The sequence below is a fragment of the Halohasta sp. A2 genome, from assembly GCF_056175805.1.
In genome coordinates this window covers 1-46941 of sequence record NZ_JAQFWV010000023.1, presented here as the reverse complement: position 1 = coordinate 46941, position 46941 = coordinate 1, and the positions used below count along the sequence as shown (strand labels likewise).

The 46941-nt window shown below is 61.3% G+C and carries 53 protein-coding genes, 1 tRNA gene and 2 pseudogenes; 28 read left to right on the top strand and 28 right to left on the bottom strand.

Annotated elements, in window-relative coordinates:
- Window positions 1-461 (top strand): transposase (locus O2S87_RS09055; protein WP_475408468.1); only part of this gene is annotated, 461 nt, incomplete at its 5' end.
- A 214-nt stretch (window positions 462-675) separates the two neighbouring features.
- A pseudogene (locus tag O2S87_RS09050) lies at window positions 676-1167 on the top strand (endonuclease III domain-containing protein); the annotation flags it as partial.
- Window positions 1168-1175: 8 nt separating this feature from the next.
- Here O2S87_RS09050 and O2S87_RS09045 read toward each other — a convergent pair.
- Together O2S87_RS09045 and O2S87_RS09040 are read right to left on the bottom strand one after the other, a co-directional pair.
- Entirely contained in the window at window positions 1176-1589 is a 414-nt protein-coding gene (locus O2S87_RS09045; protein WP_475408467.1) for a DUF7332 family protein, read from the bottom strand.
- Between the two features lie 172 nt (window positions 1590-1761).
- Window positions 1762-2127, bottom strand: coding sequence for a methylglyoxal synthase (locus O2S87_RS09040; protein ID WP_475408466.1), 366 nt, complete (start codon window positions 2125-2127; stop codon window positions 1762-1764).
- A gap of 245 nt (window positions 2128-2372) precedes the next feature.
- Between O2S87_RS09040 and mre11 the strand changes: the two genes are divergently transcribed.
- Together mre11 and rad50 are read left to right on the top strand one after the other, a co-directional pair.
- Complete coding sequence (gene mre11 / locus O2S87_RS09035; protein WP_475408465.1) at window positions 2373-3692, top strand: DNA double-strand break repair protein Mre11; 1320 nt, start codon at window positions 2373-2375, stop codon at window positions 3690-3692.
- The gene (gene rad50 / locus O2S87_RS09030) at window positions 3689-6388 is read left to right on the top strand and encodes a DNA double-strand break repair ATPase Rad50 (protein WP_475408464.1); all 2700 of its coding nucleotides are present in this window, start codon (window positions 3689-3691) and stop codon (window positions 6386-6388) included. Before mre11 ends, rad50 begins: the two co-directional genes overlap by 4 nt.
- Here rad50 and O2S87_RS09025 read toward each other — a convergent pair.
- The 4 genes from O2S87_RS09025 to O2S87_RS09010 form a co-directional block, all read right to left on the bottom strand.
- Window positions 6385-6825 (bottom strand): DUF7346 family protein, encoded by a 441-nt coding sequence (locus tag O2S87_RS09025; RefSeq protein WP_475408463.1) that lies wholly within the window; start codon window positions 6823-6825, stop codon window positions 6385-6387. The two genes, rad50 and O2S87_RS09025, sit on opposite strands and share 4 nt — an antisense overlap.
- Before the next feature lie 26 nt (window positions 6826-6851).
- Window positions 6852-7292, bottom strand: coding sequence for a DUF7322 domain-containing protein (locus O2S87_RS09020; RefSeq protein ID WP_475408462.1), 441 nt, complete (start codon window positions 7290-7292; stop codon window positions 6852-6854).
- A gap of 83 nt (window positions 7293-7375) precedes the next feature.
- Window positions 7376-7546 carry a DUF7331 family protein gene (locus tag O2S87_RS09015; protein WP_475408461.1) on the bottom strand — a complete coding sequence of 57 codons (171 nt, stop codon included), beginning with the start codon at window positions 7544-7546 and terminating at the stop codon, window positions 7376-7378.
- A 266-nt stretch (window positions 7547-7812) separates the two neighbouring features.
- Window positions 7813-7887 (bottom strand) — tRNA-Val (locus tag O2S87_RS09010).
- A gap of 189 nt (window positions 7888-8076) precedes the next feature.
- On the opposite strand from O2S87_RS09010, the gene trpD reads away from it, so the two are divergent.
- The 4 genes from trpD to trpG are packed head-to-tail and all read left to right on the top strand — an operon-like array spanning window position 8077 to window position 12009.
- A complete protein-coding gene (trpD, locus tag O2S87_RS09005) occupies window positions 8077-9105 on the top strand; it encodes an anthranilate phosphoribosyltransferase (protein WP_475408460.1) in 1029 nt (342 codons plus the stop codon).
- Entirely contained in the window at window positions 9105-9752 is a 648-nt protein-coding gene (locus O2S87_RS09000; protein WP_475408459.1) for a phosphoribosylanthranilate isomerase, read from the top strand. The genes trpD and O2S87_RS09000 overlap by 1 nt, the downstream gene beginning before the upstream one ends.
- Entirely contained in the window at window positions 9749-11356 is a 1608-nt protein-coding gene (trpE, locus tag O2S87_RS08995; RefSeq protein ID WP_475408458.1) for an anthranilate synthase component I, read from the top strand. The genes O2S87_RS09000 and trpE overlap by 4 nt, the downstream gene beginning before the upstream one ends.
- Window positions 11353-12009 carry an anthranilate synthase component II gene (gene trpG, locus O2S87_RS08990; protein WP_475408457.1) on the top strand — a complete coding sequence of 219 codons (657 nt, stop codon included), beginning with the start codon at window positions 11353-11355 and terminating at the stop codon, window positions 12007-12009. The genes trpE and trpG overlap by 4 nt, the downstream gene beginning before the upstream one ends.
- Before the next feature lies 1 nt (window position 12010).
- On the opposite strand, the gene O2S87_RS08985 is transcribed toward trpG, so the two are convergent.
- Window positions 12011-12214: a DUF8029 family protein gene (locus tag O2S87_RS08985; RefSeq protein WP_475408456.1), complete on the bottom strand. Its 204-nt coding sequence runs from the start codon at window positions 12212-12214 to the stop codon at window positions 12011-12013.
- A gap of 452 nt (window positions 12215-12666) precedes the next feature.
- Here O2S87_RS08985 and O2S87_RS08980 point away from each other — a divergent pair, with 452 nt between their 5' ends.
- Entirely contained in the window at window positions 12667-15798 is a 3132-nt protein-coding gene (locus O2S87_RS08980) for an adenosylcobalamin-dependent ribonucleoside-diphosphate reductase (RefSeq protein ID WP_475408455.1), read from the top strand.
- Window positions 15799-15871: 73 nt separating this feature from the next.
- On the opposite strand, the gene O2S87_RS08975 is transcribed toward O2S87_RS08980, so the two are convergent.
- Window positions 15872-16150 carry a hypothetical protein gene (locus O2S87_RS08975; RefSeq protein ID WP_475408454.1) on the bottom strand — a complete coding sequence of 93 codons (279 nt, stop codon included), beginning with the start codon at window positions 16148-16150 and terminating at the stop codon, window positions 15872-15874.
- Between the two features lie 280 nt (window positions 16151-16430).
- Window positions 16431-16703 (bottom strand): DUF7123 family protein, encoded by a 273-nt coding sequence (locus O2S87_RS08970; protein ID WP_475408453.1) that lies wholly within the window; start codon window positions 16701-16703, stop codon window positions 16431-16433.
- A 194-nt stretch (window positions 16704-16897) separates the two neighbouring features.
- Between O2S87_RS08970 and O2S87_RS08965 the strand changes: the two genes are divergently transcribed.
- Entirely contained in the window at window positions 16898-17551 is a 654-nt protein-coding gene (locus O2S87_RS08965; protein ID WP_475408469.1) for a bifunctional 4-hydroxy-2-oxoglutarate aldolase/2-dehydro-3-deoxy-phosphogluconate aldolase, read from the top strand.
- A 20-nt stretch (window positions 17552-17571) separates the two neighbouring features.
- Here O2S87_RS08965 and O2S87_RS08960 read toward each other — a convergent pair whose 3' ends face one another.
- From O2S87_RS08960 to O2S87_RS08950, 3 genes are all read right to left on the bottom strand, one after another.
- Entirely contained in the window at window positions 17572-19155 is a 1584-nt protein-coding gene (locus tag O2S87_RS08960; protein WP_475408452.1) for a PH domain-containing protein, read from the bottom strand.
- Window positions 19152-19610: a PH domain-containing protein gene (locus O2S87_RS08955; protein WP_475408451.1), complete on the bottom strand. Its 459-nt coding sequence runs from the start codon at window positions 19608-19610 to the stop codon at window positions 19152-19154. Before O2S87_RS08955 ends, O2S87_RS08960 begins: the two co-directional genes overlap by 4 nt.
- A gap of 82 nt (window positions 19611-19692) precedes the next feature.
- Entirely contained in the window at window positions 19693-20484 is a 792-nt protein-coding gene (locus O2S87_RS08950; RefSeq protein WP_475408450.1) for an inositol monophosphatase family protein, read from the bottom strand.
- A gap of 124 nt (window positions 20485-20608) precedes the next feature.
- Here O2S87_RS08950 and O2S87_RS08945 point away from each other — a divergent pair, with 124 nt between their 5' ends.
- From O2S87_RS08945 to O2S87_RS08935, 3 genes are all read left to right on the top strand, one after another.
- Entirely contained in the window at window positions 20609-21016 is a 408-nt protein-coding gene (locus tag O2S87_RS08945; protein ID WP_475408449.1) for a response regulator, read from the top strand.
- 108 nt (window positions 21017-21124) lie between these two features.
- Window positions 21125-21319 (top strand): methytransferase partner Trm112, encoded by a 195-nt coding sequence (locus tag O2S87_RS08940; RefSeq protein ID WP_475408448.1) that lies wholly within the window; start codon window positions 21125-21127, stop codon window positions 21317-21319.
- Window positions 21320-21377: 58 nt separating this feature from the next.
- Complete coding sequence (locus O2S87_RS08935; protein WP_475408447.1) at window positions 21378-21953, top strand: DUF7524 family protein; 576 nt, start codon at window positions 21378-21380, stop codon at window positions 21951-21953.
- Between the two features lie 38 nt (window positions 21954-21991).
- On the opposite strand, the gene O2S87_RS08930 is transcribed toward O2S87_RS08935, so the two are convergent.
- Together O2S87_RS08930 and O2S87_RS08925 are read right to left on the bottom strand one after the other, a co-directional pair.
- A complete protein-coding gene (locus tag O2S87_RS08930) occupies window positions 21992-23116 on the bottom strand; it encodes a DR2241 family protein (RefSeq protein ID WP_475408446.1) in 1125 nt (374 codons plus the stop codon).
- The gene (locus O2S87_RS08925; protein WP_475408445.1) at window positions 23117-23995 is read right to left on the bottom strand and encodes a CbiX/SirB N-terminal domain-containing protein; all 879 of its coding nucleotides are present in this window, start codon (window positions 23993-23995) and stop codon (window positions 23117-23119) included.
- A 103-nt stretch (window positions 23996-24098) separates the two neighbouring features.
- On the opposite strand from O2S87_RS08925, the gene O2S87_RS08920 reads away from it, so the two are divergent.
- From O2S87_RS08920 to cysS, 3 genes are all read left to right on the top strand, one after another.
- On the top strand, window positions 24099-24602 hold the full coding sequence (locus tag O2S87_RS08920; RefSeq protein WP_475408444.1) for a DUF7523 family protein: 504 nt from the start codon (window positions 24099-24101) through the stop codon (window positions 24600-24602).
- 216 nt (window positions 24603-24818) lie between these two features.
- The gene (locus O2S87_RS08915; RefSeq protein WP_475408443.1) at window positions 24819-25112 is read left to right on the top strand and encodes a DUF7521 family protein; all 294 of its coding nucleotides are present in this window, start codon (window positions 24819-24821) and stop codon (window positions 25110-25112) included.
- Window positions 25113-25214: 102 nt separating this feature from the next.
- Complete coding sequence (gene cysS, locus O2S87_RS08910; protein ID WP_475408442.1) at window positions 25215-26693, top strand: cysteine--tRNA ligase; 1479 nt, start codon at window positions 25215-25217, stop codon at window positions 26691-26693.
- 71 nt (window positions 26694-26764) lie between these two features.
- On the opposite strand, the gene O2S87_RS08905 is transcribed toward cysS, so the two are convergent.
- From O2S87_RS08905 to O2S87_RS08880, 6 genes are all read right to left on the bottom strand, one after another.
- Window positions 26765-27049: a DUF357 domain-containing protein gene (locus tag O2S87_RS08905; RefSeq protein ID WP_475408441.1), complete on the bottom strand. Its 285-nt coding sequence runs from the start codon at window positions 27047-27049 to the stop codon at window positions 26765-26767.
- 86 nt (window positions 27050-27135) lie between these two features.
- Entirely contained in the window at window positions 27136-29217 is a 2082-nt protein-coding gene (locus O2S87_RS08900) for a type II secretion system F family protein (protein ID WP_475408440.1), read from the bottom strand.
- The gene (locus O2S87_RS08895) at window positions 29217-30935 is read right to left on the bottom strand and encodes a type II/IV secretion system ATPase subunit (RefSeq protein ID WP_475408439.1); all 1719 of its coding nucleotides are present in this window, start codon (window positions 30933-30935) and stop codon (window positions 29217-29219) included. Before O2S87_RS08895 ends, O2S87_RS08900 begins: the two co-directional genes overlap by 1 nt.
- Window positions 30936-31077: 142 nt before the next feature.
- The gene (locus O2S87_RS08890) at window positions 31078-31401 is read right to left on the bottom strand and encodes a DUF7344 domain-containing protein (protein WP_475408438.1); all 324 of its coding nucleotides are present in this window, start codon (window positions 31399-31401) and stop codon (window positions 31078-31080) included.
- 150 nt (window positions 31402-31551) lie between these two features.
- Window positions 31552-32355 carry an HD domain-containing protein gene (locus O2S87_RS08885; RefSeq protein ID WP_475408437.1) on the bottom strand — a complete coding sequence of 268 codons (804 nt, stop codon included), beginning with the start codon at window positions 32353-32355 and terminating at the stop codon, window positions 31552-31554.
- A 47-nt stretch (window positions 32356-32402) separates the two neighbouring features.
- Window positions 32403-32882, bottom strand: coding sequence for a redoxin domain-containing protein (locus tag O2S87_RS08880; protein WP_475408436.1), 480 nt, complete (start codon window positions 32880-32882; stop codon window positions 32403-32405).
- A 108-nt stretch (window positions 32883-32990) separates the two neighbouring features.
- Between O2S87_RS08880 and O2S87_RS08875 the strand changes: the two genes are divergently transcribed.
- From O2S87_RS08875 to O2S87_RS08850, 6 genes are read left to right on the top strand one after another with little or no spacing between them, the layout of a single operon-like run.
- A complete protein-coding gene (locus tag O2S87_RS08875) occupies window positions 32991-33554 on the top strand; it encodes a tRNA (cytidine(56)-2'-O)-methyltransferase (protein ID WP_475408435.1) in 564 nt (187 codons plus the stop codon).
- Window positions 33555-33610: 56 nt separating this feature from the next.
- Window positions 33611-34141 carry a transcription factor gene (locus O2S87_RS08870; RefSeq protein ID WP_475408434.1) on the top strand — a complete coding sequence of 177 codons (531 nt, stop codon included), beginning with the start codon at window positions 33611-33613 and terminating at the stop codon, window positions 34139-34141.
- The gene (locus O2S87_RS08865) at window positions 34141-34815 is read left to right on the top strand and encodes a DUF2110 family protein (RefSeq protein ID WP_475408433.1); all 675 of its coding nucleotides are present in this window, start codon (window positions 34141-34143) and stop codon (window positions 34813-34815) included. Before O2S87_RS08870 ends, O2S87_RS08865 begins: the two co-directional genes overlap by 1 nt.
- Window positions 34812-35309, top strand: coding sequence for a LabA-like NYN domain-containing protein (locus O2S87_RS08860; protein ID WP_475408432.1), 498 nt, complete (start codon window positions 34812-34814; stop codon window positions 35307-35309). The genes O2S87_RS08865 and O2S87_RS08860 overlap by 4 nt, the downstream gene beginning before the upstream one ends.
- Window positions 35310-35477 (top strand): hypothetical protein, encoded by a 168-nt coding sequence (locus O2S87_RS08855; protein WP_475408431.1) that lies wholly within the window; start codon window positions 35310-35312, stop codon window positions 35475-35477.
- Window positions 35478-35520: 43 nt separating this feature from the next.
- Window positions 35521-36036, top strand: coding sequence for a PUA domain-containing protein (locus O2S87_RS08850; protein WP_475408430.1), 516 nt, complete (start codon window positions 35521-35523; stop codon window positions 36034-36036).
- A gap of 64 nt (window positions 36037-36100) precedes the next feature.
- Here O2S87_RS08850 and O2S87_RS08845 read toward each other — a convergent pair whose 3' ends face one another.
- The 4 genes from O2S87_RS08845 to O2S87_RS08830 all read right to left on the bottom strand — a co-directional run bounded on the left by O2S87_RS08845 (window position 36101) and on the right by O2S87_RS08830 (window position 38011).
- Window positions 36101-37081 (bottom strand): presenilin family intramembrane aspartyl protease PSH, encoded by a 981-nt coding sequence (locus tag O2S87_RS08845; RefSeq protein ID WP_475408429.1) that lies wholly within the window; start codon window positions 37079-37081, stop codon window positions 36101-36103.
- 46 nt (window positions 37082-37127) lie between these two features.
- Entirely contained in the window at window positions 37128-37355 is a 228-nt protein-coding gene (locus O2S87_RS08840; RefSeq protein ID WP_475408428.1) for an H/ACA ribonucleoprotein complex subunit GAR1, read from the bottom strand.
- 1 nt (window position 37356) lies between these two features.
- Window positions 37357-37632: a signal recognition particle subunit SRP19 gene (gene srp19, locus O2S87_RS08835; protein ID WP_475408427.1), complete on the bottom strand. Its 276-nt coding sequence runs from the start codon at window positions 37630-37632 to the stop codon at window positions 37357-37359.
- An 88-nt stretch (window positions 37633-37720) separates the two neighbouring features.
- Window positions 37721-38011, bottom strand: a complete 291-nt coding sequence (locus O2S87_RS08830) for a hypothetical protein (RefSeq protein ID WP_475408426.1) — start codon at window positions 38009-38011, stop codon at window positions 37721-37723.
- 104 nt (window positions 38012-38115) lie between these two features.
- On the opposite strand from O2S87_RS08830, the gene O2S87_RS08825 reads away from it, so the two are divergent.
- Both O2S87_RS08825 and O2S87_RS08820 read left to right on the top strand, forming a co-directional pair.
- Window positions 38116-39144: a class I SAM-dependent methyltransferase gene (locus O2S87_RS08825; RefSeq protein ID WP_475408425.1), complete on the top strand. Its 1029-nt coding sequence runs from the start codon at window positions 38116-38118 to the stop codon at window positions 39142-39144.
- Window positions 39145-39175: 31 nt separating this feature from the next.
- A complete protein-coding gene (locus O2S87_RS08820; RefSeq protein WP_475408424.1) occupies window positions 39176-39694 on the top strand; it encodes an MOSC domain-containing protein in 519 nt (172 codons plus the stop codon).
- A 73-nt stretch (window positions 39695-39767) separates the two neighbouring features.
- Here the strand turns inward: O2S87_RS08820 and O2S87_RS08815 are convergent, their stop codons facing one another.
- From O2S87_RS08815 to O2S87_RS08805, 3 genes are all read right to left on the bottom strand, one after another.
- Window positions 39768-40007 (bottom strand): UPF0058 family protein, encoded by a 240-nt coding sequence (locus O2S87_RS08815; protein WP_475408423.1) that lies wholly within the window; start codon window positions 40005-40007, stop codon window positions 39768-39770.
- Window positions 40008-40250: 243 nt separating this feature from the next.
- Entirely contained in the window at window positions 40251-40436 is a 186-nt protein-coding gene (locus tag O2S87_RS08810; protein WP_475408422.1) for a DUF7836 family putative zinc-binding protein, read from the bottom strand.
- A gap of 92 nt (window positions 40437-40528) precedes the next feature.
- Window positions 40529-41509 (bottom strand): transcription initiation factor IIB, encoded by a 981-nt coding sequence (locus tag O2S87_RS08805; RefSeq protein WP_475408421.1) that lies wholly within the window; start codon window positions 41507-41509, stop codon window positions 40529-40531.
- 317 nt (window positions 41510-41826) lie between these two features.
- On the opposite strand from O2S87_RS08805, the gene O2S87_RS08800 reads away from it, so the two are divergent.
- The 3 genes from O2S87_RS08800 to O2S87_RS08790 all read left to right on the top strand — a co-directional run bounded on the left by O2S87_RS08800 (window position 41827) and on the right by O2S87_RS08790 (window position 44639).
- The gene (locus O2S87_RS08800; RefSeq protein WP_475408420.1) at window positions 41827-42264 is read left to right on the top strand and encodes a universal stress protein; all 438 of its coding nucleotides are present in this window, start codon (window positions 41827-41829) and stop codon (window positions 42262-42264) included.
- Between the two features lie 53 nt (window positions 42265-42317).
- Window positions 42318-44120, top strand: a complete 1803-nt coding sequence (menE, locus tag O2S87_RS08795) for an o-succinylbenzoate--CoA ligase (protein WP_475408419.1) — start codon at window positions 42318-42320, stop codon at window positions 44118-44120.
- A 225-nt stretch (window positions 44121-44345) separates the two neighbouring features.
- Complete coding sequence (locus tag O2S87_RS08790; RefSeq protein WP_475408418.1) at window positions 44346-44639, top strand: HalOD1 output domain-containing protein; 294 nt, start codon at window positions 44346-44348, stop codon at window positions 44637-44639.
- Between the two features lie 10 nt (window positions 44640-44649).
- Here O2S87_RS08790 and O2S87_RS08785 read toward each other — a convergent pair whose 3' ends face one another.
- Window positions 44650-46515: an ATP-binding protein gene (locus O2S87_RS08785; RefSeq protein WP_475408417.1), complete on the bottom strand. Its 1866-nt coding sequence runs from the start codon at window positions 46513-46515 to the stop codon at window positions 44650-44652.
- 224 nt (window positions 46516-46739) lie between these two features.
- Here O2S87_RS08785 and O2S87_RS08780 point away from each other — a divergent pair.
- Window positions 46740-46941: pseudogene (locus O2S87_RS08780) on the top strand (ISH3 family transposase); the annotation flags it as partial.

Genomic DNA, 46941 nt, shown 5'->3' with positions numbered 1-46941 from the left:
TCATTTGTCTCCTCCAAGCAGACGCTCGTGCGGAAGTGCTCGAACACATCCAAGATGTCGAAATCACCAATGAACAAGGAACACGACATCTCCGTGACGAACAGATTGAGCTTGCTGAGACTGGTCAACGATTTCGGCGAATCATCTTTGAAGATGTTGATGATGAGAAACTCGCGTACCTGATGACGCTGTCGTCAGCGTACGCTCCTGTTGAGGTGATGAATATCTACACGCTTCGCACGATGATCGAGATCTTCTTCCGAGAACTCAAACAGTACACAAGTATTGAGAACTTCCACTCCCGATCATTGAATGGCGTTCTCTTCGAGATATTCAGCACGTTAATTGGATATCTTCTGATTGAATGGTTCCGGCAGCGCCACCCGCTACGGGGTGGCGTGCCGGAGGCAATTCGAACGATTCGGACGCGATGGAACACGCATCTACGAACCTACGGCTAAATTCGTCTCGCAGTGAACGGAGTGCCGCCGCTATGAGCGGCGGCTCTCCCTTATTCGTCTAATTACGTTCGGGCATAAAGAAAATCTGGAAATAAGTCCTCTCAGACGGCTCTCCTATCAGAGAACAGGTGGCGTTATTCGAGTACTACAGAGGTATCGCTGAGCTCTGGCGAATAGTCTACTCGGAGTGTTTATCAATTCGAAACGAGACAGCAGCGGAGCTGGCCTCTACAACCAGAAATCGGCCGTGATTATCGACGCCGCCACCGAAATCCGCGCGGAGTTCGAGACTGCCAGCGAGTTCGATGCGTTCGTGAAAAACGAACCAGCAGAAACGGTTCGGCGTCGATTGCTCGATATCCACGGTGTCGGGCCGAAAACCGCCGACTGCGTGCTCTTGTTCGCTGGTGGTCGCGGCGGCGTCTTTCCGGTCGACACACACGTCCATCGGATCAGTCGACGGCTCGGGCTCGCCGCACCCGACGCCGACCACGAGGCCGTTCGCGAGGCGCTCGAAGAAGGCGTTCCGGCCGCAAAGTGTGGCTTCGGCCATACGGCGATGATCCAGTTCGGCCGCGAGTACTGCACCGCACGCACGCCAGCGTGTCTCGATGGGCCCGAGGCCTGTCCGCTGGTTGGCCAGTGCGATCAGGTCGGCGTCGACGAAATAAGCGAGACAGCGGTCGACCCGATCGAAACGATCTAAGACACGGTTCAGCAATTGGCGTCTCTGACGGGGCCGTCGACGGGTGAGTCGGCCGATTCGTGATCAACGCCGCTGAACATCGGGAGCTCGAACTGGAAGTCGAAGGCGATCGAAAACGGTGCGAACGGATCGTTCAGAAAGCTCCCAGGGCTGTCGACTCCATCGAAGAGTACACCTGTGTTGAGTTCGATGATCGGTGGGCCATCAATCGATCCTACCAGTTCGACACCGATCGCTCCTGGCCCACCAAAGTTCGTTAGCAACGACATATGCAGGACAACCTCGATGGTGGGGCCTTGGTCGCCAATCGAGAACTCATAGCCACCATCTGGAAAACACTGCTCGCCACCGTCGGTCTGGGTTCCTGTTGTCGTCGGGGCGGTTCCCTGGGCGGCGACGGCTCCGGCCACCGGTGTCGACACGAGAAGACAACAACAGAAAACGACGAAAACCGTGGCCCGGCGGAACATACATACGGATTCACCTGGGTAGAGTTAAACACTACGGTGAATTGACTGATCAACTGCCAGCAATGGCAAGCCAACAGTAGACAAGCTCTGTCAGGGGCGTCAGGAGTGAGCACGTGAAAGCCACTCAGAGAAACAGTTGATTTATAAGTAGATCCGCTGAGGCCAGATTCGTCGCCAGAGGGATGTCATGAACGTCACAAAGCCGGAGCAACGCTGAAATGTCCGGTTCATGTGGCTGGGCTGTCAGCGGATCTCGCAAAAAAATCACGGCATCACACGTCCCATCTGTGATCTCGGCACCGATCTGCATATCGCCACCCAGTGGCCCTGACGCCTTCCGTTCGATCGCAAGCTCTGTCGCCTCCATCAGCCGTTTGCCGGTCGTCCCAGTCGCCATCAGCTCGGCAGTCGACAGAACCGCTTCGTACTCGCTCGCAAACCCAATCAGGTCGTCCTTTTTTTGATCGTGCGCAATCAGTGCAAGTCGCATTCGTTAGCCCGTGATACCTATTGGGCCTTAATACGGTCGAACCGCTTCAGTCCCGATAAAAGCACTCTACGCGATCAGAGTTCGATGCATAGTTACTGGCTACCACGGAAGTTAGTGAGTAGGGGGAGACTACTCTTTCGAAGACCACCCCTTTTGGCAGGCGTCGATGTCTCAAACCGGCTGTGGGTCGATCGAACCGGCAGGCCACGGAACCGATATACCAACCGAGACATAACAGGGAGCTAATGACACGGGTGATACACACCGGCGACACCCATATCGGCTATCAGCAGTACCACTCTCCGGAGCGTCGGCAGGACTTTTTGGACGCCTTCGACCAGGTAATCGACGACGCCATCGAAATGGACGTGGCGGCGGTGGTCCACGCCGGGGATCTGTTCCACGACCGCCGACCCGAACTACCTGATCTCCTTGGGACGCTCAACGCCCTTCGACGGCTCGCCGTTGCCGAGATCCCGTTTCTCGCGGTCGTCGGCAACCACGAGTCGACCCGCGGCGGCCAGTGGCTCGATCTGTTCGAGCGAATGGAGTTGGCAACCAGACTCGGTGCCAGCCCTGTCAGCGTCGGTTCAACAGCTATTTACGGACTTGACCACGTGCCTGTCTCTCGACGCGACGAGCTCGATTACGAATTTGTCCACAGTAATTGCGACCACCACGTCCTGGTGAGCCACGGCCTATTTACCCCCTTTGCCCACGCCAACTGGGAGACAAAGACTGTCCTCGGCGAATCGAACATCACGTTTGACGCCGTCCTGTTGGGCGACAACCACGAAGCCGGAATCGAGCAGGTCGACGGGACATGGGTAACGTACTGTGGGTCGACCGAACGCGCGAGCGCGAGCGAACGCGAGGCCCGCGGCTACAACGTCGTCAAGTTCGGCGACAACCCCGGCTCCGCGGGCATCGACATCCGTCAGCGCTCGCTTTCGACGCGGCCGTTCGTCTTCGTCAGCGTCGACCTCGCCGAGGGGGAGGGAGCCGAACGCGTCCGCGAGCAGATCCGCCAGCACGACCTCACCGACGCCGTAGTGAACGTCGAGATCACAGGTGCGGGTGATCCGGTCACCCCCGCGAGTGTCGAGTCCTTCGCGCTGGACGGCGGCGCGCTGGTCGCCCGCGTCACCGATCGACGTGAGATCGACACCGAGACCGACCTCTCGGTAAGTTTCGCCGACCCCGACGCCGCCGTCGACGAGCGAATCCGTGAACTGGAACTCTCCCAGGCTGGCCTCGACATCGACGAGACAGTTCGGGCGAGCAAGGTCGCAGACAGCAACATCCGAGAGCGCGTCTCGGCGGTGATCAAAGCTCGATTCGACGAAAACAAAGACAGAGCGGGGGACGGAGACGACTACGAAGTAGACGAGGTAGATGTGAATGAGGACGACGACACAGACGAGGACAGATCCGACGCGAGCGACACGCAACCGAGCGACGAGCCAGCCACTGAGCAGGCCGCCGTCGACCAGTCAACTACGGAAGAGGAACCAGCCGCGGACAGCACCACGGACGGCCAACTCTCCCTGGAGGACCTCGGATGATCTTCGATCGTCTCCGACTCTCGAACTTCAAACCGTACAGCGACGTCGACCTCCGGCTCCGCGATGGTGTGACCGTCATCCACGGGATCAACGGCAGCGGCAAGTCCTCACTCCTAGAGGCCTGCTTTTTCGCTCTCTATGGCTCGAAGGCACTGCCCGGAACGCTCGACGACATCGTGCGCAACGGCGCTGAAGAAGCCGCCGTCGAACTCTGGTTCACCCACGAGGGAGTCGACTACCATATCGAACGCCTGCTGAAACAGCGGGGCGATCGAACCACGACGACGAAATGCGTCTTGGAAGGCGACGACAGCTCCGGTGAACCGATCACGCGGGACGGTGCGCGCGCAGTTAGGCAGTTCATAACGAATTTACTGCGGATGGACGCCGAGGCGTTCGTCAACTGCGCGTACGTCCGGCAGGGCGAGGTCAACAAGTTGATCAACGCCACCCCCCAGCAGCGCCAGGACATGATCGACGATCTTCTTCAGTTGGGGGTGCTCGAAACCTACCGCGACCGTGCCGGACAGGCCCGCCTCGGTGTTGAGGACGTGCTGACCGCCACGCGTGGCTCGCTGGAGCAGATCGACTCCCAGATCGACGCCAAGGAGGCCGAAAATCTCCACGAACGGCTCAACGGTCTCGAAACCGAACTCGCCGCGGTCGACGAGAAGATCGACCACTACGAGGACCAGCGCGCGGAGGCCGAATCCACCCGCGAGGAGGCCGAAAGCGTCCTCTCGGAGTACGAAGAGCACCGGGCCGAAATCGAGGAACTCAAACGCGAAATCGAGGAGCTGGAAGTCGAGATCAGCGAGACGGCCGCCGAGCGGGACGACCTCGGGACCGAACGCCGGGAGGCCCGTGAACGACACGAAGAACGCGAAGCCGACCTCATCGAAATCGTCTCGAAAACCGAGTTGAGCGAGGCCACAGCCAAGGCGATCACCGAGCGCAAGTCGACGCTGGTCGACAAACAGGACGTGTTGGGCGAGGAAATCGCCGACCTGCGCGTCGAGGCGACTGGCTTCGAGAATCAGGCAGACAACCTCGAACGGACGGCCGACGACCTCGAAACACGGGCCACAGAGGCCGACGGGCGCGCCGAGGAACTGGCGACTGAAGCCGAGGCGGCCAGCGACGCCGCAGCGGAGGCCGCAGACGAACGCGAGGCGCTGGCCGAAGAAGCCTCGACGCTCCGTGCCGAGTTCGAGGACGCTCCCATCGCGGTCGGCGAGGCGTCGACCCACCGCGAGGAGCTCCAGGACCGCCGGAGCGGCCTCGGCGAACGGATCGCCGAGACGACGGCGACCCTCGACGGCGTCCGCGAGTCGATCGCCGAGGCCGAGAACCTCCTCGCGGAGGGGAACTGCCCGACCTGTGGCCAGCCGGTCGACGACGCGCCCCACGTCACCGGGATCGACGACGACCGCGAGCGGGCAGCCGATCTCGAATCGACGCTCGAAGAGTTGCGCGAGGAGCGCGAGGCGGTCGACGAGCGCATCGAGCGGGCGAGCGAACTGGTCGAGATCGAAGCCGACCTCTCGGAGATCGAAGCCGACCGCGAGCGGCTGGCCGACCGGATCGAAACCCACCGCGAGACGGCCGTAGAGAAACGCGAGGCTGCCGCCGAGGAGCGAGCTGACGTCGATCAAAAGCGTGAGGAGGCAGCCGAACGGCGTGAGGTGGCCGCGGAGAAACGCGCGGAGGCTTCCGAGACCCGCGCGACGATCGACGAGAAAACCGACCGACGGGAGGCGATCGGCGCGGCGATCGACCGACTCGAAACCGTCGACGATCTCCGAGGCGAGATCGAGGAGTTGAGCGCGGAGATCGACCGATTCATCGAGAAACGCGAGGCGCTGGCCGAGCGCAACGAGGAACGCCGCCGCTGGCTGGCCGACAAGCGCGAACGGCGCGACGAACTTCAGGATACGTTCGACGAATCGAAGATCGAAAAAGCCCGCAAGCGGAAGGCCAACGCCGAAGACTACATCGAACGGGTCGACGCCGAACTGGCCGACAAACGCCAGCGACGCGACGAACTCCAGAACACGATCGGCGGGCTCAAAGCCGACATCGAACAGCTCGAAGCCCTTCGGGACGAACGCGAGGCGATCGCCGCCCGCGTCGACGACCTCGAATCAGTTCACGCCGAGACCCAAGAGTTAGAGGGGATGTACGGCGATCTGCGGACCGAACTCCGGCGGCGGAACGTCGAGAGCCTCGAACGGATGCTCAACGAGATCTTTGAGCTCGTCTACGGTAACGACGCCTACTCGCACATCGAACTCGACGGCCAGTACGAACTCACCGTCTACCAGAAGGACGACCAGCCGCTCGATCCCGAACAGCTCTCGGGCGGCGAGCGCGCGCTGTTCAACCTCAGCCTGCGGTGTGCGATCTACCGCCTGCTCGCCGAAGGGATCGAGGGGGCGGCCCCGACGCCACCGCTCATCCTCGACGAGCCGACGGTGTTTTTGGATTCGGGCCACGTCGGCCGACTGGTCGACCTCGTCGAGGAGATGCGCGGCTTCGGCGTCCGACAGATCCTGATCGTGAGCCACGACGACGAACTCGTCGGCGCGGCAGACGACCTCATCACGGTCGAAAAGAACCCCACGACGAATCAGTCGACTGTCAGCCACACCGACGACGCCGACCTCGCTCTCCTCGGGCAGGTAGGCGACGACTAACTATGAGTAGAATCTGGTTGTCGGAGTCGACTGACCGCCTTGTGGGCGAGGTCGGTCGCCTCGTATCCCCGGCGGCCGTCAGCGGTCGCTTCTTCGATGAGTCCGGCCACCCGGAACTCCGTGAGCAGACCGTGGAGGTCGCTCTCACAGAGGTCGTAGCTGTCGAGTAAATCGAGAACGGAACAGGGTCCACGGTCGACCAACTCGACGATGAGTCCGAGCGAGCGGTCGTTGTGGGTCGCCGAAAGCAGACGACGGACCGAAGGATCGATCGCCGAGGCGGCGGTCGCAAGTGGCGACTTACCGTCGACAGCCTCAAGATCAGCGTTGTCGACGTAGCGTTCGGCACCAGTCTCCGGATTGCGAACGAGAGACGACTCGCCCGACTGTTTGACGAGCAGATAGTGAGTTCCATCGACGTCGGAAACGGTTCGCATACAATCGATCAAAGCCCTCGGTGGGGTTAGCGGTTGTGTCCTGTCTCGTCGGCAGTATCAGCTGGTGTCGTCTCGGTCGACTCGTCACTGGGATCACGCTCGCGGGTTCGTTTGTACGCTCGATACTGCTGGACGACGCGGAATACTGAGAAACACCCGACAACGACGAGCCCACCACCCAGTTCGACCTGCCCGCGGAACACCACCAGAAGAAGACCCACACTGATCAACAGCACACCGACGTTAGCCAGGAGCACACACACCGCGAACGTGTTGAGTAGGTCGGGGTCGACCGCCGAGAGGTCACGACTGAGTTGCTCGGTGTCGGGGTCGCCACCCTCGGAGTGCTCGGGCGACGAAACCTCGGGGATCAGGCCGGATTCTTCGGGGTTCCCGAACGGCTGTTCGATGTCGGCCCACCGCTCAAGAATCGAATCCTCCTCACCGTCGGGTGCATCAGTAGGCACAGTCGGAAATCGACAGCAATGCGCAAAAGAATTCGCGTTTCGGGTGGGTAGCCAGTCGGGACGGTTCGGTTTGTTCTGTCGGCTCACGCACGCTCGGAGAGCGTGACCGGCTGTGTGGTTTCAACCCACGCAAGCGGGTTTTCCGCATCGTAAAACACGACACCACCGTCGATTTCGTACGACTCGACCGTTTCGATCGCCGATGGCTCGGCCGCACCTGGACGACTGCTCTTTTCGTCTACGTGGGTGGACATAATCACTACATGGTAACGTATGACACAGTAAATAGCTTGCTGTTGGGTTGATCGTTGCCGCCCAACCGTCCAACAGGTCGGTGGGCTCGGCTACCATCCCGTCCAACAGATCAGCGTACTCGGGCACGCGGTCGACGAGCCGTCGATGGACCTCGGAGGTTTGAGGGTTATCAAGATGGGTTGGACAGAATCTGAACCATGGTCGGTCACTCCGTTCGCTTACGGTCGACCGTTGGCTCCGCTCGTCGTTGCGAGAAATGGGAAAATGGGTTTGGGCAGATTTGAACTGCCGGCCTCCTCCATGTCAAGGAGGTGTCATAACCAGACTAGACCACAAACCCGGTCCGGTGTTGCTTTCGAACGCAACTTACGGTATCCGGGGGACGTAATTGAAGGTTTCGAATCGGTTCCGGCTGGCGGTTTCCTATGAGGTCGTTCGTCGGTGGGCACACTGACAGTCGCGGCGATACGCTTTTACCGATGTACAAACTTGTACATTACCAGACGAACTCATACACTGGTGACTAACAATGCAGGACTACATCCGGCGAGTGACCGACGGCGAGGATTTGACACTGGACGAGGCACGCACGGCGGCGACAGCCATCTTCGAGGAGGCCACCGAAGCCCAGATCGGCGCGCTGCTATCTGCGTTACGGGCCAAAGGTGAGACAGAAACCGAAATCGCGGGCTTCGCCCAGGGGATGCGCGACGTAGCCCGGACCATCGCACCCGACCGTACGCCGCTGGTCGACACCTGTGGCACCGGCGGCGACGACTACGATACGATCAACGTCTCGACGACGAGCGCGATCGTCGCCGCTGGCGCGGGCGTCCCAATCGCTAAACACGGCAACTACTCGGTTTCTTCCTCCTCTGGCAGCGCGGACGTGCTCGAAGTCGCTGGCGTCACAGTCGACGCCGAACCACCTGCCGTCGAGTCGGCCATCGAGGCCGACGGCATCGGCTTCATGCTCGCGCCGGTGTTCCACCCCGCGATGAAAGCCGTCATCGGCCCGCGCAAGGAGTTGGGAATACGCACCATTTTCAACGTCCTCGGGCCGCTGACGAACCCCGCCGGCGCCGAAGCCCAACTGCTGGGCGTCTACAGTCCCGAACTCGTTTCCCTCATCGCCAACGCGCTCACCGAGATGCCGGTCGACCGCGCCCTGGTGGTTCACGGCTCCGGCATGGACGAGATCGGTCTCCACGACGAGACCACCGTCGCCGAGGTCGACGGCGACGATATCACCGAGTACACACTCACACCCGAAGACCTCGGCCTCGAATCGGCACCCATCGCCGACGTTGCTGGCGGGACGCCCAAAGAGAACGCCGCCGATCTCGAAGCCATCCTCACCGGCGAGGAACAGGGAGCCAAACGCGACCTGATTCTCGCCAACGCGGGCGCAGCGATCTACATCGCGGGCGAGGCCGACTCGCTCACTGATGGCGTCGCGGCCGCCGCCGAAGCAATCGATACTGGCGGCGCGGCAGCCAAGTTGGACGCCCTGCGCGGCGAGACCGCTGAGACAGCCGAGCCGGACATGGAGGCCTAATGGCGCGCGTCAAAATCTGTGGACTCACCGACCCCGCCGACCTCCGGGCGGCAATCGAGGCCGGTGCCGACGCCGTGGGGATCATCTCGTCGGTTTCGGTCGACACCCCACGTGAGGTCGACCGGGGGACGGCCGCCGAACTCGTCGCCGAGGTCCCGCCGTTTGTCACCGCAACGCTCGTCACGATGCCCGAAGACGCCGACCACGCCGTCGACCTGATTCGAGCCATTCGTCCCGACGCAATCCAGCTCCACGGCGACTTTTCGGCCGAGGACATCGGCTACATCCGCGCCGAAACGGGAATCAAAGTCATTCCCGCAATCGACTACACCGACACCGAGCGCGCCCACGAACTCGACGAGGCCGCGGATGCGATCTTGGTCGACTCGACGACCGACGAGGGCGCTGGCGGCACCGGCGAACCCCACGACTGGGAGTCGACCGCTGACCTGGCTGACACGCTTGTCTCGCCGGTGATTCTGGCGGGCGGGCTGACCCCCGACAACGTCGCTGAAGCGGTGCGTGTGGCCGCCCCTTTCGCAGTCGACGTCGCCTCGGGTGTCGAACGCGAGCCGGGACGTAAAGACCACACGGCGCTGGCCACGTTCGTCCAGAACGCGGGCCGCGAACTGGAGGTCCCGGCATGAGTGAGACCCTTGCTTTCGACCGCGACCGCGAGGCGTTTGTCGATCTGATCGGCGATATAGAGGAACCGGTCGTCGCCCGCGTTGCAGTCACGCTCGATGTCGAGACCTCGCCGCTTTCGGCCTACGCCGCACTCGCCGACCGGAGCCCGTACAATTTCCTCCTCGAAAGCGCCGAAAAAACCGCCTCGTCGGACCCCGACGGCGCGTTCGCCCCCGAGACCGACGCCGAGCGGCACGCTCGCTACTCGTTTGTCGGCTACGACCCCGAGGCCATCGTCTCGGTGTATCCCGACCACACCGACGTCGACCGCCTCGGCCCGGCGGCGGATCTACTGGTCGACGCCTACGAGGGCAAGGCCGAAACCGAAGGCGACGTCCTGGACCGACTCCGACGCGGCCTCCCCGCAATCGAGCGGCGTGGGTTCCCCGAGACGACCCGTCGACAGCTTTCGGGCGGCCTCGTCGGCTTTCTGGCCCACGAGACCGTCTACGATCTCGTGCTCGAAGACGTCGGGTTGGAGCGCCCCGACAGCGGACTCCCCGACGCCCAGTTCGCGCTCACGACCCGAACAGTCGTCTTCGACGACGCGAAGGGAACGGTCAACCTCGTGTTTACGCCCGTGCTTGGAGCCGACGACGACCCCGGCGAGCGCTACGACGAACTCCGTGCCGAGGCCGTCGACGTCGCCGAAACCCTCTCGGAAGCGACCGACCCCGATACGGGTGGATTCCAGCGAACTGGCGAGACGGCCGGGCCGCAGGAGGCCTACGAGGAGGCGGTTCGGACGGCCAAACAGCACGTCCTAGACGGCGACATCTATCAGGGCGTGATCTCCCGCCGTCGCCAGCTCACCGGCGAGATCGACCCTATCGGCCTTTATCAGGCGCTGCGGGATGTCAACCCCTCGCCGTATATGTATCTCATGGCCCACGACGAGCTGTCTATCGTGGGTGCGAGTCCCGAAACGCTCGTTTCGGTCCAAGGAACCGAGATCGTCTCCAACCCGATTGCTGGGACCTGTGCCCGCGGCACGAGCCCGGTCGAAGATCGTCGACTGGCCGGTGAGATGCTGGCCGACGACAAGGAGCGTGCCGAGCACACGATGCTCGTCGATCTCGCGCGCAACGACGTCCGGCGGGTCTCCGAACCGGGGAGCGTCACCGTCGAGGAGTTCATGAGCGTCCTGAAATACAGCCACGTCCAGCACATCGAGTCGACTGTAACCGGCCGCATGAGCGACGAATACGACGCGTTCGACGCCGCGCGCGTGACGTTCCCCGCAGGGACGCTGACTGGGGCTCCCAAAGTCAGGGCGATGGAGATCATCGACGAGCTCGAACTGACGCCGCGGGGCGTGTATGGCGGGGGCGTGGGTTACTTTTCGTGGAGCGGCGCGGCCGATCTGGCCATCGTGATCCGCACGGCGACCATCGACCACCGCGGCGAGGAGGACGTGGTTACGGTCCAGGCGGGGGCCGGACTCGTCGCCGATAGTGATCCGACCTCGGAGTACGAGGAGACCGAACAGAAGATGGACGGCGTGCTGGCGGCGATCGATCGGATCGAAGAGACTGCAGCCGAAACACTGGAGGAAACCCAATGAACGTCCTCTTTGTCGACAACTACGACTCGTTTACCTACAATCTCGTCGAGTACGTCTCCGAGACTCGTGTGCCCGACGGCGACGGCGGAATCCAGCCGATAGAGACGACTGTGCTGAAAAATACGGCCTCGCTCGACGAGATCCGGGCGGCCGAACCGGATGCGATTCTGATTAGTCCTGGACCGGGGCATCCGAAAAATGCCCGGGATGTAGGTGTGACCATGGACGTACTTCGGGAGGTGAGCCCGGAAATTCCGACCCTCGGTGTCTGTCTCGGTCTCGAAGCGGCGGTCTACGAGTACGGCGGCAGTGTGGGCCACGCGCCCGAGCCGATTCACGGCAAGGCCTACCCGGTCGACCACGATGGCCGTGGTGTGTTCGAGGGGATCGACCAGGGGTTTCAGGCCGGTCGGTATCATTCGCTCATCGCGACTGAGGTGCCGGATTGCTTCGAGGTCTCGGCGACGACCGACCACGCCGGTGAGGAGCTCGTGATGGGCGTTCGTCACCGCGAGCACCCCATTGAGTGCGTGCAGTTCCACCCCGAAAGCGTGCTGACGGCTGTTGGCCACGAGCTGATTCACAGCTTCCTGTGTGCAGCAGCCGAAAACAAAAACAACGAAGTCCGGTCGACCGACCGTCTCAGTAACTGAGCTAGATAAGTCCGAACTGCGTGAGCACCAGTGCGGCACCGACGAGGACCACACCGATGGTCACGAGTCGCCAGGCGATTTTCATCACGACCCGACCGACGACCAGGACGATCAACATGCCGATGAGCACAACCAGTAGCTGTCCGAGTTCCGTCTCGAGAAGCCCCACCTGGGCGAGTGCTCCGAGGAGACTGTTGGGTGACATACTCCTTCACAGCGGGTGAGCGAAAATAAACGTATGGGAATCTGATGTATCAGCTACACCACCATCACTGGGAGAACAATCGACTCGACAGCGACGACTGGAGATCACTTTCAGTGTCGAAAACGCGTCTGACCGGCAGTCCGTAGCGTAGTTCGGCTGGCTGCTGACCGTTTACTGCCGTATTACTTTCACTCCGGTTCGAACAGCTTTATACTGGCTCCAGTCGTATATCCTCCTACTGGCTACCCGTCGACACTACCGACGAGATGGTCATTTCGCAGTACACGTGAGCAACCGCGTTACCCGATGTGTAGCGCGGTTTCGGCAGAATAACCAAAGCATTATCAGGGTTCCATTGGTACCATGTTCCCGTCCCAAATGAGTGTTCAACTAATGAGTACATCGACTGTAAGTGCCGTCCTGAGCGTCACAGACGCCGCGGAGGAGTCCGCATGAGTCGCGCGGATCTCTCGGCCGACGAACTCGAGCTCCCGATCAAACGAACCGAGGGCGAGACCCTCAAAGATCGGCTCACGAGCAACGCCTACAACAACATTCTTCCGGCCCGGTATCTCCGGAAGGACGCCGAGGGCAACCTCGACGAAACCCAAGAAGAGCTGTTCGAACGCGTCGCCCAGAATGTCGCGCTCGCCGAGGCCGTCTTCGAGGCCGAAAACCAGGGCCTCGAAATCACGGTCACGCCCGACCAGATCAAGCCCGACCACCCACGCCGCGACGAACTCGCCGCTGAGGTCTTTGGAACGGGTACAACCGCAGACAGCGACACCGAAACGGAGCTCTCGGTCTACAACGTCAACAAGTTCGCCTACGAGACAATCGTCCCCGAACTCCCCGACTCGGTGGCAAGTCACGTCGAGTCGGTCGCCACTGAGTTCGAATCGCTGATGACCCAACTCTCGTTTATGCCGAACTCGCCGACGCTGATGAACGCTGGCGACGAACTCCAGCAGCTGTCGGCGTGTTTCGTCGACTCGCCGGGCGACGACATCGAAGACATCCACCAGACGATGAAGGAGGCTGCCGAGGTCTTCCAGTCGGGCGGTGGCATGGGATATGCGTTCTGGAAGCTCCGTCCCTACGGCGATTCGGTTGGCTCTACGGGCGGTATCGCCTCGGGGCCGATCACGTTTATGCGAACCTACGACCAGATGTGCGAGACCATCGCCCAGGGCGGTGCCCGACGCGGCGCACAGATGGGCGTCATGCGCGTTTCGCACCCCGATGTCATCCAGTTCATCCACGCCAAGAACAAAGACGTCTCGCTGGCGCACTCGCTTCGCCTGAACGACCCCGACGACTTTACGCACAACTCCTTTGCCGATGCCTTAGAAGAGGCCCGCGAACTCATCGACGAAGAAGGTCGCGTGCCCAAATATCTCCGCAATGCGGTCGAGGGCCACCTTTCGAACTTCAACATCTCGGTCGGCGTCACCGACGATTTCATGGAGGCGCTGTACAACGACGAGGCGTTCACGTTCACCAATCCCCGGACGGAGGAACCACACATCGCCACCCCCGAGACGAAGGAGATCTACGATCTGTACGATCTCGGCGAGTACGTCGAGGTCGGCGAGGAGCTGTCGGTTCCGGCCGCTGAACTCTGGGAGCACATCGTCAACGGGGCCCACGAGAACGGCGAGCCCGGCATTATCTATCTCGAACGGGTCAACAAACAGCACTCGTTCGACGTCGAAGAACATCCGGACCACGAGATACTCGCCACGAACCCGTGTGGCGAACAGCCCCTCGAAGAGTACGAGGCCTGTAACCTCGGCCACATCAACCTCTCGACGCTCGCCGATCAGGATGCGCCCGACTGGCGTGTCTGGTACGACGACCACGGCCAAGAGTACAGCGACCTCAACAGCGCCGCCGAGGCGTTCATCGAGGAGGCCGTCGACATGGAGGCGTTCGACCACAGAATCGAGTTCGGGACTCGGTTCCTCGAAAACGTGGTTACGATGTCGGATTTCCCGGTCGACAAGATCGAGCAGAAGGTCCGCGAGATGCGGAAGATTGGTCTGGGCATCATGGGGCTGGCCCAGCTCTACATCCAGCTCGGTGTCCGCTACGGCTCCGAGGAGGGCAACGCGATTGCCGAGCAGTTGATGACCCACATCAACCACGAATCGAAGTGGGCCTCTCATGAACTCGCCGCCGAGCGCGGTCCGTTTGCGGATTACGAGGACTCGAAGTACGCCGACCCGACCGCCTACCGCGAGTGGTTCGAACACCACACCGGCGAAGACGCCGACGAGTGGGCCGACGGCTTCCCGATTCGCAACCACAATACCACCACGATCGCGCCGACCGGCACGACGTCGATGATCGGCAACACCACCGGTGGCTGCGAGCCGATCTTCAACGTCGCCTACTACAAGAACGTCTCCGACGACGTCCAGGGCGACGAGATGCTCGTCGAGTTCGACGACTACTTCCTCCGGGTCCTAGAGGCCAACGATATCGACATCGACGCAGTCAAACGCGAAGCCCAAGACCAGATGGCCGCAAACGAGTTCGACGGTGTCGACGGGCTGGAGACGGTTCCAAAAGCAATCGGCGAGCTGTTCGTCGTTACCTCGGATCTGTCGGGTAAGGACCACGCGGGCGTCCAGTGTGCCTGCCAGGCCGGTGTCGACTCAGCGATCTCGAAGACCTGTAACTTCCCGAACTCGGCGAGTGTCGAGGATATGGACGAGGTCTACCGATATATCTACGACAACGGTGGCAAGGGCGTCACCGTCTACCGCGACGGCACGCGCTCGAAGCAGGTGCTGACCACCCGCGCCAAAAACACCGAGTTCGCCGACGACGGTGAAGCGGCCGAACAGATCACCACCCAGATCGAGGAGGTCTTCGGCGGCATTGAGGGCTTCCTCGACAACGAGGCGGTCCGCGCGGAACTCGGTGCGGAGCTCAACGAGCTGTTTAGCGGCAAAGAAGGCCTCGGCAAGAAACGGCCACGGCCGGACGTACTGTACGGCGTTACCCAGCGCATCGACACCGGCTACGGCAAGGTGTACGTCAACATCAACGAAGACGAAAAGGGCCAACCGTTCGAACTCTTCGCGAACATCGGCAACTCCGGCGGGTTTACGGCCTCGTTCACCGAGGCACTCGCCAAGACGATCTCGACCGCGCTTCGGTCGGGCGTCGACCCTGAAGAAATCGCGGGCGAACTCAACGGCATTCGAAGTCCGAAGGTCGCCTGGGACAAAGGCGAGCAGATCAACTCCATTCCGGACGCGATCGGCACCGCCCTGCGGCGCTATCTCGACGGCGAGATCGACAACCCGTATCCGAAACAACAGAACCTCTCGGAGCTCTCCAACGAGGCTCGTGCGGGCCACGAGACCGACGGCGGCGCGGTCTCCGACGACACGACCGCCAACGGCGCAACACCCGGCTCGGCGGCCGAGCCAGACACACCAGGATCGACTGACGCGACTGACGATCTGCTGGCGGCCGGCGAGTCGCCCGAGTGTCCCGAGTGTGGCAGCATGTCGCTGTACTTCTCGGAAGGCTGCAAGACCTGCGAGTCCTGCGGCTGGTCTGAGTGCTGAGCGCGTCGAGACCGACAGACGCCTGCGCTCCGATTTGAGTTCAGCGTCCCGCGATAAATAGCTGCAACCGAAATCAGCGTTCGACCTTTTCGTCCAGTTCGGAGAGTGCGGTTACGAGGTCTCCGAGATCGCTCGTCCGTCCGAGCACAGTCGTGTCAGTCTCACTCCGAGCCAGCACCTGCTCGCCGTCGACCGTTTTCACGCGCTCGATCTGCCCCTTCTTGATTGCAATAAAATCGATCGTCTGTCCGTTGGTTTCGGTCGTCATTCGGGCGACAACCTCGAACTCGTCTCCGTCTTCGGTTCCGTCACGCACGAACACTTCCTCGTGTTCAGTGTACTTGTCAGTCATTGTGCGCCCACCGCTTCGCCAGAAGCCATTGTTCTTGTCATCATACCTATCAGCTGTAGATACTACTGGAACGCTCGGTTATATTAGTTTATTTGTCTATATTTTCATCTACAGCAGGAACTGGCCGGGGGTGCGGCGTCGACACCTATCTGGAGGTAGTTTGGTCGTGTGAACGAAAAGGCAGCGTCGTGTGCGACACCATCATACAGCCTCTGGTTCAGTTCAGTTCAGTTTGGGGTGAATTAAGGAGAAAGCTTCGCGCTTTAGCGTGGCGAGGATGTCAAGCAGTGACCATCCACGTCGTTCCCGAGGAGTAGCCCCACTTTTCGACCGAGAGGTCGATGTCGCCTTCGATCAGCGGCGTCATATTCGCGCCGACCTCCTTGGCGCTCATATCGAGTTCGTCGGCGATGAGCCGGGATTTGAAATACGTCTGGTGTTCGGCCTGCTCGCGGAGATAGCTGAGAATACGGCGCTGTTTCGCGGTGAGTTCTAGCTCACGGTCGGCTTGGAGGGTCGGTGTCTGGGTTTCAGTTGACGGTGAGGTACTCATGGCTGTACTGAGCGTCTATCAACTAATATGGCGTTTGGTACGACCAGTAAACACGGTCTCGTCGTGCGGTTTTGGGTCGTCTCCCCTCTGTCTCACCGTTCGAGCCTCCCCATTCAGGTACGGTTGGCTAACAGTCGCCAATGCCGACCGACACAGGACGTCCGTTTTTACTCCACCGGCACAAACAGGAGTGTATGCACGCGAAAGCCGACACGTTCCAGCGACTCGTCGACAGCGGCGTCGTCGCGGTGCTTCGAGGGGCCGATCCGGACACGCTGATCGAAATCACGAACGCGCTCGTCGAAGGGGGCGTGACCGGGATCGAACTCACCGCCGACACGCAGGGGATCAGTGAGATGCTGAGCGAACTCACCGACTCATTCGGGGACGACGAGATCGTCGTCGGAACGGGCACCGTACTTGATGCCGAAACCGCCCGAATGACGATGCTCGCGGGCGCGGAGTTCGTCGTCAGCCCGAGCCTTCACGAGGACGTCATCGAGATCTGCAACCGGTACGGGACGCTCGTGGCCCCCGGCGTGATGACACCGACCGAGGCGATCCGCGGCTACGAGATGGGTGCCGATCTCGTCAAAGTGTTTCCGGCATCGTCGCTCGGTCCGGGCCATGTAAAATCGATCAAGGGACCCTACAGTCAGATTCCGTTGATGCCGACCGGCGGCGTCGACATCGACAACGCGGGCGATTATATCCGGGCCGGAGCCGAGTGTGTCGGCGCGGGCGGCGCGCTGGTCGACTACGAGGCAGCCGACCGCGGCGAGTTCGACGCGATCACCGACCAGGCCCGCGAGTTCAAACGCGTCATCGACGATGCACGCGAGTCGTAAGTCTCGCGCCCACATGCGACCTACTCGTTGACTGGCTCGTCACTCGTTTCGTCGACTTCGTCCGTGTCGTTTCCGCTCTCCAACTGACGAGCGGCGTCGTCCGGTTCTGTGTCCTCGGGAAAGACGAACGAGTGCGGTCGACGCGCTCGCCGGCGCTCGGCAAGCGCGGTTTCGAGCCGGTCGGTGAGTTCGGCGCGAAGCTGGTCGGCATCGCGCTGGTCGATATCGACGGCCGAGGCGTCGGTGCCGAGAATCGACAGCGAACCGGCGGTGTCGGCGGTGACCGTCGCAACCGACCACCGCCGCTGAAACAGCGTCCGGCTGTCGATGACGGTCTGAATCCGGTAGTAGGCGACCTGTTTAGTTTCTCGCGACCAAAAGCCGTTTCGCGTGACAAGGTGGTCCTCGCCGAGCCAGTAGCCCCGGTGAACCCATTTATAATGTGCCGCGAGCGGCGCTACGACGACGCCGACTGCGGGGAGATACCACGGGATCGTCGCCGAGTCGACGAGCGTGGCCAGCCCGTAGAGCACGCCGGTCAGCACGCCGAGTGCGAGCAGATACCGAAGCAGGTAGCGTCGACGGATGCGTTTCGGCGGGCGGTCGAACGTCGGCGTCTCGTGGGCGTCGATCTCGTTGATCAGTTGTTCGATCCGGGCCCGGTCGGCGATCGGAACGGCCGCCTGGCTGCCTCGGCCGTCGGTCTGGCCGGGCGCGTAGCCGGCGGTTTCGACGGTTAGCGTGGCGTACTTCGTCCAGCGTTTGAGCGGGTTGTCCGTGATCGTGATCGCCTGGATCTTGTCGAACGGGATCGTCCCGCTGTAGCGCTGCAACAGCCCGCGTTCGTACCGGAGTTCCTCGTCGGCACGGGTGAGCCGAAACCCCCAGTAGTTGACGACCGATCTGACGACGCCGACCACCCATGCCAGCACGAGCCCCGCTGCGAACAGCGCCGCGAGAATCCCGAGCAAGATTAGCGGCGGCCCGTCGACCGGGACGATCGGCGAGACGAACGGCACCGAGCCCGTAAAGATCGCGAGAATCGCGCCGGGCACACGGGGATCGAACGAGAGAACGCCGGCCAAGGCGAGTTCGGAGGGAGCGATTTCGAACAGGACCTCCTCGGGTTCCGGCTCGCCTGCCGCTTGGCTGCGAGCAGTACCCTCGGTCGTTCGGCGTTTGTTCTGCCGGATCCCCTGTTGGAGTTCGGTGGCGGCGGTGGGCGTGATGTACTGGATGACCGCCTCGGTCGACCCGCCGCCAGCGGTCTCGATGTTGACCGCCGCGAGCCCGACCAGCCGCTGGAGGACGTTCCGCGTGATGTCGACGTTCTGGACCCGTCCGTAGGGGATTTCGCGTTCGCGTCGATTGAGCACGCCCGAGCGAATGTCCAGCGTGTCGTCGGTCAGGTCGTAGCGAAACCGTCGGTAGTAGGCGAGTTCGTAGGCGAGCATGACGACTAGCCCGCCACCGACGACCACCAGAAGCTCTGTGGCCCCCGCGCCGATGCTAGCACCGATCGATGCGAGGAAGACGACCGTAATGGTGAGGCTCGTGGTTTTCTGCAGTGCGCGGTAGGGGACGGCTTTCAGTGCGAGCTTCACACGGCGTCCTCCCCGTCCGTGTCGATCACGAGCCCTTTGAGCTGTGTGCGGAGTCCGTCGGCGTTCGCCGGGGTGAGCCCCGGTATCGTCACGTCCGCGCCACGCGAGCCCGCGGTGTAGACAACCGTGCTAGCGAGTCCCACGAGGCGCTCGAACGCCGACCGCCGGGAGTCGACGTGCTGAATCCGAACGAGCGGCACTTCGGTTCGGACCTGCGTGAGCACGCCGCGTTCGAGGTAGATGGAGTCCTCGCCGACCACGTACCGCCAGTTGCGGTAGCGGAGGATGGCATGGAGGACGCCCAACAGCAAGATCACAGCCGCGAGCCCGGCAGCAACGAGCGTCGACGCGTCGAACACGGTCGCCAATCCGACGCCGACCCCGCCGACGAAGAGTGCGAGGACGATCGCTCGGAGAATCCAGACGACTCTGATCCGTGGATGCAGCTTGTTCATCGCCTCGCCTCCGGATTCACGAACCTGCGACACTCGAACATACCGGGGGTACTGGCGGCGATAATATAAGTCTCAGTATCCGTCAGATGGTCTCGTCGACGAGTTCAGCGAGCCGCCGAGTTGCTTCGGCTGTGGGCGTGCCGATATATAGGCCATCGACGTCGACCGTGTCGCGTGCCTCGATTCCGCTTTCTGCCGCCAGCAGGCTGCCGGCGTGGTGTTCGTAGCGATCCGGATACAAACAGACGAGCCCCTCGATCGAGCCACGCGCGAGCAGCCCCCAGTCGACGCAGGGCGCCCAGGTTGCTACGACCCGTTTGCAGTCTTCTCGAAGCGAGAGTTCGAGGGTTTCAGCCTGTTCGGAGAGCGTAGGATCGGTCACGGCTCCGAAGCCGATCACGAGCGAAACGGTCCCGTGTTCGAGCGGGTGTGATAAGCCGTCGGCCGCCGCGAGCGGCTTGCCGTTGAGCGTCGCGCCCCCTCCCTGGCGGGCAAGATAGCAGTCGTCGGTCAACGGCTCGTAGATCGCGCTGACGACCGGCTCACCTGCGTACAGACAGGCGACCGCCGCAGCAAACGTCGGGTAGCCGCTGGCGAAGTTGTTGGTACCGTCGAGTGGATCGACCACCCACCGGTAGTTGCTGTCGACCGCCGACTGGGTCGACTCCTCGCCGTCGAAGCCGTGGTCGGGGTAGTGCGACTCGATCACCGCTCGAACACGGCGCTGGGCCTCGCGGTCGGCGACCGCCTTCACATCGAGACTGTCGTACTCGCCGTCGACGGGGCCGTCTCGAAACGCCTCGCGGAGATACTCGCCGCTCGCTTGGACCGCCTCGCGCGCGACGACGGCCAACTCGTCGATCGGCTCGTCCATACCAGTCGTAGCCGGGGTGGGAGGATTAGCTCATCGATCAGCACGTCGACCGGTCGACGTGCCTCGCGTTTTCTCACCTTTTTTGATACATTTATTAGTGATACTGCGAAACGGAAACACGAATATGGACGCACCGCACGTGTTGCTCGTCGAGGACAGCAACTTCATGGCCACCAAGGTGGTCGAAACGCTGGAGTCGGCCCACGAGTTCGTGATCACAACCGTCAGCACTGCCGACGAGGCGCGAAAGGCACTCGCGAGCGGCTCGTACGACTGTGTGATCTCCAACTACGAACTGCCCGACGAAAGCGGTGTCAAACTGGCACGGTCGCTGAGGGATGACAAAAACGTTCCCGCTGTGCCGCTGATCATTCTGACCGGCCGGTCGCTCGAACCGATCGCCAAAGATGCTATCGAGGCCGGAGTCACCGAGTTCGTTTATAAAGGCGATCAGGCCACCGGCGAGATGGACGTGCTCGCCAACCGGATCCGGGTCGTGCTCAAGGCACAGCGCGCCGAGTCGACCGCGTAATCTCGCGTCAACGTAGTGCGTAATATCGCGTCGAATGGTGTGTGGGACTCGCGTCGACGTGGTGCGAAACCCGTAGGCTTTTGATCGATCCACCCACACAGTTGGCTAATGAAGGAGTCGCTCATGGAGATCATCTGCTGTCCGATTGATAAACACGACCTCGAACTTGACGTCGACACACGTGAGGACGACGAGATCCTCACGGGCACGCTCTCGTGTCCCGAGTGTGGCGAGCGGTATCCGATCGAAGACGGCATTCCGAACCTGCTGCCGCCGGACATGCGCGACGAGGCCGCCGCCTGATCGACCGAACACTCACCAGAGCCTAGAGTTTTTTGCTGTCTGGGAGTGACTCCCAGCCGTGGCTCGTCTCACAGTCGACCTCAATCGCGATGGCTTGCACCGGATAGCCGCGCCGTCGACGTTCGAAACCGACGGGCCGTTCGAGATCCGGCTTCGGAACCACGGCGAGGCCATTCACGTTCATTGCAACCTCGACGACGAGCTTTCGTCGGTGGCGACGCTCTCAGCGGGCAACCACTTCGTTGCGGCCAACAGTCACCGGGTCATTGCGATCGACACCACTGAAACGGCCCACGAGGTGACCGGTCGGCTCAAAATCGTCACCGGCTACGGCAGCGAAGTGGCCTACACGACGGTGACGGTCTCGCCGCCCGGGACGGTCACCGAGCGCGTCACGATCGACGAACGACTCGCCAAGCCCCCACGCCGCGACCCGGAGCCGTCGACGCCCCGCGAGCGGCTCCACGAACTTCTGGTAGCAGACGGGGGCTCGAAGATCGCCGCCGGTGGCACGCTCGCAGTCTGTGCACTGCTGGTGATCGCAGTTATTATCCAAGATACGGCTGTGTTCGTTGGCTCGCTGGCAATCGTCGCGAGCGTGGTTACCGCACTGGCCGTTACCCGCCGTAGGTAACGGGTCTCCGGTCTCCGTCTGGTCAGGTGAGTCGACGATCAGTCGCGTTCGTCGCTATCTTCGTTTTCGTCGGGACGGGTCGGCGTTCCCGAGAGGTTGCCGTGTTCGTCGAACCGTTTCTCGCGGAGATACCGAACCCGGTAGCGGTTGGCCCCGTCGCCGACATCGGCCTCTCGAATCTCGTCGACTTCGTCGTCCGCTACGGCATCGATGACGGCTTCGAGCTGTTCTTTCTCGCTCGGCGTCAACTCGAACTCGTAGGTCTGGGGTTTCTGTCGTTCGAGTTTGGCCCATTCGCGGCCCGCAGCGACGACCATCGAGCACGGCCCGCGGCAGGGGAACACGCCGTCGCCGCCGTCGGCATCGAGCGGTTCGTCTTCCGAGAGCTGCCATTCACGTCGTTTGAGACATTGTGAGTCGTCACAACACGCCGCAGCCGCCCAGTCGACCGCCTCGTCCGGCAGGACGGTAATGAGATTGTAGATACCGCTCTGTCGATCCTGCTCGTCCCGCCAGTGGTCGATATCCAACTCGCCGCGCTGTTCGCGGTACCAGTTGACGACCGTTGCCGGATAGAACGACTCGATTGCTTCGTACACCTCGGCTGCGGTGAGGTCCGGAAAGATCCAGCCGGTTTTCAGCGAGGGCGCGGTTCGAAGCGGGCGGTATCGACCGTCTGGATCGAGCGTCCCGATGTCGCGGGCCTCAAACGGGTCCGTGTGGGTTGTAAGCGCGTCGGCATCGGCGTCGCTGTCGTCGACGTGGCGAACCTCGTAGTGGCGCGTGCCGTCCTCGGAAATCGTCGTGGTGATCCCAAGTTGGCCCCACTCGCGGTCGACCCCGGATTCGAGCGTGGCGTAGCGGTCTCCAACTGGGTGTTCCTCGGCCAGTTCTAGCCACCGACAGAACGCGTGTTTGATATCGCTGCTGACTTCTTGGGTATAAAAATACCAGTTCGTAATGTACGCTGCCTGCTCGGCAACGAGTGTCCCGAGCCCGTCGGCACTGACAGTAGTCTGTCCGTCGGGTGTCTCGATCTGATAGGTGTCTTCGTCGGCGTCGTAGTCGGCAGCCAGCCCGTCGTATTCGATTTTCTCCTCTGCGAGCGTCTCTCTGAACGCCGCCAGCTGCGTCTTCGAAAGACCGGATTCACTGGTCGACATCTAATCGCCCGCCGCCTGCGTCGTTGGTTTGGTTCGCTGGCGCACCCGTTCTATCGCGTTTCCGATATCCGCACCGGCGTCGGCGGCACGTTCGAGGATCACATCGGCGGTCAGTTCCTCGGTTCCAACTGCGCCGCCGTACCAGATCCGGTGGCCGTCGACCTCGGCAGGCACATCGTACCCCTTGCGGTAATCGTCAGTGAGTCCCATGTCCTCGGGGATGTCCTCCTGGGTGTGGAAGCCGTCGGCGATGAACAATGGGACGACGATGATGTCCTCGCTGTCGAAGTGCTCGGTGACGTCGTCGACTTCCGGCTCTTCGTCCATGTACAGCGCTTTGACCTCGTCGAACCGACCGGTTTCGCGGATTCGATCGGTGTGGTACTCGATCGCTTTGGCGCTGTTTTCGTTGCGCTCGGTGCCGTGGCCGACGACCGCGAACCCGAACCCCTCGCCAACCGAGGGATCGCCGGTGACTGATTCTCCGCGCCGAATGAGGACGTCGGTCATCGCCTCGTGGGTGCCGACGGGACCGCAGTAGTGGATCTCTTTGTCGATATCACTGGCGACCAGCGTGGCGGTATCTGCCGAGATTCCATCGGACTCCCAGAGGTCCGGGTCCCAGCCCTCCAATCGGAGTTCGCGGGGGATGACCCGCTCGGTGAAATAGCCTTCACTGATGAACAGCGGGACCACGTACACCTCGTCGCCCCGAGCCGTCCGAAGTACTTCACGGAGCGAGGGTTCCTCCTTCCAGAAGCCGGTTCGAACCTCGTCGAACGCGCCGGTTTCCCTGATAGTGTCTGCGTGGGTGTGTGTCGGCGTGGCAGAGTCAGGATTGAGGTGTGACCCGTGGGCGACGATTACCAGCGATTGCATATCTAATTCAAAGAACGGGGCGGTCTTATGGACTTCGGGTTTCGGTTTGTTGGTGGCGGTTTGTTGCGAAATAATCATGGGGCTCGCACGCGCGTAGACCGGTATGTCGCTTGCCGCTGCCACCCGCGAAGCCATCCGCAACCGGCCCGTGCTGTTCGACGCACTTCGGGCTGGAGTCGTCAACTACACCGCCGCCGCCGACTCGCTGGATCTCGACGGCGACCGCGAGGCAATCGCCACCGCCCTCCGGCGGTTCGCAGCCGAACTCGACGACCAATCGACATCCCCACCCGACCGCTCGATCACCGTGCGACTCCACAGCACCGTCGACTGGACCGACGCCGACGCGCTGGTGGCGGTCGACGGCGCGGGGATCGACCACCCCGGCGAGGGATCGGTGGATGATGGTGCAATGGACGGGCAAACGGCGGTTCACGCGACAGGAGAGGTCGACGCGGGGTTGCTCGCCGAGACGCTGGCCCGGGTACGGATCCACGAGATTGACGTCGAGGCCGCCGGGGTCGTCAACGGAGCGATGGTGCTCGTCGTTGCGCGTCGTGATGGACCACAGGTCGTCCAGTTGGTCGAAGCCGTGGCTGAATGTTGAGGGCGAAATCGGTTCGTCTCTGTGGTTGCAGTTTCGGAATCGGAAAAACCCCCCGCACTCCCGACATCTGCGCGCGGGCCTTCGGCCCGCTTGCACGGCCCGAGGCGCGTAGCGCCTCGGCATATGCGAACGGATTGAAATCCCAAAGATTTAGAAGAACACACCAAACACACAATGACTCGGAAACATTATTAGTCGCACATTGGAACGGTAAGTATGGCTCATACCACGGCAGATTCCGAACTCATCCGGATCGTGCTACTCGTGGTAAAGGCGTTGCTGGTGGTCGCGGGGGGCACCGTCGTCTACTATGCCACAAAGGCCTACCGCCGTAGCGGCGACAAGTCGCTGGGGTATCTCGCGGCCGGGTTCGGGCTCGTACTGATCGGCTCGATCCTCGCCGGGCTGGTGTACGAACTCCTCGAAACCGCGCTCATCATCGGCGTCGTCATCGAAAGCGGGTTCGTGCTTTTCGGCTTCATTCTCATCGCCTACTCCCTGAAGCGATAACACGTCGACGCCATCGACTGCAGGTAGCCATCCCCCACCGGTAGGCATTCGACTCCGTTTTCGACGGTTTCAAATCGCCTCCCGCTGTGGATTTGCCCACGTATGACTCTCACCGTGACCAACACGCTGACGGGCGACCGCGAGGAGTTCGAGCCGACCGGCGACGACGTCCTGCTGTACGTCTGTGGGCTGACGGTCTCGGACGACCCCCACCTCGGCCACGCCCGCCTGTGGACCCACGCCGACGTCATTCACCGCTGGCTCGACGTCGCGGGCTACGACGTCCGGCACGTCGAGAACTTTACTGACGTCAACGAGAAGATCGCCGCCAGAATCGGCGAGCGCCCCGAATGGGAGACCGAAGCCGACGTCGCACGGCACTACATCCAAAAGGTCGTCGACTACATGCGCGCGCTAAACTTCAAACGCGCCACCGTCTACCCACGGGTCTCCGAACACATCCCCGAGATCATCGCCCTCATCAAGGAACTGATCGATGCAGGCCACGCCTACGAGACCAATGGATCAGTGTACTTCGACGTGACCACCTTCGACGACTACGGAAAGCTCTCGAACCAGCAGGTCGACGATCTCGAAGCCCAGCGAGAGGTTGACGAACGCTCCGAAAAGCGGAACCCCGCTGACTTCGCGCTCTGGAAAGCCGGGGGTGTCTCGCCCGAGGCGATCCGCGAGCACGCCAAACACGACCACGGCGACGCGACCCCTTCAGGCGAAACGTGGGACTCGCCGTGGGGCGAGGGCAGGCCGGGCTGGCATATCGAGTGCTCGGCGATGTCGATGACACATCTCGCAGAGACGATCGATATCCACGTCGGCGGCCACGATCTGGTCTTTCCGCACCACGAAAACGAGATTGCCCAAAGCGAGGCCGCCACCGACCAGCAGTTCGCTAAGTACTGGCTTCACACCGGCCTGCTCGAAACAAAAGGCGAGAAGATGAGTTCGAGCCTCGACAATTTCTTTACGGTCGAGGCGGCTCTCGACGAATTCGGCCCGAACGTCATCCGGACGTTCTATCTGTCGACCGAGTACGGCTCGAAACAGACCTTCTCGGAAGACGCCATGGCCGAAGCCCAACAGCGGTGGGACAGACTCCAGCGCGCCTACGAAACGGCCGTCGACGCCCTCGATTCGGTCGACGCCCACGCCAAAGCAGTTGACGACGACCTCCGGGCGGCGGTTGACGAGACCACCGAGGCGTTCACTACGGCGATGAACGCCGACTTCAACGTTCGCGAAGCGATGGCCGCACTGCTCGAACTCACGACCGCGGTCAACAAACACGTCGACGAGGCCACCGAGTACGATTATCGAGGACTTAAAAAGGCGGTCGAGACTTTCGACCGACTGAGCGGCGACGCCTTCGGGCTTCAGTTCGAGACCGTCTCCGAGGGCGAGGTGAGCATCGCCAGCGACCTCGTCGAACTCGTCTTGGCGGTTCGCGAAGACGCTCGCGAAGCCAGTGAGTACGAACAGGCTGACGAACTCCGGGACCGTCTTGAAGCGCTCGGCGTCGCGGTCGAAGATAGCGGCGACGGGTCGACGTTCAGACTCGGATAACGCAGCAGGCGGTGGCTACGACGGCTACGTTTCACCAGTCGACATCCACCGGTTGTGCTCTCATCAAAAGCTCACATCGTGAACAGTTCGGTCTCTTCAGGAATCGAAAACAGGCCCATCCGAACCCCTGCATCCAGCCAGCCATAGCCGTACGAAAACGCCGCCAGCGCGTTGACCGGATCCTCATTCTCGCGGAAGTGTCGACCATCCCGGAGATACGAGGCAGCCATCGCTCGGCAGTCGGTAGCTGCTTCCGCCAGCGGCGTTCCGGTGGGTGGTGTTTGTTCGGCAGCGTCCAGCGCGTCAGCCAGCATCCGTTCGTAGCGGTCGGTTTTTTCAGTGAGATCGGCGGGCATACTGGGACCTACTCGTCGACGGCCAAAGCCATATTGGGTCGACAACAGTGTACGTCGACGGCTCGTTCGTCGGCGTGCGCGTCAGGCTACAGTATGGAGAACGCGCCATAGGTGATCAGCAACATGACGGTCGCGTGGACAACACCGTCTTTGACCGATCCTTGACCGAGCTGTCCGGCGACCAGTCCCGAACAGATCGACTGGACGAGCGTGACGTGGAAAAACAGCGTTTCATACCCCGAGATATTGATACTGTCAGGGTCACCCGAGATACCCAGTCCGCCGGTCGGTGCCCTACCCGACTCCGAGGTGCTTTCGGCCATCTTGGCGACGACGTCTTCGATCGCTGGGATAAATGCCACCATCAACGCGGCCATGATGCCGAGAAAGACGAAAAACGCGATGTAGATGACGACCAAATACGTCAGCATCACCTGTTTGCGCTGCTTGCTGAGTGCACGCGTCGACCGGGCTTCGTCGGCTGCAATCTCGAGAACAGGCGCGATATCGTTGTTGGTCTCCATCGCGTTCGTTGACAGCGTCACGGCGCGCGTGACCACTGGCGAATCGATGCGTCGGTCCAGCCGTTTCAGTGCGGTCGCGATATCCGATCCCCACTGGACATCCTGCCAGGTACGTTTGAGCTCCGGGGTGAGCCCACCGAGATCGCTGTTTTTGACCCGACGGAAGCTTTCGACGATCGACATCCCCGCGTCATTGACGCTCGCAAACCGGTCGAGGAAATCTGGGATCGCGCGTTCGATCGCTCTCGCCTGCCGTTTTTTGAGTCCGTACACCACTGCGTAGATGCCCAACGTGACGATGGTCGCCTCGGTCACCGGCGGCACGACCGCCGTCAGAAAACTGAACAGCTCTGGGTCGAACGAATCGATCGTGAGCCCGACCCACACAAGGCCGACCGGCACAGTCACGTAGAAGGTGACTGCCGGATTGCGACGGATCATTGCGAACGGCTCGGAAACCCACGTGAGCAGTCGGTCGAGTTTGTCGTAGGTTTGCAGTGTCTCGTACTGAGTTCGCCAGCGACTGTCGATGCTGCCGCCATCAGCCACGGTTTGGGTCTGTTTGATCGAACCCGCATCGATGAGCTCCTCGTCGTAGTCCAGATCGCCGGGCGTGCCCGCCGACTCGGTTATGCTGTCGACGTAGACGATAAAGGCAAACGAAGCCAGTGGAATGGCCACATAGGTCATCGAACGCATGATCGGTAGCGTGTCGTCCAACACGAGGCCGATCACCGCCAGCGTCGTGATCACGAACAACGGACCGGCGACCAACACCGTGACGTACGCCTCGGCGAACGTCGCCAACAGTTCGAGATACTGCTCCTGTTGGGCCTTTGCCTCCTCGCGGTAGCGTTCGTACTGCGACCGGAGGTACGCCGAGAGGCTCCGGCCGCTGCCGAGAACGCTACTGAGGTTCTCGCTGAGTTCGGACATACTCTCCGAGGGTGTTCGATCGCTCATGTCCTCGATGGCTGTCTGGAGGTCGACTCCGAACAGGTCCATCTGCCGAACAGTCACGTTGACTTCGGAAGCGGCCTCGCCGTACACCGCACGGTTGTCAGCGAGCGTTCTGAGTACCTGTGCAAAGGGCATGCCGCTTCTCGAGAGCGCGTACATGAACGCGACCATCCGCGGCAGCGTCGCGTCGATCTTCGAGCCCCTGGCGTACGTTTGTTGGCCGATAATCACCCATCGAAGCCAGTTAGCCACGAATCCGACACCCACTGCAATCAGAAGGCTGCCGACGAGTGTGATCCCCACACGTGGCCAAAACTCAAACACGCCAATGCTTTCGAGCATCGTGATCGAGTTAGCAAGCCACTCGAGTTCCGAACCACCGAGCGCTGCTTGAAGACCCGAAACGACAAGCCAGATAAGTGTGAGACAGGCGATGCCCGCGCCGAGGCCGACGATACACGAGTACAGCACGGTCTGTGTGCGAAACGACTTGTACGATCGAGGAATGTGGGCAGCCTCCATTTCGGGTTGCTGTATTCGTCGACGCCGCTCTGAGAGCAACGTCTCACCGATGAGTGTCTGAGCGACACCGTCGAGAATGACCGTCGCCCGGTCGCTGAACTGTGGAAGCGCAAGGAGACTGACCAACACGAGCCCAATCACCAGTGGGATATAGACGAACATTAGCCGTCGACAGCCTGTCTGGTCGGATCGTCGACCGCCGAATCGGCTTCGATTCTGTCCAACACTCGCGTTGGATCGGCGTAGTACTCGTTTATCAGCGCGGTGAACTCCCGATAGTCATTGATTCCTTTCTGTTGGAGATATGCGAGTACGCGCCGGCGGTTCCGCATCTCGGTGAGTAGTTCCTTTCGACTCCAGCCGCGGTCGTCTTGGATCTCGGCTAAGAGCTCGCTGTCGTTGCGCTCGAAGGTGTCAGTGCCAGCGTTCCAGTTGAACGCCGACGCGTAGTCGAGCTCGCCCGTTCGCTGGTCGACGCCCCGGATCTCACCAATGACGTTCGCCCGGCGGACACGCTGGTCGTCGATCCGGGCCTGTGTCTGGATCGAGAGCATATCGAGCGACTGGACCATCGCCCGGGGGACGTTGATCGGTTCGTTCTCCAGTCTGTTGATGACGGTCTCGATCGAGTCGGCGTGCATCGTCGAAAACGTGGTGTGGCCCGTGTTCATCGCCTGAAACAGCGTGACGGCCTCTTTGCCTCTGACCTCGCCGACGATGATGTACTCCGGGCGGTGCCGGAGCGCCGACCGAAGCAGATCGTACATGTCGATGTTCGATCCCTCGGTGCGCTGTTCGCGCGTGATCGACGACAGCCAGTTGTCGTGATACAGCGATAGCTCCCGGGTGTCTTCGATGGTCAACACCTTCGACCGCGGCGGGATGAACATCGATACCGCGTTCATCGAGGTGGTCTTTCCCGACGCCGTCCCGCCAGCGAAAATCAGGCTCTTGTTGTTCTCGATGCAGAGCCAGAAGTAGGCCATCTGCTCGATGTTAAAGGTGTTATAATTGATGAGATCGATCGGCGTAAACGGTTCGTCGGCGTACTGCCGGATCGTGAACGCCGAACCGCGAGGGGTAACTTCCCGACCGAGCGAGATTTCGGCCCGAGAGCCGTCAGTGAGCGTCGCTTCGACCATTGGATCGCCAACGCTGATGTGTTTGCCCGACTGCTGGGCCAGTCGGATGACGAAGTTGTCCAACTCCTCTTGGGCGAACGAGATGTTCGTCTCGATATCGGAGTACTCGTCGTGATAGACGAAGATGGGTAGCTCGTAGCCATCACACGAGATATCCTCGATATGTTGGTCGTTCAACAACGGATCGAGCTTCCCGAATCTGCGGAAATCACGTTTAAGATAGTAGAACAGCGAGTGAAACGTCCGCATTCCGACTGTGATTCCGTACGTCTCCAGCAGTCGCTTGAGTTCGGAAACGAGTGCGCCCTCCGTGCTTTTTTGCGTCGACGACTGGTACATCAAGGGCGCTCTGATATCGCTTTTTATGCGGGTCAGGAGCTCTCGTTCGAACGTATCGAGATCCGGTTCGACCGCACTATAATAATGTTCACTGTCGGCATCGTTGTAGGTGACCACGACGTACGCAAACGGCGCGTTGACCCAGTAGCGGCCGACTTCGACGTGGCCATCTGGAGGCTCGAACGTCGCGAGATAGCCGTCTTCGGCCGGTCGGTACCGGCGGATGTCGATCGGGGAGCTGCGAATGATCCGACTCGCCAGGCCGAGGCGGGTACGGAGTTCGGCCAGTTTGGCCGCGGCCGTCGCTGCAAATCCGTCGTCGGCCGACGGCTCATGGCTGGTTGTCTCCTGATCCCACTCCGTCTCGGGGATCTCCTGTGACTGTGTAGCATCAGACATACTCGTGGGTGCAGTGTTAGACGTATCTGTTGGGACTACTTAATAATCAATCGGATAGATAGATAGGTAACCAGTGTAACAAACGCCTGCGACGGATTCGAACTGCGATACGATCGAACCGGGAGATCTGTGCTCGAACGCGTTACTGTTCGGCTGTGACCGCCATCGGCCGATCCAGTCGACCGCCTGTGGCCGCTACGAGAGTCTTAACGCCTGCGGCCGTTATTCCGACCGAATCCGTCGAGCGTCCGTAAACGATCAGTCCGTAGTCGGCGAGTTTCGGAAGCTGGTGGTGACGGAGTCGAATCAGCTGCTGGCGGCGTTCGTCGGGAGTCACTGCAGCCGCGGATTTCTCCAGTTGTCGCGCCGCGAGTTCGATGGCCAGATCACGTTCGGAGGTTGGGGGGTCCGGATTGGTCAGTATCGAACAGATCCGTCTGCGGGTTGGATCCGACAGTAACGTCACACGATCAGTCTCAGTGGAGGGGGATACTCTGGACATGTGGGGTCGCCTGTGGGTTCGCACCCGATGGTAGCTGCCCGTGGTGAATAAGGACGCGACCTAACCAGTTTGGGTCACTCGACCGATTCGACCGAAACCGGCACGTAACACGGCTCAGAGTTCGATCCGTTCGACGAGCATATCGTCGGCTTTCGTGTTTATGGCGACGATCCGCACCTCCGTTTCGAGCAGCGAGTCTTTGAGTTTCGCCTTCAGCAGATTGTCGACCTGATAAACGCCGGCGGCGTTGATCATCTCGATTTCGACGAGCACTGGGGAGTCGTCACCTTCGACGAGCCGAACGTTCTCGATGGCCTGGCTCGACAGCGTGTTGATCCCTCGACCACCGCTCTCGTAGGGGATTCGTGAGCGACCGCGCTCCATATCCAGCCCGTCGGCGATACGGATGATTCCAGCCTCCTTCGTGAGTGGGGTCTCCTCAGTGTGATGACACAGAATCGCATGGAGCACTTCGGCCTTGACCCGAACAGCGTTTTCGACGCCGTACAGCTCCGCGAGGAGTCGGTCGAGCACATCGGCTGCGAGCGGAATCGAGTAGTACGAGTGGTTGTCCCGGTGGACGACGTGACCGATGTCGTGGAGCGTTGCCGCGAGTGCGATAATGACGGGTTCGAACGACTCGTCGAGGCCCTGTTGGCGTGCGCCGTTGAACTCGATCCCACCGCGTTTGAGCAGTTCGTAGAGCCGCAACGCACGGTTCCGAACGATCTCGATGTGTTTCGGGCCGTGATCACTGTACTGCTTGCGGGTGACCGCGTTGACGTTCTGGGCCGAGAGGTAGGTAACGATCTCCGGATCGGAGGTGATCACCGGAAGGAGTTCGTTCAGGCGTTCGTCGGCAAACGGATGGTCGGCCGCCGGATCGTACTTGACGGTCGACTGCTCGGAATCGCTCATTCGGCGACTGTTTCGCCCCTACCGGCAAAAACACTCGGCCTTAGTGGTCAGTCTGCCAGTGTGTCGACCGCGTCGACGACTGCATTGTAGTCGGGTTCTTGCCCCGGATTGTCTGCGATCCACCTGTATTGGATCATCCCTTCGTCATCGACAACGAACACCGATCGAGTCGCCACACCCCACATCGCGATGTGGTCGAAGTCGTCGACGACGTCGTAGGCCTCGATAATCGAGCCGTCGTTGTCGCTTATCAGACCGAACGTCAGCCCCTCGTGGTCGCGAAACCGTTCGAGCGCGTAGGACGTATCGGTGCTGATCCCGAACACTGTCGCCCCCAGGTCGTTGAACCGCCCGAGGCTGTCCTGAAACGCACAGACCTCCGCGGTACAGGTGGTCGAAAACGCCGCCGGGAAGAAGGCGAGTACGATCGGTCCGGAGCCGAGATGGTCCGAAAACGTCGTCGCCTGGGTTTCCTCGTCGACCAGCGGGGCGGTGAAGTCGGGGGCTCGGTCGCCAACAGATACCATGTGGTAGCCAGTCACTACCGGGAGTTGAGCATTGTGGTCGACACAGTAGCCCGAAACTACCGCCGAAAAAACGAAACCCACAGGTCACGCCGCCGAGTCGACTCTGCCATGCAGGAGACACACGAGGTCGTCGTCGTCCGCTACGGCCACCGTCCCGGCCGTGACGACCGAATGACGACCCACGTCGGGCTCACCGCCCGCGCACTCGGTGCCGACCGTGTGATCGTCCCCGACAACGCGGGTCAGTCGGTCGAAACCGTCCGAGATATCACCGACCGGTTCGGCGGGCCGTTCGAGATCGAACAGTCCGACAGTCTCAGCGCGCTCGTCCGCGACTGGGAGGGATCGGTCGTCCATCTCACGATGTACGGTCTACCGGTCCAAGAGGTCGAGGCCGACGTGCAAACGGCACTCGAAACGGGGCCACTGCTGATCGTCGTCGGTGGCGAGAAGGTGCCGTTCGAACTGTACGAGTACGCTGACTGGAACGTCGGCGTGACCAACCAGCCCCACTCCGAGGTCGCAGGGTTGGCTGTCTTTTTGGATCGGTTGTTCGAGGGCCGGGAGTTAGCACAGGAGTGGGTCGACGCCGAAAACCGTGTGGTGCCGCAGTCGACCGGTAAGAAGGTGGTTCCCGGTGAGACCCCGTCAGACCGAAATCACGGCTCCTAACGTGACCACGGGGTCCATTCGGTGGTTTTAACCGAGTTCACCGCCGAAACGGAGTAATGGCTTTTGAGGATCTGCTGAACGACCCGGTTATCCAGAAGTACCTCCACGAGTTGGTCGGCCCCGAGGGGATGCCCGTCGCGGCCGCACCGCCGGACGGCGAAGTGACCGACGAGGAGCTCGCCGAACAGCTCGATCTCGAACTGAACACGGTCCGCCGTGCGCTGTTCATTCTCTACGAGAACGACCTAGCCTCCTACCGTCGGCTCCGTGACGAGGACTCGGGCTGGCTGACGTATCTCTGGACGTTCCATTACGACAACATCCCCGAGAACCTCGAAGAGGAGATGCACCGTCTGCTCGAAGCGATCGAGGAACGCGAGGAGTACGAACGAACCCACGAGTTCTATCTCTGCGAGGTGTGTTCGATCCGCTTCGAGTTCGGCGAGGCGATGGATTTCGGCTTCCAGTGTCCCGAATGTGCCTCCCCGCTCGAATCGATGGACAACGACCGACTTGTCGACTCGATGGAACACCGGATCGAGGCGCTCCGTGACGAACTCAACGTCGACGTCCACGCCTCCTCATAATGGTCGTTCTCGCAACCAAATGTTACGTCGAAGGCGAGGCCCGCGAGCGCGCGCTCAAAAGCCTCGGCTCGCTGATCGACAACGACATTCACCAACTCAGCGTCGAGGCCGAAATCGGCGTTCGCCGAGACGACTTCGTTACGGTCACCCTAACCGGCGACGACGCGACCGCCGCCCGGAACGTGCTGGGCGAACGCTGGGGCGAAATCACCGACCACTTCACCGAGGGTGAACCCTACGTCGGCACGCTCGAATCGTGGGACGAAGACGGGATCACGCTCGATGCGGGTGAGAAGGTTCGGGTTCCAGCGAACGAACTCGGCCTCGGTCCGGGGACGCCCTCCCAGATCCGCGACCGGTTCGGACTCGTCCAGCACCTCCCAATGACGTTCGTCTACGGCGAGCCTTCGCGGCTGGCCGACGTGGAGGTAGACCGGCTCTACGACTGGAGCCGTGGTCGTGGCCGTGTCAACGTCAACAGCGCCACTCGGGGCGAGGTTCGCGCGACGGTCAACCGCGCAGGCCATGCCCAGGACATCGTTACCGTCGAGCGACTCGGCCTGCTCGAACAGTCGATCGTCTGTGGCGAGGGCACCGATCCGCCGGGACTGCTTGCGGCGATCGGCGAGTATCTCCCCTCGGAGCTCCGGTGTGTCATCGGTGATACCGAATGACCGACATCCACCCCAACCAGCGGGTCGCGGTGCTCGCCGACTCGCAGAACCTCTATCACACCGCCCACAGCCTCTATTCGCGGAATATCGACTACGCTGCCCTGTTGAGCGAAGCGGTCTCGGACCGTGAACTCACGCGCGCGATCGCGTACGTCATCCGCGCGGATTCACCCGAAGAAGAGACCTTTTTCGAGGCACTGGTCGACATCGGCTTCGAGACGAAGATCAAGGACATCAAAACGTTCGGCGATGGCACGAAGAAGGCCGACTGGGACGTCGGCATGAGTCTCGATGCGGTGACACTCGCCAATCACGTCGACACAGTTGTGCTCTGTACGGGCGACGGTGACTTCTCTCGACTCTGTTCGCACCTGCGACACGAGGGCGTCAAAGTCGAAGTGATGGCGTTCGGTTCTTCGACGGCCGAAGAACTCATCGAAGCGACCGACACGTTCACCGATCTCTCCGAGGACGAACACACGTTCCTGTTATAAATGGTCGACGACCGACAGATCGAGGCGGCTGGCTTTCCGTTCATCCTCGGGATGGCGGTCGGTCTCGCGGTCGGTCGGTCGGTGTTCCAGAGCACGCCCGTGGGTGTGGTGTTGGGTCTCGGTCTGTTCGGACTCCTGTTTTGGGTTCGAAATCGACTCGTGGGGTGAGCGAAATCCGCCCGTTTTTATTCGTTCGCCGAAACCACTGGCTATGAGCGATACGCCCGCGTCGACCGGCGTCGAGACCAGAGAGAGCGACGATTCGCCGGCCCGCGACATCAACGGGTTGCGAACGATTGCGGACTATCAGTTCGGCGCAGGCGCGGGAACCGCCCTCTTTCCACCCGGCGACTCGTTCGAGGTTCGGCGGTCGACCGGTGGCCGACCCCGACAGGTGTACACTGGCGACTCGCGGCTGATCTCGTACGGCGTCGACGGCCGCTTTACGCTCGGACTCGCCGGCGGGCGTCGACTCCTCGAACTCCCCAATCCAGTGAACCGTGTCGTCGTCGACGACGAATCCGAGCCATTCGTCCGAGACGGCAAAAACGTGTTTGCGAAGTTCGTCACGTCGGTCGACCCCGAGGTTCGTCCCGGCGACGAACTAGTCGTCGTCCACGAACGTGGCGACCTCTTGGCGGTCGGACGAGCCGAACTTTCGGCCGAAGCCATCGCCGCGTTCGACACCGGAATGGCAGTCAAAGTCCGCGCGGGTGTCGACGACTGATCGGCCAGTAGGAGTTTCTACTTCACCGAAACGCGATTCCAAACGGAGTAGCTAGTGACTACTATCAGAGAATTCCGGCCAGGCCGACCGCCTCAAGCAGGGAGACTCCGGCCAACAGCGAGCCGAGCAGGTAGCCGCCGATCGCCCCGCCGTTGAGCAGTGGGAGGCCAGCGTGGGCTCTGCCTTCCATCACCATTCGCATCAGTACCAGCAGGCCGCCGAGCGTTCCGACCAGCGCGAGCAGTGCGGGGAGATTGAGTTCGATCACCGGCACGGCAAACCGGGCTGCGGGCGAAAAGAAGGCTGCACTGGCGATCAGCACGCCCGGAATGACGGCATCGCCGAGCCCGATGAAAAACACGTCCCGATCAGTGTCCGTGGTTTCGGACTCCTCCGGCTGGTCGACCTCGACATCGGCCTCTTGGTCGACTGTTGTTTCGGCGTCGGTCTCTCGCATCCCGTTGGACTCCTCGTCGAGCAGCGAGTACGACAGCGAGAGCGGAATAACGAGAATCGCGGGGATGCGGAGGTCCATGACGCCGTCGGCGAGATCAAGCATGTGTTTGGTTTTGTAGACGCTGATCGCATCGTAGACGGCGAGAACCGACAGCAAAATCAGTGCTGGCAGAATGCCGAACGTAATTCCGAACAGGCCAGCCGCACCCGCGCCCATCAACACCCCGGCGGTGTCGATCACGTACCACTCGGGGTGGACCCACAGCGCGACCGAGACCGCGGCACCCAGTACAATCGAGACGATCGACGGGAGGATCGCCGAAAAGACGTACCACGACAGCATGCCACTGGTGGCGACGATCACCAGCCGGACGATCCAGTCGAGATCGTACTTGAACGCCGCCAGAAAGCCGAGTGTCGCCAGAAGGATCGCGCCGATGTAGACGAGACTGTTGGTGGGATCGTCGGGGTTATCGACCGCCTGATAGCCCTGATCAAAAAAGGTCTGAACGAGCGCGAGCGAACCGAGCTGGATCAACAAAAACAGTAGGACAGCGCCGGCAACGCCGCGGTACTCCCGGGGGAACATATCGGGCAGTTGGACCGAGGGGGGTTTGGGCGTTGTGTTTCGAGTGCTACCGCGCGTAGAGTTTCGTGCCAACCAGTTCGGTGAGTCCGGCCCCACCGCTCGGCGTGATCGCCACGTAGGGACCGTCTACCGGGCCAAAGACGTCGACGATTCGGCCGACGGTCGACAGCGATTCGTCGACCACCATGAGGCCGATCTCCGGGGTGTCGTCCGTCTCCGTTTTGACGATCGCCAGCCCCTGGGCGGTTCGGTCGACGGTGCCAATGCGTCGCATCTCAGTCTCTGAGGAGTTCGACGTAGGCCCCTATCGCCTGTACCAGATCGTTCTTGGTGTCGTCGGCTCCCTTGACGAGCACGCGGCCGCGCGGCTCGAACTCCCGGGAGTACGTTTTGTCGCGTTCGATGACCGCGTCGTAGCCGACCTGCTGGACGGCTTCAGCGATCTCCTCGACGGTCGGCTCGTCGACCGCGAGATCCAGTGGAACGCGTCGGCCCTCCGACCGCGTGAGCCCGGCATCGAAGTAGGCGGGCCACAGCACGTTTTCGACCATGTATGGGAGAGCGTGGCCCTGTGGTAATACCGTTACGACTGCCAGTGCTGTCGACTGGCGTGCAGCACGGCCGTCTCAGTATCGACGACTACGAGTACGGGTCGGAATCGTCGATCACGTAGCGGTTATATATCTGATCCGCGACCAGCGTCCCGACGAGCCCGGAGACGACGACGAACGAGCCGGCCGAAATCAATAGGAAGCTCACCCACTGGGTGGTCGGCTCTCGTGGCGGCCAGATGAACGGGAGCGACTGGATAACGAAATCCCAGAAGACGACGATCTGCATGACTGAGACACCCCCACTGCAGGCCAGCCGAAGCCGCAACCGCTCCCATGACGGCCCAGGGCGTGGTTCAGGAAACTCCGCGGTAGTCATTAGTCGCCCCTTTGAGGCAACCGATGTAAACCTGTTCGTCCGCGTCGGTGGCTACACGCCGAAACGTCACCCTTACTCATCGCTGGCTCGAATAAGTGAAGTATATGGAGGTTCCGTGTGTCGCCGTCCGACGCGAAGACGGCGAGGAGAGTCGACAGCTGCTGGCCAACGCCGGGGTGCTCGAAGACGACTACCAGATCGTCGTCGAAGAGGACACCCTTTATATTCCGATTTCGAGCGTCGACGGTCTCGACGATCGGTTCGAGACGACCGTCCGCGATCTCCCCGCACGCCAGCGAATCCAGACGCCGGCCGATCTGCTCGGCTACGAGCCATCGATCGAACGGCTCGGCGATGTCGTCATTCTCGACGAGGACGATCCGGACCGAGCGACTGAGATCGCCGACGCCGTGCTGGCGTCCGATCTCCCCGTCCGATCGGTGCTCAACCGGGCTTCGAAAATTAAAGGCGAGCTTCGGGTCCGTGACTGGGAACTCGTGGCCGAACAGGAACATACAGAGACGGACGCAGGCGCGGCTGTCGACCGCTCGCCGACCGAGACCGTCCACCGCGAGTACGGCCACGAGTTCCTCGTAGATCTCGCGGCGGTCTACTTCTCGCCCCGGCTGGCCACCGAGCGCCACCGTGTCGTCGAGCAGATCGAACCGGGCGAACACGTGCTCGACATGTTTGCCGGCGTGGGTCCGTTCGCCATCCCGGTGGCTGACCGTGGGGCTGAGGTCGTCGCCTGCGACCTCAACGAGACCGCGATCGAGTATCTTGAGGAAAACGCCAGGCAAAACGACGTTAGTGACTCACTAACGGCGATTGCTGGCGATGTGCGCGAGGTAGTCGACGACTACCGGGGGTGGGCAGACCGGCTCGTGATGAACCTCCCACACAGTGCCGACGACTTTCTCGAAACGGCGGTCGACCTCGCGAGCGACGACTGCGTTGTCCATTACTACGATATTCAACACGAAGACGATCCGTTCGGCCCCGGGATCGCGGCGATTCGTGCGGCAGCCGAACCCGACTACGAGCTCTCGGTCGAAACCGAACACGTCGTCCGCTCGTATGCACCACACGAGGTGAACGTCTGTCTCGACGTTCGGCTCACGCGGTCGACGTGAGAGTTACACACGGGCATGGTGTAGCGGAGCTATGGGAAACGTCGTGCAACTGTATACGGCACCGGCCGACGGCGAGCCGATGGAATCACACCGGACAGTCGAGGCGGTCGACGGCGGACTCGTCGGCGATCGGTATCTCCGCGGAACGGGCCACTACTCGCCGTTCGATGTCTGTGAAATAACGCTGCTGGAAGCCGAGGCGCTGGAGACGATCGACGAGGCGTTTGGGATCGATCTCTGGGACGGTCGACACCGTCGCAACATCGTTACCCGCGGCCAACCCCTCGATGAACTGCTCAACACGACGTTCTCAATCGGCGAGGCTGAACTCCGCGGCACACGGCCGCGACCACCCTGTGCACACGTCGAGCGGGTAGCCGATGAAAAGGGGGTTGCCCGAGCGCTCGGTGAACGACGTGGTGGGATCTGTGCGCGGGTGCTGTCTCCCGGACGGATCAGCATCGACGACGAAATCGAAATCCTCGAAGTGGATCCGGAAACGATCGGTGCGGAAATCGCAGCGCGGCTCCGAGCACGCGATACTCGATAGCAGACGCTAGCGAGACGAATCGCTCGGTCGCTACTGGTCAGTGGTAGAACGGCTGCAACACTGTTCGGAGTGTTTAGTCTGCGTTGGGTGCCAGCGGCTCGGATTCGGCGTTGGCCTCGGCCATTCCGTTGGTAATTCCCTTTGCAAGTTTGAAAACAGCTGCTTTGTGATCGGTCTTTGACTTGTGGATCGATGTCGGCTTGATGCCAAGTGTTTCGTATTCGGTGAGATCGAACGCGCCTTCCCACATCTCACACTGTGTACGTACCTCGGCAAGCAGGCCGTGTAGGTGAATGAGCTCCTGCTTCTTCATGAGCAAACCTTCGTAGCGACCGGAGGGTTATAGTACTATCTTGAGATGAGTTAACACGGGTCTCCGTTTAACAGGGGTCTGAGCGGCGTTGACGGCTCGTTCCGTCTACAAGAATAGTGATAATTCAGATATGGCGGTCTATATAGCCGTGTTTTCCCGCTCCGTTTCGCTTGCGCGCACTCCCGAATCAAGACGGTGGTCGAAGGTCTCACAACGACACGGTCGACGCCGCGAACCTGCGCCTCAGGTTTCTTGAAACTGCTTGACGGCTTTGAGGTCACGGTCCGTCTGGAGGAACTCCGCGAACCGACGGGTTGCGTGACAGTCCGGACAGGTAAAATTCGACCGGATATGCGGTGCATCGGTCGGTGTTTTCTGCCAGTTTTTCCCACACTCCGGACACAGAAGGCGGACGAACGCTTCTTCCATGCTACTTGCTGTCGCACTCCACAGACTAAACACTGTGTGAAAATATCACTTTTCGAACGGATCGTGGGTGGCCCGCTCCACCGCTCGACGACCTAGTTGAACAGTTCGTCGTGGTCGACTTCCAACAGCTCTTTGTAGCGATTGCGGATCGTCACTTCGGAGATGTCGGCGACCGTTCCGACCTGGCTCTGGGTCACCTTCTCGTTGGTGAGCAGGGCGGCTGCGTAGACGGCTGCGGCGGCGAGGCCGACCGGCGATTTCCCGCTCGTGATGCCAGCCTCTTTCGCTCCTCGAAGCAGTGACCGAGCTTCGCGTTCGACCTCGTCGGAGAGTTCGAGCCGCGAGACGAACCGCGGGACGTACTGCTCGGGGTCGGCGGGTTGAACTTCGAGTTTGAGCTCGCGGACCACGTACCGGTAGGTCCGGGTCATCTCCATTTTGTCGACTCGTGAGACAGCGGTGAACTCGTCGAGGCTCCGCGGGTTGCCCATCTGACGGGCCGCGGCGTACAGTGATGCGGTCGCCACGCCCTCGATGGAGCGGCCCGGAAGTAGGTTCTCGTTGAGCGCCCGACGGTAGATCACCGAGGCCGTCTCTCGAACGGCTTTCGGAAGGCCCAATGCGCTGGCCATCCGGTCGATCTCGCCGAGCGCCTGCTTGAGGTTGCGCTCTTTACTGTCGCGCGTGCGGAACCGCTCGTTCCACGTGCGGAGCCGCTGCATCTGTCGACGCTGGTTCGAGCTGAGGGCCTTGCCGTAGGCATCACGGTTCTGCCAGCCGATGTTGGTGCTCAGCCCCTTGTCGTGCATCATCTTCGTCGTGGGTGCGCCCACGCGAGATTTGGAGTCGCGTTCGGAGCTGTCGAACGCCCGCCACTCGGGACCGCGGTCGACGGCGTCCTCTTCGACGACGAGCCCACAGTCGACACACACCGTCTCGCCGTGTTCTTGATCAGTGATGAGCTGGCCGCTACACTCCGGACAGCTCAGCGTTTCGTCTGCATGGCGGCTGTCGGTCTGTTCTGTTGTCCGCTCGTCTCCCCTGACGTAGGTTCTGATTGTTGTATCGCTCATGATGTCCCCCGGATGATCCCACAAGCCAGAAAAAAGAAGAAAGCCTGGTGGGGTTCCTAACATAGAGTTATCGACCAAAGCATATAAATGTGTCGCCTTAGTGAGACGGCGAATCGCAGTACGTGGGGAGTATTCGATGATCACGGTCGGTCACCGTCGCGGTTCATCACGAAGTATGGTTCATATAAGAAGCTAACGCTGCGACGGGAGCGGGTTGGGGCGCTCGGTTCGACTGTGTTGGAAGGCTCAAGGCACGATGGTCAGTCGGCTGTGAGTTTGCCCAAGGGTTATGTACAATCGGAAAAACAGTTAGGCAAATGTACCGTGATATACTCCTCCCGACTGATGGTGGACCGGCCTCACAGGCGGCACTGTCGCATGCCGTCGAGCTCGCCGCTCAGTACGATGCACAACTACACGTGCTGTACGTGCTCGATACGACGGTCTACACCTCGCTCGATGCGGGCACCGAAACCGTACTCGACGCGCTGCGAACCCAGGGCGAACGGGCGCTCGATACGACGCTCGAAGCGGCCGAAAACGCCGGTGTCTCGGCGGTCTCCGAGATGGTTTCGGGAACGGCCCACGGCCAGATCATCGAGTACGTCGACGACCACGACATCGACCTCATCGTGATGGGGACACACGGACGAACCGGCCTGGATCGCTATCTGCTCGGAAGCGTCACCGAACGCGTCGTTCGGACGGCCGACGTGCCGGTACTCACGGTGCGGGCATCCGACGAGGACCAATGAGGTCGCCTGTTAGGGCAGTGCGATGAGTGTCGCGTTCTGGACGCCATAGTCGCATGCACGACTGGCTCACCCACCGTGCAGCCGCAACACCTGACGATCTCGCGCTGATCGACACGATGACCGATACCCGGTGGTCGTACAACGGATTAGACGCCGCGGTCGACGAGACGGCGGGTCGGCTTGCCGGACTTGGCATCGAACCCGGTGACCACGTCGGGATGCTGATGTCGACACAGCTACTGTCGATCTGCCTGCTCCACGCCGCCCAGCGCATGGGGCTGCGGCTGGTCCCACTCAACGGCCGCCTGACACCCACAGAGCTCGCCGACCAGATTACCCACTGTGATCTCTCGATGCTCGTCTGTGGATCGGATACCGAACAGCTCGCCGTCGAGTCGACCGACGAGACGCCGGTCGCCTCGGTCGACGAACCCCAGTTCAAGGACGTTGCGTCGTTCCGAGCCGTCGAGCCCAAACCGGTCAAGCCGGTCGAGTGGGAGTTCGATGATCCACAGCTGATGGTGTTTACCTCCGGGTCGACCGGTCGGCCCAAGGCCGTCGTTCTCACGATGGGGAACCTGCTGGCAAGCGCGGTCGCCTCGGGGTTCCGACTCGGCGTCAATCCCGACGACCGGTGGCTGCTGACGCTGGCGCTCTACCACGTCGGCGGAATCGCCCCGGTGTTGCGCTCGACGCTGTACGGGACCGCGGTCGTTCTCCGACCCTCGTTCGAACCCGCGAGCGCCGCGGACGACATCGACAGGTACGACGTGACCGTCGTCTCGCTGGTCCCGACGATGCTCTCGTCGATGCTCGAACGGCGTGGGACGCTCTCAGATTCACTGCGGGCGGTGCTCCTCGGTGGGGCTCCCGCGCCCGACTCGCTGATCGATCGGTGTCGAAACTACTCGATCCCCGTGTTTCCGACGTACGGCATGTCCGAAACGGCCTCCCAGATCGCGACCGCTCGCCCCGAGCAGGCGTTCGAACGCACCGGAACGGTCGGTCGACCGCTGCTGTGGACCGATCTCACGATCATCGACGACGACGGCGAACCGGTCGGTCCCGGCCAGCGCGGCGAGATCGTCGTCTCGGGGCCGATGGTCACCTCGGGGTATTACGGCGACGTCGACGGCAACGTCGAGGCGTTCTGCGAACACGGCCTTCGAACAGGGGATATCGGCTATGCGTCCGAACACGGCTATCTGTTCGTGCTCAACCGCTTGGACGATCGCATTATCACCGGTGGTGAAAACGTCGACCCCGGCGAGATCGTCGAGGTGCTTCGCTCGTATCCCGACGTCGACGAGGCAGCGGTTGTCGGCGTCCCCGACGACAAGTGGGGCGAGCGTGTGGGCGCGCTGATCGTCCCGAAACGCGAGACCCTAACCGAAGAAACGATCGAGAGTTTCTGTCGCGAGCGACTGGCTGGCTACAAACTCCCACGGCTGATCGCTTTCGCCGACGCGCTGCCGCGAACCGCCTCCGGAACCGTCAAACGACTCACTGTTAGGGAGCAACTAACGGCGTTTGTCGACGATGAGAAAACGGCCGTCTCGGCCAGCTCACCCCAATCGAACACCGATACCACAGAATCCGAACTCGCTGCTGAGTTCCCCAACGAGCGGTCGACTGAGAGCGCGCTCGATGAGGGGTCGACCGATGAACCCTCCGCAGATGTTTCCGGAGAAGATAGTGATTCGGACGAATCTAGCGATCCCAACGAGTCTGACGAAACCCGTGATTCTGACGCATCTGACGAGTCTGATAACCTCGACGAGTCCAACACGGTCGATGAGCCCGACACAGACGACGACTCCGAATCAGTCGACGAATCCGTCGACACCGACCCGTAACCCGTCGTTTACGTTCGCTAATAGCTGACTTTCTCTGTTGGCTGACTCCCGTTCGCACTGGTATACCAAAGACCGATAGTTACGTCGGTATGAGTATATCAGCGGTCGATAAATAACCGAGTATCAGTCGAGCGATAGCCTACGAACGACCGACAGACGGCGGTTAGTATATCACACATATCACAGCCATATGTTCATTGCTGCAGGGGTCGTCGGAGAGAGTGTATGTCTAATGCAGCCGTTCAGGGGGAGGGGGAACTCCACTACATTACACAGTACAACCCAGCACAGACTCGACCAATCACCGAGGTAGTTATCGACGCACTCGCGGCAGTCAGCGGGCGTGACCCGCTTGACCTACCGCCGCTCTACGAGGCTATCGATCCGGACGCACTCGAACTGGTCGTCCGTGAACCGAACACCGCGCCCCAGCGCTCCTGTTTCGTCGGCTTCACCGTCGACGAGTGGGGCGTCATCGTCACGGGCTCGGGCGAAATCCAGGTGTACGCCCACCACTAACCCGGCTCGGTCACTCGCCGTGGCGTGTCAAACAGGTCGACAGGCCGATCACTTCGACGGGCTCGGAGTTGTCCGGCGAGTAAACGACCAGTTGTCCTTTTTCCATATACGGTACCTTCGACTGGAGCGTCGACGGAATGTTGACGCTCTTTATCGCCTCGTCGTCGCCGAGGTTCAACACGAGTTTCGTATTGATTTGTTTAAATACCGAGTCGGCGATATCCTGTGGGTCCTGCGTGATCAAAAACAGGCCGAGCCGTTCTTTGCGGCCCTGCTTGGCTGCCTCGGTGAACTTCTGGATCACCTTGCGGGCCTGGACGGTGTCGCCCTCGTCGAGGAAGTTGTGGGCTTCGTCCATCCCGAGGACGATCGGCGTCTCTTTGATCCGGTCGCTGTCGGGCGTGTTCGAGAGCTTATCGTCGATCAGATACGTCGAGACCGCCAGCACGAACAGTTCCTTGGCGCGACTCGAACTCAGATGGTAGGTCGGAATCACGGTGAGGCCGCCGGGCCGGACGAGTTGGTGATCAAGCTCGGTGATGGGTTTGGCCGACTGGTCGAAGATACCCGACGGCATCGACAACACCCGGCGCTTGACCGCGTCGAACGTCTTTTCGTGGACGCGCCCCGACTCGTCGAGCTCCTCTCTGAGTGCGGGATCGTCGAGAAACCCTTTGAATTGGGTGTAGGTCCCACTCTGGCCGTACTGGCGGAAAAAGCGGTTCAAGAGAGTTCGAAGCGCAGGATACTGGTTCTCGTTGAGGCTACTGCCCGCAACGAGCCACGGCCGCTGTTCGGTCATCGAAAACGGAATCGTGAACTCGATGCGTTCAGCACGGTGGTTATCGCCGCCGTAGCTGGTCCCTTTTTCTTTCGGTACGAGCGCGATGGTGTCGTCGACCCCGCCGTAGGCAACACTTTCGCGCTCCAGTCGACGAGCGTATTCGCCTCCCAACTCGGGGTTGTCGTCGTGCATCTGGGCGTACTCGTTCTGTGGGTCGAACTGGACGACTGCGGGCCGAACGGTCCGGCCGTCGTCCATCGGGTAGGCCCGGTTCTCGCTCAGATACTGTCGGAGGACGTTCTTCGAGGCGTGTGTTTTCCCCGAGCCGGTGCCGCCAGCGACGAGCGTGTGGCGGAAAACGAGCGGATCGCCGGAGTCGTAATCGTCCTTGATCCGGTAGTCGATCGTCGGCGGGCTGGCGGCGGTCTCGACTTTCTCGCCGCCGACCGAGAGATGGCCGAGAAACACCCCGTCTTCGGGGATTTTGAGCCCGGTTTTGATTTCGGCGCTGTCGGTCGCCTGCTGGATGACCGCTCCGGGTTTGGGTACCCGGTCGGTCATCCGGCGTTTGAGTTCGGCCTCGCCGTCGTCGCTGTAGTCGGTGTACAGCACCGCTACGGGTTCGAGTTCGGCCATGAACTTGTAGTCGCGTTCCTCGATGCCCGAGGTGCGCATCATTCGGCGGGCGTGGATCTCGGTGGCATCGTCGGACTGGAACTCCTGGGCGTATTCGAGACCGACGATTTTGCAAAAGAGGCTTTCATTATCTGGGTACGGAACGAGCAGATACGTGCCGAGGCGGACCGACTCGCGGTTGCCCGCCGTGACGAACGCTCGAACGACCGTATCGTCTTCTTCGGCGCTGACTCGCAGGCCCTGGGTGACCGACAGTGCACCGAGGCCGAGGTCCTCGCCGTCGACCTCGACCGAAAGCTCGTCGAACGTATCGTCTGGCCCCGGTTCACGAGTGCTGTCTGTCGTCGACTCAGTGGATTCGCGCGTCGACTCTGTGGGGCCGCTCGTCGACTCGGTGGCTGATCCGTCGTCAGCCACCCGCTCCTCATCGAGATCAGTAAAGTCCTCTAAACCCATATGTACCGACATTCAACCGTGAGGCTAAACGCCTTTCCCCCGCTCGACTGGAGGATTCATTACGAATCGCTACTGACCGTTCTCTATGGCTGTCATCAAATACGAATCCCCGGACGGGCCGATCGAGTACAAAGTCGACGCCGCGAACATCGGTACTTCCCAACCGGTCTGAGAGCTGTAGCTAAAACGTAGCTCTCATCAGGAAGATGTCTGGTTGAGTGAATGTGTTCACGATTCCTCAACCAGACGGTTGTCTTTCAGCCACAGACGTGAAAGATCTAGCGGAAGATCTCATTGGACAGCTCCCGCTGCCGGGAATCGAGGGCTCGTCCCTCGATCCCGGCGAGATCTGGGCTGTCGTCACCCTTGCAGCAGTCAACCAAACGTCCATCTGGGAAACCTGCAAAGACAACGACAACGCTCCCT

Excerpts from the sequence above, each read along its gene's own strand:
- O2S87_RS09040 (WP_475408466.1), bottom strand. The coding sequence starts at position 2,127 with ATGCGACTTGCACTGATTGCGCACGATCAAAAAAAGGACGACCTGATT.
- mre11 (WP_475408465.1), top strand. The coding sequence starts at position 2,373 with ATGACACGGGTGATACACACCGGCGACACCCATATCGGCTATCAGCAG.
- rad50 (WP_475408464.1), top strand. The coding sequence starts at position 3,689 with ATGATCTTCGATCGTCTCCGACTCTCGAACTTCAAACCGTACAGCGAC.
- O2S87_RS09025 (WP_475408463.1), bottom strand. The coding sequence starts at position 6,825 with ATGCGAACCGTTTCCGACGTCGATGGAACTCACTATCTGCTCGTCAAA.
- O2S87_RS09015 (WP_475408461.1), bottom strand. The coding sequence starts at position 7,546 with ATGTCCACCCACGTAGACGAAAAGAGCAGTCGTCCAGGTGCGGCCGAG.
- trpD (WP_475408460.1), top strand. The coding sequence starts at position 8,077 with ATGCAGGACTACATCCGGCGAGTGACCGACGGCGAGGATTTGACACTG.
- O2S87_RS09000 (WP_475408459.1), top strand. The coding sequence starts at position 9,105 with ATGGCGCGCGTCAAAATCTGTGGACTCACCGACCCCGCCGACCTCCGG.
- trpE (WP_475408458.1), top strand. The coding sequence starts at position 9,749 with ATGAGTGAGACCCTTGCTTTCGACCGCGACCGCGAGGCGTTTGTCGAT.
- trpG (WP_475408457.1), top strand. The coding sequence starts at position 11,353 with ATGAACGTCCTCTTTGTCGACAACTACGACTCGTTTACCTACAATCTC.
- O2S87_RS08985 (WP_475408456.1), bottom strand. The coding sequence starts at position 12,214 with ATGTCACCCAACAGTCTCCTCGGAGCACTCGCCCAGGTGGGGCTTCTC.
- O2S87_RS08980 (WP_475408455.1), top strand. The coding sequence starts at position 12,667 with ATGAGTCGCGCGGATCTCTCGGCCGACGAACTCGAGCTCCCGATCAAA.
- O2S87_RS08975 (WP_475408454.1), bottom strand. The coding sequence starts at position 16,150 with ATGACTGACAAGTACACTGAACACGAGGAAGTGTTCGTGCGTGACGGA.
- O2S87_RS08970 (WP_475408453.1), bottom strand. The coding sequence starts at position 16,703 with ATGAGTACCTCACCGTCAACTGAAACCCAGACACCGACCCTCCAAGCC.
- O2S87_RS08965 (WP_475408469.1), top strand. The coding sequence starts at position 16,898 with ATGCACGCGAAAGCCGACACGTTCCAGCGACTCGTCGACAGCGGCGTC.
- O2S87_RS08955 (WP_475408451.1), bottom strand. The coding sequence starts at position 19,610 with ATGAACAAGCTGCATCCACGGATCAGAGTCGTCTGGATTCTCCGAGCG.
- O2S87_RS08950 (WP_475408450.1), bottom strand. The coding sequence starts at position 20,484 with ATGGACGAGCCGATCGACGAGTTGGCCGTCGTCGCGCGCGAGGCGGTC.
- O2S87_RS08945 (WP_475408449.1), top strand. The coding sequence starts at position 20,609 with ATGGACGCACCGCACGTGTTGCTCGTCGAGGACAGCAACTTCATGGCC.
- O2S87_RS08940 (WP_475408448.1), top strand. The coding sequence starts at position 21,125 with ATGAAGGAGTCGCTCATGGAGATCATCTGCTGTCCGATTGATAAACAC.
- O2S87_RS08930 (WP_475408446.1), bottom strand. The coding sequence starts at position 23,116 with ATGTCGACCAGTGAATCCGGTCTTTCGAAGACGCAGCTGGCGGCGTTC.
- O2S87_RS08925 (WP_475408445.1), bottom strand. The coding sequence starts at position 23,995 with ATGCAATCGCTGGTAATCGTCGCCCACGGGTCACACCTCAATCCTGAC.
- O2S87_RS08920 (WP_475408444.1), top strand. The coding sequence starts at position 24,099 with ATGTCGCTTGCCGCTGCCACCCGCGAAGCCATCCGCAACCGGCCCGTG.
- O2S87_RS08915 (WP_475408443.1), top strand. The coding sequence starts at position 24,819 with ATGGCTCATACCACGGCAGATTCCGAACTCATCCGGATCGTGCTACTC.
- cysS (WP_475408442.1), top strand. The coding sequence starts at position 25,215 with ATGACTCTCACCGTGACCAACACGCTGACGGGCGACCGCGAGGAGTTC.
- O2S87_RS08905 (WP_475408441.1), bottom strand. The coding sequence starts at position 27,049 with ATGCCCGCCGATCTCACTGAAAAAACCGACCGCTACGAACGGATGCTG.
- O2S87_RS08900 (WP_475408440.1), bottom strand. The coding sequence starts at position 29,217 with ATGTTCGTCTATATCCCACTGGTGATTGGGCTCGTGTTGGTCAGTCTC.
- O2S87_RS08895 (WP_475408439.1), bottom strand. The coding sequence starts at position 30,935 with ATGTCTGATGCTACACAGTCACAGGAGATCCCCGAGACGGAGTGGGAT.
- O2S87_RS08885 (WP_475408437.1), bottom strand. The coding sequence starts at position 32,355 with ATGAGCGATTCCGAGCAGTCGACCGTCAAGTACGATCCGGCGGCCGAC.
- O2S87_RS08880 (WP_475408436.1), bottom strand. The coding sequence starts at position 32,882 with ATGGTATCTGTTGGCGACCGAGCCCCCGACTTCACCGCCCCGCTGGTC.
- O2S87_RS08875 (WP_475408435.1), top strand. The coding sequence starts at position 32,991 with ATGCAGGAGACACACGAGGTCGTCGTCGTCCGCTACGGCCACCGTCCC.
- O2S87_RS08870 (WP_475408434.1), top strand. The coding sequence starts at position 33,611 with ATGGCTTTTGAGGATCTGCTGAACGACCCGGTTATCCAGAAGTACCTC.
- O2S87_RS08865 (WP_475408433.1), top strand. The coding sequence starts at position 34,141 with ATGGTCGTTCTCGCAACCAAATGTTACGTCGAAGGCGAGGCCCGCGAG.
- O2S87_RS08860 (WP_475408432.1), top strand. The coding sequence starts at position 34,812 with ATGACCGACATCCACCCCAACCAGCGGGTCGCGGTGCTCGCCGACTCG.
- O2S87_RS08855 (WP_475408431.1), top strand. The coding sequence starts at position 35,310 with ATGGTCGACGACCGACAGATCGAGGCGGCTGGCTTTCCGTTCATCCTC.
- O2S87_RS08850 (WP_475408430.1), top strand. The coding sequence starts at position 35,521 with ATGAGCGATACGCCCGCGTCGACCGGCGTCGAGACCAGAGAGAGCGAC.
- O2S87_RS08845 (WP_475408429.1), bottom strand. The coding sequence starts at position 37,081 with ATGTTCCCCCGGGAGTACCGCGGCGTTGCCGGCGCTGTCCTACTGTTT.
- O2S87_RS08840 (WP_475408428.1), bottom strand. The coding sequence starts at position 37,355 with ATGCGACGCATTGGCACCGTCGACCGAACCGCCCAGGGGCTGGCGATC.
- srp19 (WP_475408427.1), bottom strand. The coding sequence starts at position 37,632 with ATGGTCGAAAACGTGCTGTGGCCCGCCTACTTCGATGCCGGGCTCACG.
- O2S87_RS08830 (WP_475408426.1), bottom strand. The coding sequence starts at position 38,011 with ATGACTACCGCGGAGTTTCCTGAACCACGCCCTGGGCCGTCATGGGAG.
- O2S87_RS08825 (WP_475408425.1), top strand. The coding sequence starts at position 38,116 with ATGGAGGTTCCGTGTGTCGCCGTCCGACGCGAAGACGGCGAGGAGAGT.
- O2S87_RS08820 (WP_475408424.1), top strand. The coding sequence starts at position 39,176 with ATGGGAAACGTCGTGCAACTGTATACGGCACCGGCCGACGGCGAGCCG.
- O2S87_RS08815 (WP_475408423.1), bottom strand. The coding sequence starts at position 40,007 with ATGAAGAAGCAGGAGCTCATTCACCTACACGGCCTGCTTGCCGAGGTA.
- O2S87_RS08810 (WP_475408422.1), bottom strand. The coding sequence starts at position 40,436 with ATGGAAGAAGCGTTCGTCCGCCTTCTGTGTCCGGAGTGTGGGAAAAAC.
- O2S87_RS08805 (WP_475408421.1), bottom strand. The coding sequence starts at position 41,509 with ATGAGCGATACAACAATCAGAACCTACGTCAGGGGAGACGAGCGGACA.
- O2S87_RS08800 (WP_475408420.1), top strand. The coding sequence starts at position 41,827 with ATGTACCGTGATATACTCCTCCCGACTGATGGTGGACCGGCCTCACAG.
- menE (WP_475408419.1), top strand. The coding sequence starts at position 42,318 with ATGCACGACTGGCTCACCCACCGTGCAGCCGCAACACCTGACGATCTC.
- O2S87_RS08790 (WP_475408418.1), top strand. The coding sequence starts at position 44,346 with ATGTCTAATGCAGCCGTTCAGGGGGAGGGGGAACTCCACTACATTACA.
- O2S87_RS08785 (WP_475408417.1), bottom strand. The coding sequence starts at position 46,515 with ATGGGTTTAGAGGACTTTACTGATCTCGATGAGGAGCGGGTGGCTGAC.